The organism is Bradyrhizobium sp. SRS-191 (genome assembly GCF_024586915.1).
Lineage (GTDB): Bacteria > Pseudomonadota > Alphaproteobacteria > Rhizobiales > Xanthobacteraceae > Bradyrhizobium.
The window spans coordinates 169,560-223,679 of sequence record NZ_JANBVS010000012.1; the positions used below are offsets into that span (position 1 = coordinate 169,560).

Here is a 54,120-nt window from a genome sequence, read left to right on the forward strand (position 1 = left end):
CACGTGCGAGATCAGCTTGCTCTTCGGAAATCGGAACCGTGAACGTCGCATACTGGCCGTCATCCGCGACGCTGGAGAAGTCGTTCGGTGGGGCTTTCCCGTTTTGCATCCAGTGAGCGTCAAATTTCCCTTGGTCTGAAATCGAGCCATGATGCTGCGGGCCGAAACCAGCATAAACATGCCCCGTCGGATCATTGACCACAACGGCGGCGTGACCCGGCAAGGCGGGGTTGATCTGAAATGTGAGCGAGTGTCGAGCAGCCATGGTTGCATTCACCTTGGTGAAAGGGATTTTCAAATGGTGTCGCTGGCGTGCCGTCTGGAATCGCAACGGTCCGCGCGAACGACGCCGGCAGCTCTTCGTCGGGCCAATCAATCTTCCAACGGCGACATGAAATGCATCGGCCAATGCGACGTGACGCGAGTTGGCGCTTGCCGCCGCATCGACATGACGGCAACACGGTGTCTCGCCGTCCGACTAATTCCGATCGAGCCGCTTGATCAGACGCACGTCGATCCGTTCAAGTCCTGGGCCTATGTATCTGAGAGACAGACGCCAAAGGGTATGAAGCATCCATCCGAACATGTAAGAAATCAGCAGGCTGACGGGGAAATAGAAAAGATAGCTGTTCATCCAGCTTTCGGTGTCAAAGGGCGGGTCGTGAAGACCAAAGGCTAGCCAGACCCAGCCAAGGATCAACCCGGCCGGAAGAACCGCCATTTCAGCCAGCAAGACACTCGCCTTCAAGCCGGCGAAGTAAGACAGGCTGCTGAACAGCAGAAAGTGCACAATATAGAGAGCGGAAGCGATCAGCCCTCCTTTGTTGAGCAGCACAATCTCCCTCCTCGCAAGGCGTGCACGCCACCGCGGCAGTCGCGCTGTCGCAACAATAATCATCCGGGCAGCAGCCGACCTCTGAGGTGACGTCAACGTGACAAATTGCGCGAGCCGTTACACCTGCCAGGAACAAAAAAAGAACATCAGACCCCGCAGGAATTGTCAATGGCCAGTTGCAGCGACGAGCTGTCTCGACCTTCCATTCCAAAATCGCGTCTGCCATGCTTCCGATCGAGATCGACGCTCGCATGGCTTTCGCCATGAGCGATCACTCATTCTCCTGCCCATCATCCTCTCCATCCGGATGCACGATCACTCGCTCGATGCGATGGATCAGCTCCAGCGCGCCGTCTTCGCCATTCTGCAGCGGCTGGGGCGATTTGCCCCAGCCGCGATCGAGGATGGCGTTGGCGGCCGACACGCGTGCCGCATGGGTGGCCTTGGGCGAGCGCATCACGCCAACCGCGGCCGCCGAATGCGCCCTTGTAGCGCGACGGCGCCAGCAGCGGCTCGAACACCTTCGCGGTGGGGATCTTGAGGATCGGCAATGATATCCCTCGCTGAGCTCGGTCAACCGCTGGATCTAAAATACTTCGGCGCGAATGAACTTCGCTTCAGTGGGGCGCAACGGTCAGTGCCGTAATAAAGTAGCAACCGCACGCCCCTCGAACGCTCATCTGAGATAGACGGCTAACCCAGCCGCGAGCCCATCAATCGCCGCGGCCGTCGAGCAGGAATCGTTCATCGATACGATCAACCATCGATGCGACCGCCGGGCGCCCGAGCGTCACCCTCGCGGCGACGCGCCAGCCATCGTCCTCGCACTTGCGGCCCAGCCGACCAGGTAGATGAGCAAGAGCGACTCGAGATAATAGATGGGCAGACTGTTCAACCATGACTCGACGGAAAACGGGAAATTACCCGAGCCCGAAACCAGGGCCCAGACGGACCAGAAAGGACCAGCAGGGAACACCGCGAGAGACGATAGCAATACGCTCGTCTTAACATCCGGGACCAATGCCGAGCCGATCAATCCGGAGGCAGCGAACAACGTGTAGACTGCGCACGCGACAAGTGCACCCCCGCTCAGTCGCACGTCCAAACCTCCTATGACTCATGGCCGTTGATTCACCGGCTCTTTTGAAACCCAAGATAAATGGTTCCGATCCGCCTATTCCAGGAGAACGGGGTCCTGACGAATTCATCAGAGCCCGACGACATGCGCCGATAAATCGCAAAGCCCTGCAAACCTGATTTTAGGACCGCTCGAAATCGTTGCTGGGTGTCGACCGTGTAGCAGCAGCCTGACGCGCCTTGGACAACCATGTCCATCATGGTAACGCCATCGGCATCCCGATAGACGATGAGTTCAACGTCGAGATCAGCAGCCCGGAAGCGGCAAATGCGGTCGGGACCACAACTCTCGAGCTGACCACTGCCTGTCTTTCCGTCAGCCTCGACGGCATAGTTCAGCACGACATCGGCGGCGGCCGGGCCGCACACGAAGGCTACCAGGAAGAGACCGACCGCGAGCCACTGCGCGACGAAACCAGCAGCTCGATGCCGCCTCGTCTCTACTGCGATGACGTGACCCACCAGCATCTCGATGCACCGTCGATCGGCGCGCACGCTGACGCCCTTTCCGAAGCGAGAACAAAAATAGAACAACCAGTCTCGACCGTCAAGATCGATCAACCGCCGATGCTGCTATTCCCGTCTTCAGCTTCCTGCTCGTCATCCGAGTTGTCCGGATGCACGATCACACGCTCGATGCGATGGATCAGCTCCAGCGCGCCGTCCTCGCCATTCTGCAGCGCCTGGGGCGATTTGCCCCAGCCGCGATCGAGGATGGCGTTGGCGGCCGATACGCGCGCCGCATGGGTGGCCTTGGGCGAGCGCATCACGCCGACCAGGGTGTTGATCGCCGTCTTGGTGTGGCTGCGCGCCATCGAGCGGATTTCGGTGATCGTCTTCGACATGGTCGCTTCCGGAGTCTCGAGTTGATTTGGAGCGTGATCACGACAGCGCATCGGCGGCGGCCATCGCGACGAGCCCCGCCACCGCAAGCGAAATCAAATAGGCAGTCATCTTGCTCTCCTGATCGTTGTTGAAAGAAAGTCGCGGCGGATCGCGGCCAACGCGATCGCTTCGGGCGCGAACCCTATCCCTCGCGCGAGGGACCGCTGCGGGCGCGGCGACCAGCGCCACGCCCGCGACCGTCCCGTTCGCGCGGGGCGGCCAATATCCAGATGATGAGGAGTCCGCACGTTGCGGCCTCGCGTAACGAGACGATCCCGGAGCAGTCACGCGCGGCAAAGAACAGCCCAGCGGCTGTTGCTTCGCGGGCTGTGTGTCGACAGTGATTTCGGAAATTTCGATGCTGGCAATATGCCGGTGATTTGCCCGACGTGTCAAATTCGATCGAAAAGCGGCGATCGGATTTTCCGATTTCGATAGTCGCCCGCGCGAATCCTCGCTCGACCAAAGAAAAAGCCCGCTGCCTGATCCTCGGCGCGGGCTCCATGATTTCTTCGACGATGGCAAAATGCGCCTGATTTGCCCGACGTGTCAAGCGCGAGCACGCGCCGTGATCCACGGCGCGATGGCACGCTTGTCGGTCCACGCAAGGAGAAGGAGGTTTCACTCGCCGCAGTGCCGATCAGTTCTTGATCGCGTAGAGCGGCGTTCGCACGGTCAGCTGATAGACGGGCTTGGGGGCCCATGCGATCTGCGCCGTGATGCCGAACAGCCGGTTGTCGCCATCGTCCATGCGGTCGAGATCGAGCCTGACCAGCGGCTGCGTGTAGGACGCGATCGGCGTGACGGCGAGCAGCTGCGCGCCACCGAAGGACTGGAGCCCAACGCGCGCAGAGATCTTCCAATTGTTGTCCCACTGGTAGTAGCCGCCGACATAGCCGGCCGTGGTGTTGCCGACGCGCGCCAGCACGGAGTCGACCTTGACATGAGTCAATTGGACGCCCGCAAGCCAGCCGCGCATCTCCTCTGGGTCGAGCGCGTATTTCGCCTCCACGACCGTATTGAACGAGGTGGTCGCCAATGGTGCGTCCGGCACCGAGCGCGTCACCGTCGACTGCAGCGTCAAGGTGGGGAACGCGCCGCCGTTCTGCTGGTACACGTCGGCCTGGAAGCCGAGGAACCAGCTCGTCACCGCGACGTCCGACCAGCCGGACAGGCCGTTGTAGGACGCGCTGCCGGTGAAACCGCCATAGAGCGACAGCGCCTCGCCGAGATCCACCGTCAGCGGAACGTCGACGCCGACGCCATGGCTGGTCGGCGCCGAGAGCTGCGGGCGTCCGGGCAGGGTCGGACGGTCCAGCAGCGTCCGCAAGGTCGCGAGCTGCGACAGCGTTCCGAACAAGGACGTGTCGCCGAGACCGGTCGACAGCGTCCCGCCGGGGACATAGGCATAGTTCGTGCGGAAATCGATATAGACGTTGGCGAGACCTGATGAGGACGCGTCCTTGTCATCGTCCTTTGCGACGGCGCTGCCACTGATCAGTAACGCCCCGCCGATGGCGACGGCGTAGGCCCACCGCACCGCGCGGCTCTCACCCGGCAATAATTCCTCATCCGTCATTCTGACGCCCCCCGGCGACGGAAAATACTCCGGCGCCACGCGCATCTTCAAGTGTCGATCGCGACGCGCGCACGAAGAACGGGGGATCGTCCTGACCGTGTCTACTCTGGCGATGATGGCGTAGGGCTCGTGCCGCGCGCGGCCATCACCTGGCGAAGCACCCGCGACAGTTCGTCGACCGAATAGGGCTTGTGGATCAGGCTGAAGCCGTGCCGGTCGCCATCGGCCAGCACATCGCTGTAGCCGCTGTTGAGCACGATCGGAATCATCGGCAGCCGGCGGCGGATCTCCTGGCCGAGCGTCACACCGTCCATTCCCGGCATCACGACGTCGCTGAGCACGAGGTCGAAGCCGTCGGGATTGTCTTCGATCATCCGGAGCGCGTCGAGACCGCTGCGCGCCAGCACGGTGCGATAACCGAGGTCCTCGAGCAGTTGCGTCGAGAACTCGCCGATCTCAGGGTTGTCCTCGACCACCAGCACGTTCCAGCGCGCGGCAAGCACCTCGGCATGATGCTCGGTCCGTTCGCGCGGTCCCAATGGCTTGTGGGTGAGCGGAAGCAGCAGGGTCAGCGTCGTCCCCTGGCCGAGCTCACTCTCCGCCAGCACCCGTCCACCGGACTGATGAACGAACCCGTAGACCTGAGACAAGCCCAGCCCGGTACCGCGCCCGACTCCCTTGGTCGTAAAAAACGGCTCGAAGATGCGGTCGATCTGATCTGGGGCGATGCCGCAGCCGGTGTCGCTGACGGCGATCGCGACGCATTGCGTCTGCCCGGCGGCGCCCTCGTGCGACACGAGATCACCGCGGATGGTCAGCACGCCGCGGCCGTTCATCGCATCGCGCGCATTGGCGACCAGATTGACGAGAGCGGTCTCGAACTGATTGACGTCGACGTCGACCGGCAACGGCCGTACCCGCAGATCGAGTTCGATCACGGCGGGCGCCCCGAGTACGGTCTGCAGCATGTCCTCGATCTGCTCGATGTGCCCGGCTGCGTCGAACACGCGGCGCTCCATCGCCGTGCGGCGCGCGAAAGCGAGCAACTGCCCCGTCAGCTTGGCGGCGCGATCGGCCGTATCGGAGATCGCATCGACATAGCGGCGCATCCGCTCAGGTGACAGCTGACGCCGGCGCAGCAGGTCGGCCGATGATCTGATGACGGTCAGGAGATTGTTGAAGTCGTGGGCGACGCCGCCGGTGAGCTGGCCGATCGCCTCCATCTTCTGCGCCTGTCGGAACGCCTCCTCCGCCTTGCGGCGCTCGGTCAACTCGACCGCCTCGGGCACGATGGCGACGACCTGCCCGGTTTCGTCGCGCACCGGCCGCATCTGGAAGTCGAACCAGCGCCAGCCGCCGACCGGCAGTTCGAGCTGGAGCTCCTGTCGCGCCTCGTCGCCCCGGGCCACGGCGTCGACCAGTGACCGGATCACGTCGGACATCCCGGGGGTGCCCGCAAACCACGGCGTCTGCCAAAAGGGCTGACCGACAACCTCGTCCAAAGGCGCAGCGATCGCCTCGAGCAAGGTGGCATTGGCATCCAGCAGCGTGCCGTCCGAGGACAGCAGCGCCTGAAACGTGTAGCTCGCCTCGAAGATGGTGCGGAGCCGCGCCTCCTTGGCCTGCAGCTCCGCAGTCCGCTCGAGCACCTGCGCCTCCAGCCGCTCGTTCAGCTCGCGCAGCGTGGTCTCCGCCTCGCGCCGGACGCGCCCAAGATCGATATTGGCGCGCACGCGCGCCAGTAGCTCGCGCGCGCTGAACGGCTTGCTGAGATAGTCGCTGGCGCCGGCATCGAGCCCTTCGACCTTCGCCTCCTCGCCGGCACGCGCGGACAGGATGACGACAGGGATGTCGCGCAGCTGCGCGTCGCTGCGCAGCGCCTGAAGCAGACCGAAGCCATCGAGCTGCGGCATCATGACGTCAGTCAGCACGAGATCGGGCCGTCGCCGGCGAACGGCCTGCAGCGCAGCCTTGCCGTCGGACACCGCTTCGACCTCATAATCCTCATCGAGCAGGCGACGCACGTAATCCCGCATGTCGGGATTGTCGTCCGCGAGCACCACGCGATCCCGGCCGGATGCCGCAACGGCGCGAACACCAAGATCGTCGGATGCTGAAGGATGAGGAAGCTCGACCGGCCGGCCGCCGTTCAGCCAGCCCAGCGCTTCGTCGACATAGGCCCGGGCGCGCTGCGTCGCGACGGCCTGCGTCGGCGAGGTGCGGAGCTGGCCGGACGGCAGATGGCCCGTTCCCAGCGGAATGCGCAGCCGGAACACGGAGCCGCGGCCGAGCTCGCTCTCGGCGGTGATCTCACCGCCATGAAGCTTCACCAGCTCCTGAACCAGGGCGAGACCGATGCCGCTGCCTTCGAAGGAGCGGCCGCGCGCGCCCTCAACGCGACGAAACCGCTCGAACAGATGCGGCAGCTCCTCGCGAGGGATGCCGGTGCCGGTGTCGCGAACCCTCAGCTCGGCATGGCGGCGATCGGCTGAGGGGCCGACCGACACCGCGATCTCGCCGTCGAAGGTGAACTTGAACGCATTCGAGACGAGGTTGAGAACGATCTTCTCCCACATGTCGCGGTCGACATGGACCGGCTCGGGCAGAGCTTCAGCGTCGATCACCAGGCGGAGCCCCGCACGATCGGTCGCCGCGCGGAAGTTCGAGACGAGCTCGGCGGTGAAGGCAACGAGATCCACGGGCTCGAAGTTCGCGGTCATGCGACCGGCCTCGATCCGCGAAAAATCCAGCAGCGTGTTGACCAGCTTGAGAAGGCGTATGCCGTTGCGGTGAACGAGGTCGAGGACCGAGCGCTCCTCCGCACCGATCGCCGCCCCGTGGAGTCCCAGCATGTCTTCCAGCGGACTGAGCATCAATGTCAGCGGCGTGCGAAACTCGTGGCTGATATTGGAGAAGAACGTTGTCTTGGCGCGATCGACCTCGGCCAGCGCTTCTGCGCGGCGGCGTTCCGCCTCATAGGCTCCGCCATTGCTGACGGCGGCTGCAATCTGCCCGGCAACGAGGTTCAGGAAGCGTGCATAGCTCTCGTCATAGAGACGGAATGGGTTGAGACCGGCAATGACGAAGCCGCCCTGCCCGGCCTCGCCGGAGGGAGCAAGCGGTATCACCACCGCCTGGGTCGGCGGCTGGCGCCAGCCCCCGCTTGGAAAGGCCACGCCGAACAGTTGCGTGAGATCGCCGACCCGGACGGCAGCCTGCTGGCGCGATGCTTCAGCAAACGGCCAGCCCTTCCCAGATCGTATGGGCAGCCTCAGCTGAACGGCCGGATGATCGCGGCCGATCCCGGTCACGGCCTCGAGCCGCGCCGCTTCGCCATCCGGCTCGGTCATGTAGATCATCACGAACGGAAGATCGCGCGGCTCGCCTGCAAGAGCGCGCGCGCAACTCGCGCAGGCCAGGTCGACGCTGCGCGCCTCCGCCCCCGCGTTGGCGAGCGCGCGCAGCAACGCCAGCTGGCGCTCGCTGATCACGCGCTGAGTGTCGTCGGTGTTGGCGCAGAAGATGCCGCCCGGCGACCCGTCATCATCGGGAATGGGACTGTAGGAGAACGTGTAGTACGTCTCCTCGGGAAAACCGTTGCGCTCCATGATCAGGAGCTGGGCCTCGACATAGGTCCCTTGGTCACCGCCGCTCGCCTTGGCGAGCAATGGGCCGATGTCCTCCCAGATCTCGTGCCAGACCACGGCCGTCGGACGTCCGAGGGCCCAGGGATGCTTGCCGCCGATGATGGCCTTGTAGGCGTCGTTGTAGAGATAGATCAGCTCCCGGCCCCAGCCGATCCAGATCGGCTGCTGCGAGGTCAGCATGATTCTGACGGCGGTCTTCAGACTCTGGGGCCAGTGCTCGGGGGCTCCGATCGACGTGCTCGCCCAATCGAACTGCAGCATCAGTCCAGCCAGCTCGCTGCCGCCGGAAAAAAGCCGCTCGCGCTCGGCAATGCCGAGCCCCTCGTCGTGCACTGGTTGCCGCTGATCCGGCAAACGTCCCCCCATCGCAAATCCCGCCGTGATGACAAACGCCGGTATTCTCCTCCGGTTCCCAAGCCCGGAACAAAAAGGGCCCGCTGCGACTTCGAGTAGCATAAGCATTCTCGGGGGACGCCGCCGTGACGATGATCGTTGCATCCGAGCCCAACAAGCCGAAGAAATCGTCCTCGAGTGTCTTTCGGCTGCTGGGTCCTGGTCTCGTCACCGGCGCGGCCGACGATGATCCCTCAGGCATTGCCACCTACTCGCAAGCCGGCGCACAATTCGGTTACGGCCTGCTCTGGACGGTGTTTCTTACGACACCGTTCATGATCGCCATCCAGCTGGTGAGCGCGCGGATCGGTCGGATCACCGGCAAGGGCCTCGCAGCCAACATTACGGCACTCGCGCCACGCTGGATCGTCTTCGCACTGGTGGGGCTGCTGGTCGGCGCCAACACCTTCAACATCGCAGCCGACATCGCCGCTATGGCCGAAGCGCTGTCGCTGGTGATCGGCGGCCTCAACCATGAACATGCGCTGATCTTCGCCGCCGCATCCACCCTGCTCCAGGTGTTCCTGCCCTATCGACGCTACGCGCCCTTCATCAAGGTGCTCACGCTCAGCCTGTTCGCCTATGTCGCCACGGCGCTGATGGTCAAGGTGCCCTGGAGCACGGCGCTGCTGGCCGCGGTGTGGCCAACGCCGTCAACGGATGCCGACTATCTGCTGACCGTCGTCGCCGTGCTCGGCACGACCATCAGTCCGTATCTGTTCTTTTGGCAGGCCTCGCAGGAAGTCGAGGAGATGAACCAGGGCAAGGTCGATCGGCCCTTGCGCGAGCTCTCCAGGAAGGACCATCCCGAGCTCCGGCGCATGCGGATCGACACCACGATCGGCATGATCTTCTCCAACGCGATCGCCTTCTTCATCATTCTGACGACCGCGACCGTGCTGCACGGCAACGGCATCACCAAGATCGATTCCGCGACGCAGGCTGCCGAGGCGCTGCGGCCGCTCGCCGGTGACTTCACCTTCCTGCTGTTCGCCCTCGGCATCATCGGCACGGGCATGCTGGCGATCCCGGTGCTGGCGGGATCGGCTGCCTACGGCGTCGCCGAGATCTTCGGCTGGCATGCGACCCTGGAGGCCAAGCCGGACGAGGCCGCGGGCTTCTACAGCATCATCGCAGCGGCCACCATCATCGGCTTCGGCCTCGGCTTCACCGGCATCGATTCGATCCATATGCTGGTATGGAGCGCCGTGCTCAACGGCATCGCCGCGGTGCCGATCATGGCGATGATGATGGTCATCGTCTCCAACGCCGGGCTGATGGGCCGCTTCCGCGGCCGGTCCTGGCTGATCGCCCTCGGCTGGATCGGCACCGCGATCATGGCGGTCGCCGTGCTCGCGCTGCTGTGGTCCTTCGTCACAGGCCGGTCCTAGGGCACGCCCCGCAATCTTCCTCTGCACTCACCGCAACGCAGTTGCACAACGTCATTGGTGCAACGCGGAACGTAAACTGTGTTAACAGTCCGTTCCCGCCATCCCGCCGCCGTTGATGCCGATCAACGCCGGCGCGCTCCGGAATGGCGAGGCTCGCACAAAGCACCTCGGAGATTGCCTTGACCCAACCGCAACGTATGAGCGCACCGACGCCATCAACCTATTCCCCGCGCGGGCTGACGCTGCTGCGCGACCCGCTGCTCAACAAGGGCACCGGCTTCACCGACCAGGAGCGCGACGCGTTCGGCCTGCGCGGCTTCCTGCCCGCGGGCGTCATGTCGATGCAGGCCCAGGCCGAGCGCATCCTCGTCAACCTGCGTAGCCTGTCCAACGACCTCGAGAAGTACGTCGCGCTCAACGCGCTGCACGACCGCAACGAGGCGCTGTTCTTCCGCGTGGTCTGCGACAACATCGACGAGATCCAGCCGCTGATCTACACGCCGACCGTCGGCCTCGCCTGCCAGAAATACGGCCTGATCTTCCAGCGTCCGCGCGGCCTGTTCATCTCGGCCAATGATCGCGGCCGCATCGCGGAGATCCTCGCCAACTGGCCCTATCGCGCCAAGCTGATCGTCGTCACCGACGGCGAGCGCATCCTCGGTCTCGGCGATCTCGGCGCAAACGGCATGGGCATCCCGGTCGGCAAGCTGTCGCTGTACTCGGCCTGCGCCGGCATTCACCCCGAGGAATGCCTGCCGGTCATGCTCGACGTCGGCACCAACAATGAAGAGCTGCTCGCCGATCCCTACTATATCGGCCTGCGGCAGAAGCGCCTCACCGGCGACGCTTACGACTCGTTCGTCGACGAGTTCATGACGGCAGCCCGCGCCGCCTTCCCCGGCGTGCTGATCCAGTTTGAGGATTTTGCCAACCACGCCGCGTTCAAGCTGCTGCACAAATATCGCGACGACGCCTGCGTCTTCAACGACGACATCCAGGGCACCGCAGCCGTGGCGCTCGCCGGCCTGTTCTCGGCGCTGCGCATCACCGGCGGCAAGCTGCGCGACCAGACCGTGCTGTTCCTCGGCGCCGGCGAAGCCGCGACCGGCATCGCCGATCTCGTGGTGTCAGCGATGATGGCCGAGGGCCTGTCCGAGGCCGAGGCGCTGCGGCGCAACTGGCTGACGGATTCGCGCGGCCTCGTCATCAAAGGCCGCGAGAACCTGCACGGCCACAAGCTGCGATATGCGCACGACCAGGCGCCGATCGCAGACTTCCTGACCGCGATCAAGACGCTCAAGCCGACGGCGATCATTGGCGTCGCCGCAGTCGGCGGCGCGTTCACGCCGGAGGTGCTGCAGACGATGGCGGAGCTGAACGAGCGGCCGATCATCTTCGCGCTCTCCAACCCGACCTCGAAGGCGGAATGCTCGGCGGAGGCGGCCTATCGCTACACGCAGGGACGCGCGCTGTTCGCCTGCGGCAGCCCGTATGACCCGGTCAAGCTCGACGGCAAAACCTTCGTGCCGCGCCAGGGCAACAACTCCTACATCTTCCCCGGCGTCGGCCTCGGCGCCATCGCCAGCGGCGCGCGGCTGGTCACGGACGAGATGTTCATGGCCGCAGCCCACACCCTCGCCAACTGCGTGACCGGCGCCGATCTGGAACAAGGCAGCCTCTACCCGGCCCTGCCGCGCATTCGCGAGGTCTCGGCCCATATCGGCGCCGCGGTCGCCAGTGTCGCGTATCAGAACGGGCTGGCCTCCGGGCCTGCGCCAAATGATCTGCTCGGCTTCGTCCAGTCGAAGATGTACGACGCGCGCTACTGATTGCGGCAAGCGGATGCCTTCCGCTTGGAGGCATGCGCGCTCTCCAGGAATGATCTGCACGGCAGGTCCCGGACTATGCCTCCGGCACGATCGCGTTGGTCGGCGTCGGCCGATCCGTGATCTGCTGGCCGAACAGGCTGCCGATCAGCTCGACCGCGACTCGCGCCGTCTTGCCGCGGTCGTCAAGGAAGGGATTGAGCTCGACGACATCGACCGAGCGGACCAGCCCTGAATCGTGCAGCATCTCCATGATCAGATGCGCCTCGCGATAGGTGGCGCCGCCCGGGACTGTGGTGCCGACACCCGGCGCCACGTCGGGATCGAGGAAGTCGACATCGAAGCTGACATGCAGCACGCCATTTCGTGCGCGCACCTTGTCGATCACCCGGCGCATCAAGACCCCGACACCGAACTCATCGATGGCGCGCATATCGGCGATGCTGACCCGGCGCAGCCGCAGCAGCTCCTTCTCCGCCTTGTCGATCGAGCGGATGCCGAACAGTTCGAGCTGCGCCGATGAAATGCCTGCGCGCGGCTCGTCGCCGAGCAGGCGGTCGAGACCCGGCTCGCCACACAGGAAGGCCGCCGACATGCCGTGCATGTTGGTGGTGATGGTCGTCTGCGGCGTGTTGTAGTCCGCATGCGCGTCGAGCCAGAGCACGAACAGCTCGCGCCCGGTCTCGCGGCAGTGACGCGCGATGCCGTTGACCGATCCCATCGACAGCGAATGGTCGCCGCCGATGAAGACGGGAATCGCGCCGGTCTGCGCCAATTCATGGCTGCGCCGCGCCAGCACCCGCGACCAGCGCTGGATCTGGCGATAATGCTTGGCATTGGCCGGCAGCTCATCTTCGAGATCGAGCACATCCGAAATGCCGACATCGCCGTAGTCGGTCACCTCGAGGCCGAGACTCTCGAGCACCGTGATGAGCCCGGCCGTTCGGAGCGCAGCTGGGCCCATCAGCGTGCCGCGCACGGAGGCACCGAGATCGATGGGCGCGCCGAGGACCGCGATGCGATACGGCGATGCTGTCTCCGATGAAGCCACGGCCAGATCCTTTCACATGCGCACCCGACCATAACGGATCCGGCGCTGCAATGACCCGCCCCGTTCGACGGTCCACCGGATTCGAGGCCCGCCATCCAACACGGAACCAATCGCGCCAGCCGGCATTTCCTGGAACGTCAGCGCCCGCGGTCGAATCACACCGAGGGTGACATCTCAATCCGGCCGATGGGCGTCGAGAAGGCAACGAAAGTGAGCAGCGAATCGTTCGAAACATCTCCGCAGCCGGGCGTCGCCGAACGCGCGCTCGACACGGCAACCGACATGTCTCGCTCTCTCGGCGAGATGATGGGCACTCTGGGGGCGGCCGTTGACAGGCTGAGCCGGGCAGCCGACGAAGCGCGGCGGCCGGGCACGGCCCTGTCGACTTTGAGCGCGATCACACGCGAGGCTCCGCTTGCCAGCCTGTCCGTCGCCTTCCTGTTTGGCGTAGCCGTCGCCCGGCGGCGCTGACGGCGATCAAAACAACCGCGGCCCGCGTCGGTCGAGCTGCGACTCCCATGTCAGCAGCGTCGCCGCCACGACCATGATCGCGATGCCGGCGAGGCTGATCGCGAGTTGCATGGCAAAGCTGCTCGACACGTCCGTCAGCATGACCTGGCCCAGGAAGGCCAGGAGCACGCCGAGGCAATACATCGACAGCGAGTTCTCACCGCACCTGATCATGGCCGTCATCAGCGGGCGCACCGGCCCCTTCCACTCCAACGGCGCCAGCCGCGAGACCACGAAGGCCAGCGACAGGAAATGCAGCAGCCGGACGGGAGCCAGATGGCTCTTATAGATCGGATAGATCAGGTCGGTGATTGCATGCGGGATCAGGCTTTCGAGACTCTTGAATTCCCAGCTCAGCGCCATCAACAGGCTGAACGCGAGATAGGCGAGCGCGATCAGCAGCAGCGCCCGCGAATTCAGGATCGGTCGCAGGTGCGAGGCGCCGACATAGGCGTACCAGGCGCCGATCACGAGCAGGAACTGCCACGCGAACGGATTGAAGTAGAGTTCACCGCTCGGCCAGGCCGGCACCTGCCAGCTGAACAGCTGGACCATCAGGTACAGCAGGAACGACAGGGCCAGCATCGATGTTGCGCTGCGCATCATGAGCCAGATCACGACGGGAAAGCAGATGCGCAGGATGACGAAGGTCAACAGGATGTCGGTATTGACCGGAGCGAACTGCAACAGCGCGACGTGGACCAGCGTGGGACCGGGCTCGCGGAAGAAGAAGCCCGTGTTGGTCTCGTCGACGAAACGGGTGCCGCCACCGACCACCCACACCAGCGCCGCATAGGCGAGCAGCAGCACCAGGAACGCCGCGTAGATCTCCCAGGCCCGCCGCAACACGCGCAGGACCGTGGTCGCCCAGCCCTGCGTCGCCAACGTGCCGCCATACGCCAGCATGCAGGTATAGCCGGAGACGAAGACGAACACCTCGGAGGTGTCGCTGAAGCCGTAGTTGCGCAAGGTCAGCCAGGCGAGCGAATTGTCCGGCACATGATCGACGAAGATGAACCACAACGCCAAGCCGCGGCACGCATCGAGCCGAAGGTCGCGACCGCCGTTGCGATGTTGGACGTCGGCACCTCCCGTCTGCGCCGGCGCAAGATCACTCCCCATCACCTTGAGCCTCGCCTTTCATGACCATGCAACATGAGGGGAGCCGCCCGCCGGCCGTAGGATGTTCCGCCCATTTTCACAAGTCCAACACGGTTGAGCTGTCAACGAAGTTCGCGGCACCCGTGTCTTTGCGACCGTCTGGAACCAACGAATGCACGGGAATTGCGAGCGGCAGCGGAACATTGTCGGGATAGTGGTGTTAACCAAATTACCGTCGCTCCGGTGGCAATTGTTCCAGTCCCGTAGTTGCCCGGATTGATTGTAGGTTGGTTAGACGTTGACTTGCAGTGGAAGTGTTAAAGGGGGGTTCCGTGATCCACCGAGGTGTCCAATATACGGTCGTCGCGACTGCTGAGCCGGACATTTGGGAATGGCGGTACGAGTTCGGCGACCAGGTCAAAACCGGACGCACCCAGACCAGGCTTGCAGCGCTGGCCGCCCGGCGCGTGAAGTCGAAGATCGATGCCGCGCTGCGCGCGAGCCAGACGAATTCGGTTCCCGCGGCGAGCGTGGCTGAGCGCATGGAGCTCGTGAAGGCGACCTCCCACGGTCTGACCTGAGGCTCGCGTCCTCTCAAGCACGCCATCGGCAGAGAGAACCGTTCCGGGCTGTTGAGACAGATCAAGGCTTTTGCGCCGTGATCCGTCATGGTCAGGCCATGGAAACTCTCGTTTTTCGCTGCTCCCAGACGGGATCGAACGTGCAGATCGGCTTGGCCGCGACGTCGCTTGCCGCCCAGGCCGATTGCTACGAGGCGGTCGCATGTCCAGCATGCGGGCGCCTGCACCTCGTCAATACGTGCACCGGGAAATTGCTGAGCGACAGGGAGGGCGCGCGATGTCCTACGTTGCAGACGAACTGACGGCTGTCCCCTCGCCCCACCCGACTTTGCTGCACCGGCTCTTCAGCCTGTTGAAGTCGATCGTCAGCCGAATCGACCTGTCCCATTTTCCCAGGTCGTGCTGTAACTGACGCCGCGGATCTCGGCAGCGCGGCCCCGCACCTTCACCGATACGCGACGAGAAAAGCATCTTCGTTGCGACAAATCACCCTGGAGCCTACCGTCGTCCCCCTCAGCGGCGGACGCCGGGCGCGCTCCCCGATACAGATACGCTCGGGAGTTCTTGGATGCGCACTTCGATGATCAGAGCTTTGACGTTGGTGGCAGCAACTGCGGCCTCGACATCGGTGTGGGCCGCGGATGCGGATCATGGCGCCGACCTCGCCCGACGCTGGTGCGCCTCATGCCACCTCATCGAAGGAACGCAGAAGCAGGCCAGCGCCGACGTTCCGTCCTTCGCGGAGATCGCGCGGAAGGCGGACTTCACCCCCGAGAAGGTCGCCTTCTTCCTGCTCGACCCGCATCCCAAGATGCCAAGCTTCCCGCTCAACCGGCTGGAAGCAGCCGATATCGCCGCCTATATCGGCTCGCTGCGCAAGTAGGCCGGAAAGCTGGCCGATGCGCGTATTGGCGGCCGGGCGGCCGCCGATCCCGCGTCATGTGGCCGTCGCACCGCAACGGCTCGAGTCCGGACTCAGGTTTTGGGTTCGGTGGCCTTGCTCGCGGCAGACATGATGCTGCTCGTGATCGTCTTCATGTGCTCGCCCGCGTTGGTGAACTGGCTGCGCAGGAATTCGGACTGAATCCGCATCGCCTCCTCCAGCTCGGTCGCATGGACCAGCTTTCGCGCGTGTTCGAAGGCGGTCTTGATGTTCTGTTCGGTGAGGGTGAGCGCCTGCTTGGACATATCAGCGGCGGGTCCAGGAACCGTCGAGATCGATTTGCCGGCCGCGTCGAAGAACATCTCGAAGGCTCTTTCCGCCTGTGAGATGGTCTTTTCCGCGAGGTCGCGCAGTTCAGCGGGCACTTCCAGTTTGGTTTGGGTCATTGTTGCGTCCTCCACGACAGACCCAACTACCACATCAGGCCTGTGCCGTCGCGGTGCAAATGCACGGGGCAGACGCCGGACGGCGGCGGCTAGGAGGAAGGCGCCATGCGCTCGCGCGCGATCTGCAGCGAATACTCGATCGAGGCGAGGTGCCGATCAAAAACACCTCGCATCCGCTCATCGGTCACGAGCTCCGAAAGTTCGCGCGCGTGCTGCAGAGCAAGATCGAGCAGCAGCACCGTCCTTCGGAGATCGTCTCGCGCTCCGACAACACCGCGTCGCGGCGCCTCGAGCCGGCCAGCCCCTGTGGCCGCTACGACAACGGCCTCCTCGTGAGCCGTCGTGAGGCTTGCACGAAGCGAGAGGGCGCGCGGGCGAAAGGGAACGATGTTGGTCATTGGCCTGTCCCCGCTGCTGCGGCGAACGGATCGGATTCAATTTTCGCTTTTATACACGCGGCATTTTACTGAAGCCTTAGATCGATCGCAGACGGCGTGGCCGCCGCGGCCCCAACGCGCGCAGCCGGATTAACCTGAAAGCAAAGCGAAACGCCCCGGCAACCACCGATTGCCGCGGCGCGACTCCGGCGTCACCCGGAAAAGCGGCGGCGATACTCCGAGGGCGACACACCGAGATGCCGCAGGAACGCACGCCGCATGCGCTCGTCGTCGCCGAAGCCCGCGCGCTTGGCCACTTCGACGACACTATCGATCTGGCGGCTTTCGAGCAGCAGCCTCGCCGTCTCGACCCTCAGCGCTTCCACGCCCTGAGCCGGCGTCATGCCGGTCCGGCTGGCATAGGTGCGCGCAAAGGTCCGTGGCGTCATGCCCGCTTTCGCAGCCAGCGCCTCCACCCGCAGATCGCTGGCGATGTTCTCGATGATCCAGGCGTGCAGCGCGCTGAAACGGCCTTCGACGTCGGAGGCTTGCGCCGCCAGCACGGTCGAGAACTGACTCTGTCCGCCCGGCCGCTTCAGGAACACGACGAGCCGCCGCGCCACGTCGAGCGCGATGGTGTGGCCGAAATCCTCTTCGATCATCGCCAGCGCCAGATCGATGCCGGCGCTGACGCCCGCGGATGACCACACGCGCCCGTCCTGCACGAAGATCGCGTCCGGCTCGACTGTCACGTTCGGGAAGCTGTCCTGCAGTCGGGGGCAGTAGCGCCAATGCGTCGCGGCCCGCTTGCCTTCGAGGGCCCCGATCCACGCGAGGGCGAACGCGCCGAGGCAGACCGAGGCAATGCGCCGGGCGCCGGGGAGCACCTCGCCGATCCACTGCATCGCAATCTCGTCCTGCCGCAGCTTCCAGATGCCCGGTCCTCCGGGGATCAGCAGCGTGTCGACCTCCTGCGGGCTGATGGCGGACAGCGGCGCAGTGTCGATCATCAGGCCGACGTCGGTCGGCACCAGCCCGCCCTCCCGGGAGACGTAGGTCAACGCATAGCCGGGGCCCGGCAGATCGATCTCGCTGAGTTCGGCGAACACCTGAGCCGGACCGGAGACATCGAGCAGCGTCACGCCGGGGAAAGCAAAGATCGCCAGTCGCCGTTCGGCGCTGTCTCGCCGCATTGCAGCACGTCGGGCGGAGTTGGCAGAATTCGAGGGCATATTGTCCTTTAAGCCATCGGATCGCGGCCTGTATAGCTCAACGTGCAGTGTTGGAGTTCACGCGATGTCGCACAACCTGGACGGCCGCTATCCGACCGTCGCTTCGCCCTGGGACGACTACACCGTCTACAGCTTTCCCGACGCGTCTGAGATTGCCGAGTCCGATCGGCGACCGATCATGGATGCGATGAATTCGATCATTGCCATTAACTGGAAAGCAATCGAACCTCACTGGACTGCGGCCGCATCGCCATTCGACAGCAAATACAGCCTTGTCCTGGTCTACGATCACATCGGACTGGTGGCCTTCTCCGTCTATCGCGTGATGACCATCGCACAGCGGCTGGCCATCTACCGCAGTGGGACCGAAGTGCTGCCCGCGCACCAGGGCCGTGGTCTGTATGGATTCTTCACATCGCAGATTCTCAAGCACCCCGGTTGTGCTGCGCGCAGCAGGGAAATTCTCTACGGATGGCGCACGCGCAACCCGATCGTCTGGGCGGCCAACGCCAAGATCTGTGAGAAGGTCGCGCCCTCGCTGCTCGATGATGCGGCCGATCCCGAGTTGCAGGCCGCGTGCGTCGAGATGTGCGCGACGCTCTATCCGGGCAAGCCGCTCGAGGTTCCCGGCATGATCATGCGCGGCGCCTACGGACACATCGAGCACATCCGGCAGGACTATCACGGCACGGCCTCGCTGGTCGAAACGGCGATGTCGCGGGTCATCCCGAACTCGGCCGACGCCCTGTTCTCCGTCGGCTATGCGAGGGTGTGATGGCCGCGATTGGACAGCACGCCGTCATCTCGTCGTCTCCGCTGAGGATTGCCGATCGCGCCTATGTCGCGTGGGGAACGGTCGCGCTTGCCTACGCGATCGCCTTTCTGCAGCGGATGTCGCCGCAGACCATCGGCCTCAGCTTCATGCGCGACTTCGGCACCGACGCCTCCGGCGTCGCGATGATCGCCTCGAGCTACTTCTGGGGCTACACGCTGATGCAGATCCCGGCCGGCGTGCTGGTCGACCGCTTCGGCGTCAAGCGCGTGGTTCTCTGCAGCATGACGGCCTCCGTGCTCGGCAGTGCCGCCTTTGCGCTGTCGCCCAGCCTGCTCGACGTCTTCATCGCGCGCGTGATCATGGCGTGCGGCGATGCGCTGGTTTTCACCGCGTTGTTGAAGCTCGTCGCGCAGAGTTTCTCCGACCAGCGTTTCGGCCTGATGTCCGGCATCTCCCAGGTGTCCGGCTATGCCGGCGGCGTCGTGGCCACGACACCGCTCGCGGCCGCCGTCACCGGCTTCGGCTGGCGCACCTGCTTCCTCTTCATCGCCGTCATCGGCCTTGCAAACCTCGCCTGCGCCTCGGTCGCGTTGAAGGCTGCACCGGCCAATGCGAAGCCCTCGACGCTCCGAGGCGTGTTGCAGGCGTGCTGGCATGCGCTGGGATCGGCCGCGAACTGGGGCTGCGCGATGAGCTTTGCATCGCACTTCGCCGTGGTCACGACGCTCGCAGGCGTATGGGGGATTCCGATGGTCTCGCACTATTTCGGAATCTCGCCGTCGGCGGCCGGCGGCCCTCTGCTCGCATTCATGGTGGGCAATGCGATCGGATCGATCTTTCTCGGCCATGCCGCCGATCGGACGCGCTCGCTGGATGCGGCCCTGATCCGCATCAGCCTGCTGCGCATGCTGCTGGTTGCGATGCTGCTTCCGGTTCTCGCGCATCATTTCGGCCTGATCTATGTCGGTGTGGTGTTCGCCGTGCTGGGCCTGGTCGCAGGCGGCACGGTGCCCCTGATCTTGAAATGCACCAAGCATCTCTACACGGCAGAACGCATCGGCGTCGGTGCCTCGATCAACACCACGTCGGCGGGCGTGTTTGCCGGACTTGCGCAGCCGGTCATCGCTTTCGCCATCGTGGCCGCAAGCGGACTTGACGCCGGAGCCGGAGCGAGCGCGGGCAAGGTCGCGAATGACGCGGGCTACGCAACGCTGATCGCCATTCTTCTGCTGATGTCGCTTCCGGGAATTATCGGCCCGCTGATGATGAGGCGCCAATTGATACTAGGTACGAAAATATAAAAAACAGAGAGACAGAGAGGGTGAGTATGTCGCGTTTGTATTTGAGAAAGGACGAAGTTCGTTCCGGTCATCAGGCCGGAAGCTGGCAGAGCGTCCTGTTTTCAGAATTCGAAGCTCAGATGAGCAGCGAGGCAAGGCCCTTTCCGTGCGTCTTCGGCGTCACGGGCTATCGGCACGATCAGCTGCGCTACCTGTTTCTCGATCCGATCGACATCGATGTTCTCGGCAAGCAGCTCGCCATGTTCGTCGCAGAGAGCCGCTCGCACGGGCCCAACACCTCGCTCGTCCTGTTCACGCGCCCGCGTCCGGTGCAGACGCTCGACGCCTACTACAAGAAGTTCTGGCGCATCCTCGATCAGCTGGCGCGCAACGACAAGCAGCCATGGCCCGCCGAGATTCCGCAGGCCGTCGATCATCCGATGTGGGAGTTCTCGTTTGCCGGCGAGCCGATCTTCGTCGTCTGCAGCACACCCGCCCATGTGATGCGTCAGAGCCGGCGCTCGAGCGCGTTCATGCTGACCTTCCAGCCGCGCTGGGTGTTCGAACGGATGCTCGGCACCGAGCAGGCGGCCGCCAAGGCATTCGGCGAGGTCCGCAAGCGGCTGGTGCCGTTCGACACCACGTCGCCCTCCCCGGTGCTCGGCCGCTACGGCAATCCCGACGGCCGGGAGTTCAAGCAGTACTTCCTCTACGACGACAACCAGCCGCCGCCCGCCTGCCCGTTTCACCAGCTCGCGCAGGCCAAGCCATCGTCCATCGGAGATAAGGAGCAAGCCGCATGACCCAGATCATCGCTGGAACGAAGACCGAGTTCGCGCTCGACCCCGACATCCTCGCGCTGCTGCCGACGCAGGGCTGCATCGAGCTGCAGCACGATGCAGCCGGCAAGATTCACGCCTTCCACACCCACCCGGTGGACGAGGTGCTCGTGGTGATCAAAGGGCGGCTGACCTTCCGATGGGAAGGCGGCGAGCGCGTCTGCACCGCAGGCGACAAGATCCTGCTGCCGGCGGGGACGCTGCACGAGTCCGAAGCGCTGGACGACGCAATTTATGCAATTGCGATGGGGGAGACCGCCACGATTGCATGCAATCTGGGGCGATGAGGTCAGGACAGCGGGCGGTCGGTTTCCGGATGGGACTCCGAGGTCAGCCGTTCGACCATGTCGATGACTTCGATGCGCTGGCCGGGGGCCAGCTTCAAAAACGCCTTCAATAGCCGAAGGCTTTCGACGGCTTCGCTCGATGGGGCTCCGAGCTTGGTGTGCAGCTCCGCGATGAATGTGGGATTCTTCATCTCGCACCTTTGGCAGGAAACGGTAATGCCAGTCCTTAGCAAACGTGAAGGCCTTGCACGCAAGGTAGATACTGCAGCAATTGAGGCGGAAAGTCTTGGTCTGACGACCGCGACCCTCATCCTCCGTATGGCCCGCCTGGAAATCGACCGGGCGGAACCCGAAGAGGTTGAAAGTATGCCAGCGAACAACTCCTGCAGCAAGCCGAACTGACCAATCGGTCGATTTTGTCGGCACAATTTGAGCTTTCTGGCAGGTTCTGGCGTACCATACCAGAGAAAACGGTCATTTACCGAACGATGGAGGGGGATTACGGTGGAGGTAAGCTTGTCCTCCACATTAGAGGTCTTCTATAGTTTGAGCGGGAGGACTACGGATTGCGGATGCCGTTTCGGCTTCCGGGCTCCACTCCCGCAACATAGCGGTTGTAGGAAGACCATGCGCACTTACTATTTCGATATGAAGGATGGCATTCCGACCCGGGACCGAACCGGTCTCGAATTTGCGACCAGCGCCGGGGCCATCGAGCACAGCCGGGATCTGGCCCGGCGGCTTCGTCACGACCCCCGCATCACCGACCGGAGACTCTCGATCGTGGTCGTCGATGAGACCGGCGCGGAGATTCATCGCGAGCCGGTCTACCCCGCGGCGGTGAAAGCCAGCATCGCCTGAATTTTTTCTTCGGCCTGCAGACCCGAAGGGTCCGTTGACGCAAATTACAACCACTCGTAGATTTCAAGGCACGCAATTCAACCAGAAAGATCTGGCTCGCAGAAAGCTCGATGGCGGAGAACCGCCGACTTTGTAGGTCTGCGCTCACCAGACACATGGCAACAGCCGCCAGCGGACGCGCGCCTGATACTCCGTGTAGCCGGACAGATGCGCCGCGAGCACGATCTCTTCGTGAAGCAGGCGCCAGATCAGGATGGGCAGGATGGCGACGATGAGCAAGAGCGCCCACCAGGACCCGAGCGCGATCGGAATGCCCGCCAGCAGCACCAGCGCCGCCGCATACATCGGATGCCGCACGACGGCGTATGGCCCGGTCGATATGACGACCTGATCGCGAACCACCTCCACGGTGGCGGCAGCATAGCTGTTCTCGCGAAACACACGCCCGATTCCCAGGAAGCCGAGCACGACCAGAACATCACCGCCAAGGACTGCAGGCACCGCCATTTGAGACCAGCCGAAACAGCGGTCCAGGGCCGGCAGCAGCAGCAATCCGACGAACGACACCGAGACGATCGTCATGATCAGGCGTTGAACCGGCTCCTTTTCGGCGAACGGCCCTCCCCTCATGCGCCGCTCCAGCAAGGCGCGATCCCGGCGCAGGAGATCGATCAGCACGCCGACCGATGCGGCGAAGTAGGTGATCAGGAACAGCCAGGCTTGCCAGTAATGAAGACTGCCGGCCGCACCAAAGATCAGGCCACCCATCACGAGCACGACGATGATGAGGCTTGCGACCGTCTTGGCGATAAGGCCATCCATGCCGCGACAATAATCGCAAACCCGGCCAGTTCCAGAGCGCTATTGCTGCTTCTCCCAGAATGACAGCAGTCCTTGCGAGGCCGAGCCGCCGATCACGCAGGGAATGCCGACGGCGACCTGCCCGAGCGCCGCGGCCGAGACGCAGCCGAGCGCCAGCGCGCCGACGCCGAGCTGTCCCCAGAAATCCATGTTGCGCCGCGCATCCGAGCCCTTGATCTTGAGCTCGTCGACTGCGGCGACGGCATCCTTGCGCACGGCGCCGAGCTGCACGGTGTCGGCGGCCTCGACCACCTCCCTCAACGGCTCCTTGACGGGCCCCGACTGCCGCGCGAGCTCCTCGCGAAGATAGTCGCGCAGGCTGGCGTCGCGCACCGCATAGCTGGCGAGCGTATAGCGCGCCATGCTGCCGATGGTCAGCTTGTCGACGGTGTCGCGACTCTTGGACCAGGGCAGCATCTGCACGATGCGCTGGATCGGCACGCGCGAGCCGGTCGCGAAGTAATAGCCCCAGAGGATGTCGAGCAGATCCTGATGAGTCGCGTAGCTGAGCCGCGTATCCAGCTTGCGCTCCTCCTTCTTGAACGGGTTCTGCGTCATTGCACCGCGCAGCTTGTCCATCACGCCCGGCTTGGCCTCCTCCAGCGGAATGTCCATCAGGGTCGGTTGCGTACCGCTGAGATAGCCATCGATCATCACGCGGCGGCCCGGCATCTTCGGCGCCACCTTGCGCAGCAGATTGCGCCAGTCCGGCAGGCCCGAATAGGCGATGGCGCGCACGATCACCCACTCCTCCTCGGGCGGCACCGGAAAAAAGCTGTTGACGAGCTGCTCAGCCTTGGCCGGATTGGAGCCGATCGCACCGGCAATGAAGCCGAGATAGATGCCGGAATTCTCCGGCTCCTTGAACGTCTGCGAGTGGAACAGCACCCGCACCGCTGCCGGCACATGGGCGTAGTCCGGCTTGGTCCGGTAGTTGTAGATCCAGTTCTGGACGACGCCGAGCGACGCGCGCGGATCGATCTCCGGCACGGTGGCGGCAGCGAGCGCCGACTGAATGAAAGTACAAGCGATGAGAGCCAGAGCGATCGCGCGCATGGTCTGCTCCTGACAAACGTTCGCCGCCGGCGGCTGCCGGCGCGGACGAATGAGCACAATCCTGATCAGCGTTTGAATCGACTCTGCGTCTATTCTGCGACCGACATCGGTTCCGGGGCCGCCACCTTCGCAGGCGTGATCGCAGGTCCACAAGTCTTCACAGCCCTGACATGATTTGGCCGCCCGCCGGCTCTTGCATCACGGTGATGACGACCATGCAGGAGCGAACATCATGACCGCCCGTAACCGGCGTCACCGTCGCTTGGGCGGATCGCTGCAGGTCGCAACGCTCATGGCCGTGCTGGCGTGGCCCGTTCTCGCAGCCTCGACAGAAACCCTTGCCGTGCAGGGCAATCGCCGCGTCGACGTCGAGACCATCCGCTCCTATTTTCATCCCGACGCCAACGGCCGCTACGACAACGTGGCACTCGATGCCGGCCTGAAGGCCCTGGTCGCAACCGGACTCTTCGAGGACGTCAAAATCAGCCGTGCCGACGGCCGGATCGTCATCCGGCTGTCGGAGGCAAAAGTGCTCGATCGGGTCGCCTTCGAAGGTAACAAGAAGGTGAAGGACGCCGACCTCACCAGCGCCGTGCTGTCGAAGCCGCGAGCGGGTCTGCAGCGCGCGACCGTCCAGGGCGATGTCGCCCGCATTCTCCAAGCCTATCATCGCGTCGGACGCGATGATGTCCGTGTCATCCCCGAAATCATCGATCGCGGCAATGACCGCGTCGATCTGATCTTCACGATCACCGAAGGCAAGAAGACGCCGGTGCGAGCGATCAGCTTCGTCGGCAACACCGCCTATGGCGCCAGGCAATTGCGCGCTGTGATGAAGACATCGGTCTCCACCGTGCTGAGCTTCGTGACCGGCGGGGACGCCTACGACGCCGACCGGGTGAATGAGGATCGCGAGCTGCTGCGGCAATACTACCGCAATCACGGCTATGCCGATGCCGAGGTAACGAATGTCAGCGTGGAGTTCGACCGCGCATCCAACGGATTCAACCTGAGCTTCACCATCGACGAGGGCACGCTCTACAGGTTTGGGAGGATCGACCTCTCCTGCAATGTGCAGGGGCTCGCCTGCGAGCGTCTGCGCCCGCTGCTGCTGACGCAGCAGGGCGAGATTTTCGACCAGAGCAAGCTCGACAAGACCGCGGAGGCACTGACCACCGAACTCGGCAAGCTCGGCTTGCCGTTTACGCAGGTCGAGCCGCGGGTCAATCGCAACGCGCGAGGCGGCATCGCCGAGGTCAGCTTCCAGATCGAGCCGGGGCAGCGCATCTATGTCGAGCGCATCGAGATCCACGGCAACAAGACGACGCGCGATGACGTCATCCGCCGCGAGTTCGATTTCGGTGAAGGCGACGCCTACAACAGGACCCTGGTCGATCGCGCCGAGCGACGCCTGCGCAACCTCAACTACTTCAAGACCGTCAAGATCACGACGAGCCCCGGCTCGGCACGGGATCGCGTGGTGCTCGACGTCGAGGCCATCGACCAGCAGACCGGCGACTTCAATGTCTCCGGCGGCTACTCATCGACGGACGGCCTGCTCGCCGAGGTCAAGATCGGCGATCGCAACGTGCTCGGCACCGGCAATACGGCGCAGGCGGCGTTCACCTATGGCCAGTTTGCGCGCGGCGCCAATCTGTCCTTCACCTCGCCCTTTGCGCTCGGCCGGACGACGCCCGGCGTCGAGTTGTTCGCGCGGCAGAGCATGGTCAGCAACTTCCAGTCGTTCGGCAGCAACAGCTATGGCGGCGCCCTCACGCTCGGGCTGCCCGTGAACGAGCAGACTGCGATGTTGTGGCGCTACTCGCTCTATGACCAGAAGGTCGTGCTCGCGCCCGGGCTGTCGCCGGCGCAAGTGTCTGTGCCGGTCCGGCAGGCGGTCGCGGCGGGACGGCAGACCGTGTCCCAGATCGGCAACACCGTCACCTACAGCACGCTCGACAACAACAAGCTGCCGACCAGCGGCATCCGCTCGCAACTGAGCCAGGATCTAGCCGGTCTGGGCGGCGACGTTCGCTTTCTCCGGACCACGGCCGACGTTCGCTACTACCGTTCCATCAACAGCGATCTCACCGCGATGGTCCGTGGCCAGGGCGGCTACATCACCGGATGGGGTGGTCAGCAGGCGCCGCTGCTCAACAGCTTCTTCGGAGGTCCCACGATGGTACGCGGCTTCGCTCCCGGAGGATTCGGCCCCCGCGACCTCACGCCGGGATCGACAATGGACAATGTCGGCGGCAGTTTCTATTGGGCGACCACCGCGGAGCTGCAGAGCAACATTCCAGGCCTGCCGCAGGAATATGGCTTGCGCGCATCGGCCTTCGTCGATGCCGGCACCGTGTTCGGCTATCGCGGACCGACGCAGAACGTCCAGGTCGCGAACAAGAACGTCCTGCGCTCCTCCGTCGGAGTCGGCATGACCTGGGCCTCGCCATTCGGCCCGCTGACCGTCGATTATGCCGTCCCGATCAGCAAGGCCGCCTATGACGTCGTGCAACCGTTCCGCTTCAGCGCCGGCGGCTTCTAAGCTCCGCACGACCTCTGCTCACGGCTGCGCGGCCGTGATCCGATCCGGTCCGCCTCAATAGGGTTGATAATAGTAGTGAACGCGCGGCCCGTAATACGGGTGGCCGTAGTACGGGTGGCCATAATACGGCCGCGGCGCATAATAGACCGGTGGCGGTCCGTAATAGCCGGGTCCGGCGTAGTAGCCCGGCCCATAGTAATAGTCATCATCATGCTGATGCGCGGCGATCGCGCCGATCGTCCCGATCATGGCGCCCATGATGGCGAGACCGGCAGCCGGATTGCCGCGATAGACGCGGCGATACCGCCGACGAGCGCTGAGATCTGTCACATCAGAGACAGAGACCTTCACGATCGCCTGCTTGCCGGCCGGGGCGGCTGCGCGCGCGAGAGACGGAGCAGGCGCGCATGTTGCACCGACGAATAACGCAGCTGCGGCAAGCGTGATCTTGGCGCTGGATGAACCGTAGAGACTTTGACTGCTGATCATGGCATCCCCCTCGCTTCGTCCGTCCCTGTTACAACAGGCCCGGCCAAGCCGCTTGACCTGCGTCAACGCCAAATTTCGACCGGCTACGTGTATCGGCTCCGAACAGGCCTCGCTCCGCCCTGCTTTAGACGTCCGCCTCGGCAACGGGTTCAACGGTGATCGTCAGCATTTTTTCCCGAACCGGCTGACCGGCAGCAGAAACCAATGCGTGCGCACTGACCGACACGACGAAGGCGAACAGGAGCTTCCATGACTTCAGCACTGACACGCACGATGTTTGGCGCGCTTGCGCTGCTCGCGTTATCGAGCGCGGTGGCGCGCGCCGGGGACGGCCGGACGTCGCTGTTCAAGGTCGTCACGGTCAAGGACGAGATCGTCATCGGTCTCGACAGCGACGAGATGGCAGCGATCGGCGGCAGCGATGCCAGTGCAGTTGCGCACGCTTTGGCACATAAGGGCGATCTCACGGCGTGGCAGTACAACGTCCACCGCGGACCGAATGGCGAGCTGCAGATGACGCCGTCGGCCAAGATCGGCCTGCTGTCACATGCGTCGCTGCGCGTCGAACCCTACGCCACGACCTATACCGTGACGCCGCATCCTTGAGCCAGACGGTGTACCGACGCCGTCGTGCTGTTGGCACGACGGCGATCAGGCCGGGCGTCAGGTCCGCACGGGATCTTCGGGTCGCAGCCGCTGATGATGCTTGCCGGCCACGCGGTCGGTGGCAAAGCCGTACACGACGGCCAGCCGGTCCAGGCATTCCTTGAAGCGGCGGGCGAAATAGTCGTTCCAGCGCTGGCTGGCGAAACCCCGCTTGTGACCGACCTGCTCCATCGTCAGCCCCTGCACCAGGACATCATGGGTGATCGCCGCCCCGTCAGCCCCGAGCTCGCGCTCGGCCCGGTTCAGCCGCAGCACGGCCTGCCGCTGGCCTTCGGTGACCGGCTCACGGCCGCGCGCGCCGTCGACATGTTCGCGCGACGGATCGATGGCCTGCGGTCCCCGCTCGGCCCGCTCCCAATCGTGCTGGAAAGCCCGTCCGGCCCGGAATTGGGCGTCGTCGAGCTGCTTATGCGCATGCAGCCGGCCGAGCGGATCGCTGCGAACCGATCGCAGCGCGACGATCTTTTCGCCCGGCTCGAGCGCCAGCGGATCGTCGATCTCCACCGGGATCACATCCGCATTGAGCGGCAGATCGTGAGCTCTGCGGTCATGGGTTTTGGGCATGCGATGGGGCTTGCTGCGTCTGGGGCGCGCCATGTCTCGTCTCCGGAAAATGGATGGGGTCAGGTCGGGTCGGGCTTGCCGCGATTTACGCGGCCGCGACCAGCCGCAGGATCAAAGGGCCGGCGGGGCGCACCACGGTCTCCTCGGGCGGAAGCCGTGTGAGATGGTAATGCGGCGTGCAATAGCAGGAGCCGGGCTGGCGCGGATGGCCGCAGAAGGTGATCGGATCGCCGTCGCGCTCGCCGCCATAGGGATAGTGGCAGTCGTTGGCTTCGAGCCGATCGAGCGACAGCAGCCGCGGGCTGATGCCGACGCAGCGCAGCTGCACCGGCGCCGCAGGCTTGGACGGCGCCGGGATCGGCCGCGCCATCGCCGCCTCGGCGCTTCGCCGCCCGGTTCGGATCGCCGCGGACATCGGCCGGGGGGCGGACCGAGCAGCTTTCGGGCCGCCCGGCGTGACCAGCCCGATCCGCTTGCCGCGGCCGAGCGTCGCGTTCCGCGTATAGGCGGTTCCGAATTGCGCATTGAGGGCCCGCGCGATCTCCGCATAGGAGCGCCCCTGGGCATGGAGCTCGCACAGCATCTTGGAATGTTGGTCTGGCCAATCGGTGGATTGCATTCTCGCCTCTTTCTTCTGGGTCGGGGCGGCCGGACCGGCCGGCTGCACCCGACGGCCAAATCTTCCGATATTCCGAAGAAAAAGTCAAGCTTGAATTCTGATAATGCGAAACATATACTGCTTTCCGAGATTCGCAAAAGGGGTCAAAGCCATGTTGGACGTCGCCATGATCGAGCGTGCACTCGAGAAGCCGGGAAAGACCAAGGGAGGGTTGGCACGCGCCATGGGCGTGCGCCCCGGCGCGGTCTCCGAGATCCTCGGCGGCCAGCGCCTGATCAAGGCGGCCGAAATCCCGCTGATCACGGAGTATCTCGAGCTGAACTCCGTCCCGATCATGGGACGGGTCGGCGCCGGCTCGGTGATCGAGCCGGATTACGAGCAGGTCCCGCTCGAGGGCCTGGGCGAGGTCGCCCTGCCCTTCCCGATCTCCGAGGAGACGGTCGCCTTCGAGGTGATGGGTGATTCGATGCTGCCGAAATATGAGAGCGGCGACGTCATCGTCGTCTATCGCGAGCAGCGCCACCCGCTGTCGAGCTTCTACGGCGAGGAGGCGGTGGTGCGGCTGAAGTCCGGCGAGCGCTACCTCAAGACGATCGAGCGCGGCAAGTCGCCGTCCGTGGTCAATTTGAAGAGCTTCAACGCCAAGCCGATCGTCGGCGTCAAGCTGGACTGGATCGGCGAGATCTTCGTCACCCTGCCGCGCGGCCAGATCTCGCGCATCCGGGCCAAGGCGGCGGCGAAGTCGCGCGCCCGCGCGGCGAACAAGTAAGGCTCGAGGCGGACGCGGGGAGCGCCAAGGCGCTCCCCGCCGGCGCTACCTGCGCATGGTTCGAATCGGCCTTGACAAATTTCCGATTTACAGAAATAATGCTGCGATCACAGTCAGCCGAAGGCGAACTGGCGCTCCATGCAGTATTTCGTCGTGATGATCGACTACGGCCGCCGCGGACGCGAGGCCGTGGTCGATCCCGAATTGACCCGGCGGGATGTCCTCGCCCGCATCGTGTCGGGCGAGTATTCCAATATCAGCTTCATCCACGAGATCGTCGGCCAATCCGTCGCCGACATCACTGCGGACCTCATGTCCGAGGCGGCGGTCCCGGAGATCGACGGCCAGGGAACGGACCTGCAGGCCTTGCGGTTCGATCACCTGCGTGATCTCCGCAAGCACGAGCCGGCCGGCTGACGGGCCTGGGCTGACGGACGGCCCTGCATGCGCGGCCGACCGCCAGACAGACTTCCGCACTCGTTCAGACCAGCAGGACCGTGGAACCGGTGGTCTTGCGCGCTGCCAGATCGGCGTGAGCCCTTGCCGCCTCCTTGAGCGGATAGGTCTGGTTGACCTCGATCTTCACGGCGCCCGACTTCACCACGTCGAACAGCTCATTGGCCATCGCGACCAGGCTCTCGCGCCTGGCTGCGTAAGTGAACAGCGTCGGCCGGGTGACGAACAGCGAGCCCTTCTGCGCAAGCAGGCCGAGATTGAGCGGATCGACCGTGCCTGAGGACTGCCCGAACAACACCGCATAGCCGAGCGGCGCCAGGCAATCGAGCGACTTCAGGAAGGTGTCCTTGCCGACGGAGTCATAGACCACCGGCACCTTCTTGCCGCCGGTGATCTCGTTCACGCGCGCAACGAAGTCCTCGCGGCTGTAGACGATGGTATGCTCACAACCGTGCGCCTTGGCCAGTTGCGCCTTGTCGTCGCTGGACACCGTGCCGATGACCGTGACTCCGAGATGCTTGGCCCATTGGCTGAGGATCAGGCCGACGCCGCCGGCGGCGGCATGCAGCAGGATGGTCTCGCCCGCCTTGACGCGGTAGGTCTGCCGGATCAGGTACTGCGCCGTCAGGCCCTTGAGCATCATCGCGGCCGCGGTCTTGTCATCGATCTCATCGGGCAGCTTCAGCAGCAGCGCGGCCGGCATCAGCCGCGCCTCGGAATAGGCGCCGAGCGGCGACGAGCCATAGGCGACGCGGTCGCCGACCTTCAGGTCCGTGACCCCTTCGCCCAGTTCCTCGACCACGCCGGCCCCCTCGCTGCCCAGGCCGCTCGGAAGCTGCACCGGGTAGAGGCCCGACCGGTTGTAGATGTCGATGAAATTGAGGCCGACCGCGGTGTGGCGAATGCGCGCCTCGCCGGGCCCTGGCTTGCCGACCTCGACCTGTTCCCAAGCGAGGACCTCGGGGCCGCCGGTTTTGTGAAAGCGAATGGCGTTCGTCATCTCTTGCTCATCCTCCCTGCTGGAGCCTGAGGTCGCACCGTTCTGCCGCGGCTATTCTGCCTGTTTCGGCACCGTCGTCCATCGGGCGACCGACCCGGCTCATTTGGTAGCCGCTGATCTCTCCTGTTGGCAACCGCCTTCGATGCGGCCTCGAGAGCTCAGGCCTCTCGCCAGGAACCACGTCCGCCGTTGCTGCGTTCAACGGCGAACGTCAAGGACCAGTCCGATGCCGCCCAAGAAACGCAGCGCCGTGGTCACCTCGGCTATCCTGGTCGAACTCGCCTGTCACACGATCATGGGCACCGCCCTGGGGCTCGGCTTGGCATTTGCCCTGACGCAGGTCGACGCGTTCGGCATCTCGGCCCTGATCGCCCATAGCCTCGATCCGCACATGACGTTCACCGTCTTCGTTAGCACCTTCACCCTCGCCTTCGCGGTCGGCGCGACCCTGACGGGCTTCGTGTTCACGATGATGCAAGAGAGGTAGGTCAGACGGATTTGACGGCGGGCGGCGGGTCTGCATCACGCCAGCCTCACTCACCAGTCTCCCGTCCCAATACGCAGATCCGCGCCGAGCATTGTCACATGCCCGTCGTGCAAAGCTTGCAGATGAGCGGCATTCGGATCGCGTGGAGACGAGGATGCCCGCACCATCCCGTACGATTGCTCCGCTGTCCCGGGCTGCGGACGGCAAACCATGCCGTCGCCTCACGTCGCAGCCCGAGGCGCTGACAAGAATGCGGCCATGACGAGCGGCTGGCTCGCACTTCTCGCCGCAGGCCTGCTCGAGATCGTCTGGGCGCTCGGGCTCAAGCATTCCGACGGCCTGACACGCTTCTGGCCGAGTCTCGGAACCGTTGTCGCGATCCTGCTCAGCTTTGCGATGATGTCGCTCGCCTTGCGGTCACTGCCGTTCGGCACCGCCTACGCAGTCTGGACGGGGATTGGCGCTGCCGGAAGCATTGTCGTCGGCATGTGGCTGTACAGCGAGCCGGCTGATCCGGTTCGACTGCTCTGCCTGACCCTGATCATTGCCGGCATGGTGGGGCTGAAGCTGAACTCGCCGGTCTGACCGCCCGGCCCTCCCGCCAGCTGCGGCGAAGCTCGATGCCTCCGAACAACGCCAGCGACAACACGAACGGGATCAGGTGATAAAGGATGCGGAACATCAGCAGTGCCGCGAGCAGCTTATCCTGATCATCGCCGCCGAGCCCGAGCATGATCGTGGCATCGAACAGCCCGATGCCGGCCGGCGCGTGACTGGCAAAACCGAGCAGCGTTGCGGCAATGAACACCGCCATCAGCCGCGCAACATCGATACCGAGCTCGGCTGGTATCAGCACATACATCGCGAGCGCCGCGGTGCTGAGATCGAACAACCCGATCAGGATCTGCAGCAACACCGTCGGCCCTGATGGCAGGCGCAACCGCCAACGGTGGCTGCGCCGTCCGGGCCAGCTCCAGATGACAAACACGAGAATGCCGCACAGCAGCGCCGCCGCGATCAGCCTGTTGAGCGTCGGAGGCCAATACTCCACCCAGCCGAACGCATCGGGATCGATCATCAAACTGAGACCGAGCGCGGTCAGATTGCCGAGCCAGAACGTCAAGCCGGTGAGGACGCTGATCTTGGCGATGTCGAGCGCGCGGAGCTTGTAAGGCGCGTAGACTCGATAGCGAACCAGCGGCGAGATCAACGCGACCGCGCCGATACCATGAGCGATCGGATAGCTCGTGAAGCTGCCAAGGGCCGCGGCACGACATGGGATGTCCTTGCGCCCGATCGTGCGGAGAGCAAAGAGATCATAGAATGTCAGGCCGCCATAGGAGAGCGCGATCAACACCAACGCAAGAGCGATGAGCTTCGGATCGGTCGCTTCTGCGGTTACGATCACATGACCGACATCGAGCCTCTTGACGGCACGGGCGAGCACCGCGATCGCGATCCCCGCAATCACGAGGCTCATCGTCAATCCCGCCAGACCGCGCAGCCAGGCCCTTCGATTCAGCTGCGGTGGCAGATCTTCGTTCAGCACGGCCATTCAAGGGATCTTCGCGCCGAAGCGACAAGCGCCGGCTGATTCGAGCGGGATCATGGCGCCGTTTGACACGCTGATGTGACAGCTACGTTACCGATCGATCTCGCTACGCCAATCTTAAGACGTTGTTAACCACCAGCAACTCGCATGCTGCGCCGCCCATCACATGTCGACGCTGCATCGCACATTGCGGATCATTCAAATTTGAATTAATCGCTGCGCCCTTCGCGCGTAATGAGTGAGCCGTATCACTACGGATGCACAGCGGTCGCATCTTCGTCACGCTGTCTTCCTAAGACGTGTGAGCCACAACAAAGCTTCGAGGCAACATGAACGCGGAATTCGATCACGAGCTCACGCCGGATCAGTGGGAGACGCTCAAGGCGCTCCGCGGTCCCGTGCGCGAAGGCCGTCGGCCGAACGGCTTCATCGTCGAACAACTCGTTGCGCTTGGGCTCGCCGTCATCAACGACGGCGCAGCGCAGATCACGCCCGATGGACGGAAGGTCCTCATTCGCGGCTCATCACGCCTGCTCGACGTCGCGGCCTGATCGGCTGCGGCTGTCACTCGTATCCGGGCGGACGACCGCAGTTCGGCCTTCACCACATCGACTTCCGCGCACGCTCGGGCCATTCGCGATCGTACTCGTCGCCATCGACGGCATTGGCCGTCATAGCGGCGAGGATCTGCCCAGGGGATGGAATCTCCTGGCAATCGACGCGCTTGTCGGGGTTCCAGAGATCGGCACGCACGATCGCGCGGGCGCACTGGAAATAGATCTCGTCGATCGTCATGACGAGCGCTGTGCGCGGCAATTTGCCTTCCATGCGGAATGATTCGAGCAGCTCCGCATCTGTCGACAACTGACCTCGGCCATTGACGCGCAGTGTGTTGCCCGATCCCGGAATCAGGAACAACAAACCGATCCGCGGGTCGCGCACGATGTTGCGCAGTGAATCGACGCGATTATTGCCTCGGCGATCGGGCATCATCAGCGTCTTGTCGTCATGGATGCGGACGAAGCCTGGAAGATCCCCGCGCGGCGAACAATCAAGTCCTTCCGGACCTGATGTCGCCAGCGCGACGAACGGCGACTTTTCGATCATCACGCGATAATGCGGGGTCACCCGATCGGCGACTTTCGCCGTCGACGTCAGCCCGGTCTCGCCGTAGATCGCCTCGAGTTGCTCAATCGTGCTGATGATCGACATCGGTGCCAACTCCTCTCGCCGCGGCCATGGCTCTGCCGTCCGATCCCTTGATCACCTCGATCAGCCTGCGCCCATTGGTCGCGGGGTCGCCGACATTGTTGATCGTGACGTCTGCGGTCACCGTCTCGTTGCTGACGGTCCGGTGCAGCCGTTCGCCGATGTCGGTATCGCTCGGACGATGCCGCTTGCCGAGACGCTCCGCGAGAACCTCCGCCGGCGCAGTGATGTTCACGACGGCGACATCGGCGTAGTCGCGCCGCGCCGACGGAATGACCGTTCGCGACACGTTGACGACGACGGTGCGACCGGCGGCGATGTCGTCCCTGATCTTGCGCAATACGCCATAGCGATGCCCATGCGCATCCCAATGCAGCGCGAATGCGCCGGCCGCGAGAGCGTCGCGAAACGCGGCCTCGCTCATTTCCAGATTGTCCTCGAACGCCGAGGCCTCGCGGGTCACGACCCGCTGCGGAAACACGATGCGGTCGTCGCCGGCGCATTCGCTCCGGGCCAGGTTGAGCAGCGTGTCCTTGCCCGCGCCGCTCGGCCCGACCACGAGCACCAGCCGCCCGGGCCCCAATCGCATGTGCTGATCATCCGAGCCAGTCGACGCTGCGTTCATGCCACCCGCAGCCCTTCCCGCCAGACGCTGCGCACGACGGCGTGATCCCCGGCGACGTGAACGCGGATCAGGTCCGCGCGCTTGCCTGCTGCGATTTCACCGCGGTCATGCAGCCCGACCGCGTCAGCCGGTGCCTTGGTGACGGTCCGAACCGCGGCAGCGAGATCGATGGCCGGCACGCGCTTCGGCAGCTGCAACGCCCCCATCAGCAGACTCGAGGGCACGTAGTCCGATGAGAGAATATCGAGCAGCCCTTCACGCGCGAGATCCACGGCGGCAATGTTTCCCGAATGCGAGCCACCGCGGACCACGTTGGGCGCGCCCATCAGGATGCTGATGCCAGCCCCGTGCAGCCCTCGCGCGGCTTCCATGGTGGTCGGAAACTCGGCGACGGCGATGCCGTCCTTGATAGCATCTGCGACGTTCTCGTCGGTGGTGTCGTCATGGCTGGCGAGCGGCACGTCATGAGTCTTGGCCAGCGCGACGATGTCCCGCATGTTCGCCGCTGCATAGGCCTGCTGATAGGCGAAGCGCCGCGCGAACATGACGTCGAGCTCCGCATCGGTCTTGCCGCCGCTCTTGCCGCGGTAATAGTCGCGAAGCTTGCCCTCGTCGCGAAACTGGCGCTGGCCCGGCGTGTGGTCCATCAGCGACATCAGACGGACGTCGGAGCGGCCCGCCAGCTGCTTTGCCTCCTCGACCACCGTCGGCATCGGCACCTCGCAGCGCAGATGCAGGAAGTGATCGGCGCGCAGCAAACGCGCGTCGCGCGCCCGCGCGATCGCATCGGCGAGCACATTGGCCTGGCCGTCGACACCTTCAGCCCCCTCCTCGCTCCAGACACGCAGCGAATCCAGAACCGTCGTGATGCCCGCCGTCGCGAGCTGCCCGTCATAGGAAATGACCGCGGCGACCGGATCCCAATAGACTTTCGGCCGCGGCACGAAATGCGCCTCGAGGTGGTCGGTGTGCAGTTCGATGAGCCCCGGCATCAGCAGATCACCGCCGGCGTCATGACTACCGGCAGGCGCCGCGCCCTCGCCGATCTCTTCGATCCGGCCTCCGGCCATCGCCACCCAGCCCTGCTCGATCACCCGGTCCGCGAGGACCAGCCGGGCGTTGCCTATCACGGTGTCGGACATGTTCGCGCTCATCTGCTCCTCTGCCTTCTACGCCGCCGCTGCGAACGTCGTCACATCGACCGTACGGTCTGCGATCTGCTCACGGATATCATCGTCATGCACGATCGCAATCATCGCGACACCGGCCTTCTTTTTCGCCGCGATCAGATCGACCACCACCGCCCGGTTCGCCGCGTCCAACGAGGCCGTCGGCTCGTCGAGCAGCAGGATCGGGAGGTCGGAGATGAAGCCGCGCGCGATGTTGACGCGTTGCTGCTCGCCGCCGGAGAATGTCGAAGGTGGCAAGGACCACAGCCGCTCCGGAATGTTCAGCCGTGCGAGCAAAGCCCCGGCGCGCAGGCGCGCCTCCTCACGCGCCACACCCGCCGCGAGCAGCGGCTCGGCCACCACGTCGAGCGCGGCCACGCGCGGCACTGCGCGCAGGAACTGGCTGACATAGCCGATGGTCTGCCGCCGCGCATTGAGCACCAGACGCGGCTCGGCGCCGGCGAGATCAGTCATCTCGCCCTGGTGACGGACGCTGATCCGACCTCCATCACAGCGATAGTTGCCGAAGATCATCTTCAGGATCGACGATTTGCCCGCACCCGACGGCCCGGACAGCACGACGCACTCGCCGGCAGCGACCTGGAACGAGACGCCCTGCACCACCGGCAGCGTGATGCCGCCCTGCAGATGCATGGTGAACGTCTTCCTGGCATTCTCAACGTTGAGCATCACGGTCATTGCTTTGGGCTCATGGCGGCAGGATCGAGGACACGAGGAGCTGTGTGTAGGGCTCGCGCGGATCGTCGAGCACCTGGTCGGTCAGGCCGGTCTCGATCACCCGCCCCTCCTTCATGACCATCACACGATGGGACAACAGCCGCGCCACGGCAAGATCATGCGTGACCACGATCGCGGCGAGGCCGAGCTCGTTGACGAGGCTGCGCATCAGATCGAGCAGCCGCGCCTGCACGGAGACGTCGAGTCCGCCGGTCGGCTCGTCCATGAACACCAGCCGCGGCTCGGTCACCAGATTGCGCGCGATCTGCAGCCGCTGCCGCATGCCGCCGGAATAGGTCCGCGGCGCGTCGTCGATCCGGGCGATGTCGATCTCGACGCGCTCGAGCCAGGACGACGCGGTCTGCCGGATACGACCGTAGTTGTTCCAGCCGACCGCCATCAGCCGCTCGCCGACATTGGCGCCGGCGGAGACCGCCATGCGCAGCCCTTGCGCCGGATCCTGGTGCACATAGCCCCAGTCGGTGCGGAACAGGAAGCGCCGCTCGGCCTCGCCGAGCTGAGCGAGATCACGCAGCACGCCATCGCGCATCCGGTACGAGACGCGGCCGCCGCTCGGGGCGAGCTGGGCCGAGAGCATCTGCAGCAGCGTCGATTTGCCCGAGCCGGATTCACCGACGATGGCCAGCACCTCGCCGGGATAGAGCGCGAAGGACACGTCGCGGCAGGCCGCCAGCCGGCCGTAGCTCTTGGTCAGCCCGTCGGCGACGAGCAGCGGCTGATCCGATGGACCGGTCACCTCAACCATGGGCGGCCTCCTTGTGCGGGGCGACGCTCTCGGTGCCGCGATGTCCGGCCGCCTGGCGGCCCTCGCAATAGTCGGTGTCGGAGCAGACGAACATGCGGCTGCCCTTGTTGTCGGTCACGATCTCGTCGAGATAGGAATCCTCTGCGCCGCACAGCGCGCAAGGCGCATCGAACTTGTAGCGCGTGAAGGGATGGTCCTCGAAATCAAGCGACACCACCGACGTATAGGGCGGAATGGCGTAGATGCGCTTCTCGCGTCCGGCACCGAACAATTGCAGCGCCGGGCAATTGTCCATCTTGGGATTGTCGAACTTCGGCGTCGGCGACGGGTCCATCACGTAGCGGGCATTGACCTTGACGGGATAGGCATAGGACGTGGCGATATGGCCGAAGCGCGCAATGTCCTCGTACAGCTTGACGTGCATCAGCCCGTATTCGGCCAGCGCATGCATGCGGCGCGTCTCGGTCTCGCGCGGCTCGAGAAACCGCAGCGGCTCCGGGATGGGGACTTGATAGACCAGCACCTGGCCCGCGCGCAGCGGCGCCTCGGGAATACGGTGGCGGGTCTGGATCACGGTCGCCGCGTCCGTCGAGGTCGTGGTCTCGACGCCCGCCGTCTTGGCGAAGAACTTGCGGATCGAGATCGCATTGGTGGTGTCGTCCGAGCCCTGGTCGATCACCTTGAGCACGTCCTTGGGACCAAGGATGGCCGCGGTGACCTGCACGCCGCCGGTGCCCCAGCCATAGGGCATCGGCATCTCGCGGCTCGCGAACGGCACCTGATAGCCGGGGATCGCAATCGCCTTGAGGATCGCGCGGCGGATCATCCGCTTGGTCTGCTCGTCGAGATAGGCGAAATTGTAGGTCGGCGCGTTCATTCCGCAGCCTCCTTCAGCGCGGGGGCGGCATTGGCTTCGGCGAACTCCTGGCGCAGCTTGCGCAGCAGGCCGAGCTCGGACTGGAAGTCGACATAATGCGGCAGCTTCAGATGCTCGACGAAGCCCGTCGCCTGGACGTTGTCGGAATGCGACATCACGAATTCCTCGTCCTGCGCCGGCGCGATCAAATCCTCGCCAAGCTCGCGTGCGCGCAGCGCGCGATCGACCAGGGCCATCGACATCGTCTTGCGCTCGCTCTGGCCGAACGCGAGGCCGTAGCCGCGCGTGAAGCATGGCGGCTCGGTTGCGGAGCCCTTGAACTGATTGACCATCTGGCATTCGGTCAATTCGATCGATCCGAGCGGCACCGCGAAGCCGATCTCCTCGGCAACGAACTCGACCTCGACCTCGCCGAAGCGGATCTCGCCGGCGAACGGATGATTGCGGCCATAGCCGCGCTGGGTCGAATAGCCGAGCGCCAGCAAGAACCCCTCGTCGCCACGCGCCAGATTCTGCAGTCGCAGATCACGGCCCGCAGGGAAGCTCAGCGGATCGCGCGTGAGGTCGCCGACTGGCGCATCGGTCTCCGCTGCAGGAGACGGCTCGATCAACCCATCCCGCCCGAGAATGTCGGTCACGCGCGGCATCGGGACGTCGGACGTCTCGGCAAGAGCCGGGGCTTCCGGATCTCCGCCCTGCGCCAGACCAGGATCGAGCAGCCGATGCGTGTAGTCGAAGGTCGGGCCCAGCACCTGCCCGCCGGGAATGTCCTTGAAGGTCGACGAGACCCGCCGCTGCACGCGCATCGCGCCGGTGTCGACCGGCTCAGTCGTGCCGAAGCGCGGCAGGGTCGCGCGGAAGGCGCGCACCAGGAAGATCGCCTCGATCAGATCCCCCCGCGCCTGCTTGATGGCGAGCGCGGCCAGCTCGCGGTCATACAGCGAGCCCTCGCTCATGACGCGATCGACCGCCAACCCCAGCTGCTCGGAGATTTGCGACAGCGACAGTTCCGGCACGTCCCGGTCACCCCGGCGCTCATGCGCGAGCAGCCGGTGCGCATTCTCGATGGCGCGCTCGCCACCCTTCACCGCCACATACATGCGTCAAACTCCCGATGATGCGAGGCGCGTGGTGCGCGGGATGGCGACAAGGGAGCGACCGTCGACCAGGATGACGTCGAGGCCGCGCGGAAACAGCGCCTCATTGATCGACAGCCGCGCGAACAGATCGGCCGGCGCGAGCGAGGCCGTCAGCGCCGTCATGCCGTCAATGCCCGGGCCACGCAGATGAAAAGTCTGTCCTGCAGTCAGGCTCGGCACCTGTAAGATCAGGGTCGTCGAGCGATCAGGATATTCCGGGGTTCCAAGCGCGAATGAGGCGAGGTCGGGCAGCGTGGCCGGCTCCGCGATCAGCGCAAAGCTTGCCGCGTCCGACCGTCCGACGATCGGCGCGCCGGTATGAAACTTCAGCCATGCGCCGACATCCGGCGCGCGTAAGAAAGCCTCATCGAGCCAGAGCGGCGTCTCCTGATCGAGCAATGTGAGCGCGATGGCGGCAACTCCCGGCATCATCGATGACGGGCCACCGACCTCATCGCCGACCACCATCACCTGCCCAGGACGCGCCATCGCCTCCATCACGGTGCGGAACGTCGATTGTGCCGACAACACCTTGTCGGCGAAACCAGGCTGCAGCTCGATCGTCATCGGCGCCATCACCCTTCTCCCCGCACCATGGTGTAGAAGTCCACCCGCGTGGCGGCGGCCTCGGCCGCGCTCTGCTCGCGCCCGGCCTGCACCTGCGCGCGCAGCGGCGCAACGACCTTGGCCTCGATTGCCTGGGCGTGCTCGGGCGATTGCAGCAGCGCATCGCACAGCGCGATCAGCCGGGCCTTGTCGCTGTCGCGGCCGAGCACATAGCCGAACCCGACCTCTCCACTGTCAAGCCGGACGGCCGCGCGAGACACGGTCGCCTCGCCGAGATTGAACGGCGCGCCGTCCCCACCGATCCTGCCGCGCACCATGACGAGCCCGCTCTCGGCGGCTCGGAGCTCCCGATGCGACGGCACCTCCAGTTCGGCCATTCGCGCCCCGATCTCAGCCGAGGGGACATGCGCCAATACGCGCATCGCACCCTTCCGCCTCTCCTGCAACGCCATCTCGCCGCTCATCACTGTCCCGATCTTGCCCGGCTCAAGTTGTCTATGATAATAGACAACTTGATAAGAGGACGCCATGACTGTTTGATGACATGGCCGTGATTTTCGGTGGGAGCTGGTTGGAGCCGCAATGAGCATGGAAGACGCCGGATCCGGCGTGGCGCTGTGGCGGCGCGTCGCCGACGGCATTGAGCGCGAGATCGCCGAGGGCCGCTTCCCGGCGGGGACGCGGCTGCCCGGCGAAACCGAGATCGCCGAGAGCTACCGCGTCAACCGCCATACCGTGCGGCGCGCGCTTGCGACATTGGCCGAACGCGGACTGGTGCGGGCCGAGCGCGGCAGCGGCACCTATGTCGAGGCCCCTCGCCTGTCCTATCCGCTGCGCTCGCGGACGCGCTTCTCCGAGATCGTCGGCGCCGGCGGCCGCGAGCCGCGCGGACAATTGATTGCCGCGTCCGAGGAGCCGGCGACGCGCGAGCTCGCACGCGCCCTGGGATTGAAGACGGGCGCGCCGCTGGCGCGCATCGAAGCGCTGCGCTTCGCCGACAAGACGCCGATCTGCGTCAGCACGTCGTTTCTATCGGCCGAACGGTTTCCGGACGCAGGCCGCATCTTTGCGGCCGTGCGCTCCATGACCGCCCTGCTGGCGCATTACGGCATCCGCGACTATCGCCGCGGCTCGACCCGAATCACGGCTGCGATCGCCGACGCCAGCGACGCCGCGCGGCTCGATCTCGCATTGGGGCGTCCGGTCCTGGTCGTCGACAGCACCGACATCGATGCCGACGGCACGCCGCTGGTCAGCAAGCGCTCGCGCTTTGCCGCGGAGCGAGTCACCTTCGAGGTCGAAGGCTGATGTGTCGCGGAGTCGTGCTGGAATAGCGCGGAATCAATCGATCAGCGTCCCATCCGGGTTGAAGAACGGATGCGGGCCATCGAAGTCGCCAATCGGAACCTGATGCGTCACGATCGTTCCGAATTCAGGCCCTGCAAACCAGGTATGGAGATGGAAGGCCGGCGGCTCCACCTTGAAGGCGGGCGGACGGAGCATTGCCAGGTCGAGATCGACGGCGTGGTTCGGTGCCGGACAGATCGTGCAGGGAACGCCGGCAAAGCGCGTCAGCGCAGCGCGGTGCACATGGCCGCAGCCGATCAGTTGCACCCGCGGGTGACACCGCACGACTGCAGCCAGCTCATCGGCATTGCGTAGGTTCTGCCAGTCCATGTGCCAGATCCCGGCGGTGAAGGGCGGGTGATGCAGGAACAGCAGCGCCGATCGCTCGGAACTGGCAGACAGCTTGGCCTCGAGCCAACCGAGGGTATGCGCATCGAGCTCGCCATGCGGGTGACCAGCGACGCTGGAATCGAGCAGCAGCAGATCGAGGTCGGCCAGCGGGACGTGCCGGTTCAGCGGACCTGAAGCTGTTTCGTAAGCATGGTCGGGGAATGCCGCACGCATCAGCTCGCGCGAATCGTGGTTGCCGGGGATGGCAACGAACGGCAGTCGCAGTTCGGCAAGCAGGGTCTTGAGATGGATGTACTCGTCAGCGGATGGCGTATCGGCGAGATCGCCCGAGATCACCACGAGGTCGATCCTGGGCGCAAACCGGTTGAGCTCGTGGATGCAGCGGGCCAGCGCCTGCGCGGTGTCGACCCTTCGGTAGGCGAGACGCCCGGGTGCCTTGATGTGCAGGTCGGAAATCTGGGCAATCGTGACGAGCTTTGTCATGGGCGTCAGCCTTCATCCGGCAGGAGGCGAATGGCATCGGGTGGAATGGAGAGCCCGACGCGCTCTCCCGTGCGGACCTTGATTGTATTCGGCGCATCGACGGCAAGCGGGAGCGACGCGGCATCGCGCACGATGATGCGCTGACGATCCCCGGCAAAGCGAACACCATCGACGATGCCGGCAAGGCCCGTCGTCGCGGCGTCGGCGATGGCGATCGTCTCGGGGCGGACCATCGCGACCGCCCTGCTCATCGTGGCAGGCCCAGCCACGGGCACACGCCCTCCGGGCAGGATCAACTCGCCGCCCTCGATCGGCGCCTCGACGATATTGGCCGCACCGACGAATTCGGCGACGAAGCGATTGGCGGGCGTGAAGTAGATCTCGCGCGGCGTGCCGATCTGCGCAATGGCGCCCTTGCGCATTACGACGATGCGATCGCCGAGCTCCATCGCTTCCGCCTGGTCATGCGTCACATAGATCGCGGTGATGCCGAGCTTGCGCAGGAGATCATTCAACTCGCCGCGCAGACGCTCACGCAAAGCCGCATCGAGCGCCGTCAGCGGCTCGTCGAGCAGCAGCACGCTCGGCCGGATCGCAACCGCACGCGCGAGCGCGACGCGCTGGCGCTGGCCGCCCGAGAGCTGGTCGATGCGACGGTCTTCCAGCCCGCCGAGATTGGTCAGCGCGACGAGCTCCGCCACCTGCGCCGCGCGCTCCGCCTTCGGCAGGCCGCGAAGCTTCAGCCCGTAACCGATATTCTCGGCGACGCTCATGTTCGGGAATAGCGCGTAGGACTGGAACACCATGCCGACATTGCGCTTCTCGATCGGCTGGCGCGTCAGATCCTTGCCGTCGAACAGCACGCGGCCGCCGCCGTCGGGCGTCTCGAGGCCCGCGACGATCCGCAGCAGCGTGGTCTTGCCGCAGCCGGACGGACCGAGCAGCACCAGGGTCTCGCTCTGGCCGATGTCGAGGGTGGCGCGCGCGAGTGCGCAGGTGCCATCGGCAAACGTCTTGCCGCAATTCTCTATCTTCAGCGCGGCGCCGTGCCGGGTCATCATGTTCACCGTGAATGTCCTCTCTCGCCGATCCATTGCATGGCCACCAGCAGCGGGATGATCATGACGAAGAAGATCAGCGTGTAGGCCGAGGCGACCTCGAGCCGCATCGATGCGTAGCTGTCGGCGAGGCCGACGGGCAATGTCTTGGTCAGCGGCGTATGCAGCATCCAGGTCAGGTTGAACTCGCCGAGCGAGAGCGTCACCACCATCAGGCTGCCGGCCAGGATTCCCGGCGCGGCATTCGGAACGATGACATCGACGAAGCGGCGCCAGGGTGACGCCCCGACGGACGCAGCGCCTTCGTCGAGCGATTTGACATCGATGGTCGCTAACACCGCCATGACCGAGCGGACCATGAAGGGCATCGTGAAGATGACATGCCCTGCGAGGATGAAAAGCCACGAGCGGCGGAAGCTGCCGAAGCCGCCATAGGTCAGCAGCAACGCGAGCGCGATGGCGAGCCCGGGAATGGCGAGCGGCAGAGTAATGATCTCCTCGACCACCCGCGCCAGCCGCCCACCACGCACATACAACGCGTAGGCCGCGGGCACGCCGACCACCAGCGTGACAGCGAGCGTGCCCACCGCAATCAGGATCGAAGCCAGGATCGTGCCGGCATAGAGCTCCCAGACCTGGGCGACCCATTGCAAGGTGACGCCGGACTGGATGCCGCGGAAGTAGTTCACCGTGACGCCTGCCGCGATCGACAGCCCGGCAGGCACCGCAAGAAAGGCCGCGACGAGCAGCGTGAACAGGAATTGAAGCGTGAAGAGAATCCGGTTGCGCACGTGCCTAGCCCGCCGCTGCCACGGAATTGCCGGTGAAGGTGCGCGCCAGCGCCAGGATCAGCCAGGTCATCACGCCGAGCCCGACCGACAGCGCCGCCGAGGTGGCAAGGTTGCCGGCCAGCGTGAACTCCGTGTAGATCAGCATCGGCAGCACGTCGATATTCGTCGCGAGCGTGAACGCCGTGCCGAAGGCACCCATCGCGGTCGCGAACGCGATGGCGCCCGAGGCCACCAGCGCAGGCGCCAGCGCCGGCAGCACGACGTCGCGCAGCACGGCCCAAGGGCTCGCGCCGAGCGAGCGGGCCGCCTCTTCCAGGCTCGGATCGAGCTTCTGTGCCGCAGCCATGATGGTGAGAATGACCCGCGGAATCGAGAAGTAGAGATAGCCCAGGAACAGACCATAGATCGAATAGGCGAACACGATCTTGTCGCCGAGCAGACGCGAGGAGACGTCGCCGATCGTGCCCTGCCGGCCGGCGAGCAGGATGATCATGAAGCCGATCACGACGCCGGGGAAAGCGAGCGGGAATGTCAGGATCGCGATCATGACAGCGCGGCCCGGGAAGCGATGCCGCTGCAGGAACAGGCCGGTGATCGTTGCAGCGATCAGCGTCGCGACCGTGGTTGCAGCAGCCAACAGCACCGTGTTCAGAAGCGTGGCGCGATAGCGCGGGTCGGCGATGATCGCGAGATATTCCGGCAGTCCACGCGGCCCTTCCGCGCCGGTGACGAGCAGATGCGCCATCGGCAGAACGAAGAAGGCGGCCGTCACGGCCGCCAAGGGCAACAGACACATCCAGACGAAGGATTTGTGCGACATGATCTCAAGCGTGCCCCGCCGACTTTCCGCCGGCGGGGCACGGGACTCCCTTAGCGGACTTCGGACAGATAGCGATCGACGAAGCCCTTCTGCGCGGCTTCCATGTCGCCCCAGTTCACGCTCTTGGCGCGAGCATAGTCGCTGTCAGGCAGGAACTTGGTCTTGACGGCCTCGGGCAGCTCGATCGGACGGGCGGGACGCAAGTACGCATTGGTCCAGATCGCCTGGCCCTTGTCGGACAGCAGATAGTCGATCACCTTCTTCGCCTTGTCCTTGTCGGGCGCGTTCTTCACGAGACCGACGACGTAAGGAAACACCACCGAGCCTTCGCAGGGGATGACGAACTCGAAATTGCCCTTCTCGGTGTACTTGGCGCGATAGGCGTTGAAGTCGTAGTCGAACAGGATCGGGATCTCACCAGATACCACGCGGGCATAGGACGTCTGCTTCGGAACGATCGGATCGTTCTTGCGCAGGTCCTTGAAGAAACCGAGAGCCGGATCGAAATTCGACTGCGAGCCGCCGAGCGCGAGATTGACGGCGACGGCGCCGACATACCCCACGGCCGCCGAGCTCGGATCGAGATAGCCGACCATGCCCTTGTAGTCGGGCTTCAGCAGATCCTTCCAGCAGGCAGGAACGGGCTTGCCGCCGAGCGCATCCTTGTTCACGAACAGCCCGAGCGTGCCGGAATGGATCGTGGTCCAATAGCCGTCCGCATCCTTCAGGCCGGCCGGGACCTGATCCCAATTGACCGGCTTGTAGGCTTCCAGCGCGTCCTGCGCCTTCGCCTTCATGCCGAAGGTCACGCCGAAATAGCCGATATCACCGACCGGATTGGCCTTCTCGGCGAGGATCTGGGCCAGCGCCTGGCCGGAGTTCTTGTTGTCGTGCGGGATGTCGTAGCCGAGGTCGGTCTTGATCGCCTTGAGCATCGACGCCCAGTCGGCCCATTCCGGCGGACAATTGTAGCAGATGACGTCGGCGGCTTTGGCTTGCTGCGACGGCGCCAGAACGATCAGCGCGAGCAGCGCAAGAACGAGGCGGATGACCTTCATGAATGAAACTCCTGTGTCTGGCATCGCGGCCAGTTCCGGAGCCCCCTTAAGGCCGGCAGATGAAGGATTTGCGACAGCACGTGCAGCGCACACAGGCGCCTGCGCAGCCTGATCGTTTGCGCGCGAACGATCGCAACCTTCAGATGCCGACGCGATCAGGCGACGGCGCGGCGGCCGATGATGGCGAAGCGCAGCCTGTTCGAGATCCAGTCGATCGCGGCCACCGCCACCAGGATCATCAGGATCAGGAACGACACCTTCTGCCATTCCAGTACGCGGATCTGCTCGGCGAGCTGAAGCCCGATGCCGCCGGCGCCGACGATGCCGATGATCGTTGCCGAGCGGGTGTTGGACTCGATGAAGTAGAGCACCTGACCGGCAATGACAGGAAGGACCTGTGGCAGAAGGCCGAAGCGGATCTCATGCAGCGCATTGCCGCCCGCGGCGCGCACACCCTCGACCTGCTTGCGATCAGCACTCTCCATCGCCTCGGAGAACAGCTTGCCGAGCGCGCCGAAGTCCGACACTGCGATCGCGAGCACGCCCGCGAACGGGCCGAGGCCGACGACGTTGATCCAGACCAGCGCCCAGATCAGCGTGTCGACGCCGCGAATCGTATCGAACAGCCGGCGCACCGGAAAGCGGAAGATCGCCGAGGGAATGACGTTGCGCGCTGCGAGCAGGCTGACCGGAAAGGCGGTGCAAGCAGCCAGCGTGGTGCCGAGCACCGCGATCGACAGCGTCTCGCCGAGCGCCTTGAGATAGATCGGCAGCGACGAGCCGGGATCGGGCGGCAGCATCAGGCGCGCGATCCAGCCGAGCTGGCTGAGCCCCGCCAGGATGCGCGAGGGCGAGAAATCCAGGTCGACGAGGCCGAAGATGAACACCGCGACCGCCAGCAGCAGCACCACGGGCGTCGCCAGCCGCGCCGACATCGGCCGGTTGAAGATGTGCGGATAACGCTCGCGCAGCTGCGCCTGGTCCGGCGTCTCCTGGAAGCTCATGTCCGCGCCTCCGCGCCGAACAGCCGCCCGCGCAGCCAGCCGGTGCCGATGTCGATCAGGAACACCGTCACCACGATCATCACGAGAATGGCGCTGACGTCTGAATAATAGAATTTGCGGATCGCGACCACGAGCTCCTGGCCGATACCGCCCGCGCCGACGAATCCCATGACCGAGGCCTCGCGGACGTTGATCTCGAAGCGCAGCAGCGTGTAGCTGGAGAAGCCGGCGATCACCTGCGGCAGCACGGCGAAGCGCATGCAGGACAGCCAGCTCGCGCCGGTGGCTCTGACACCTTCGACCGGCTTCATATCGGCATTCTCGACCACCTCGGAGAACAGCTTGCCGAGCGCACCGCTGGAATGCAGCGCAATTGCGAGCACACCAGCCACCGGGCCGAGACCGAAGGCGATGACGAAGATCAGCGCGAAGACGATGCCTGGGACGGTGCGCGCAAATTCGAGTAGCCGGCGCACGGTGAACCGCACCCACGGCGCCGGCGAGGTGTTCTCGGCCGCCAGGAAATTGAGGCAGAACGCGACCAGCATGCCTGCGAGCGTACCGACATAGCTGATGAGCAGCGTCTCACCGAGCAGCTTGATCCATTTCTTGAAACCCCAGAACCATTCGGGAATGTTGGTCCAGACGCGGTGACCGTCGTCGAGCGTGAAGATGCGATCGAAATAGCTGACGAAATTGCCGAAATACGTGAATAGCGTCGTCAGATTGACCTCGGCGCCTACGGCAGCAACGAGGAGAACGCCCAGGAACACCATCGCCGAGAGCGCCAATCGCAAACGACGGCGGGAGACGGCCCGGCGATACGCGTCGTTCAACGCATCGAGCTGCTGGCTCGGCAAGATCGAAACGGCGACCGCCATCGGATTCGTGCTGCTCTCGTTCTGATCAATTTCGGATGTTGGTCAAGGCGAGAGCCGAGTCATGCCCGACCCGGCTCTCGCTTGGATGTGGCGTCGATCAGGACGCCTTCTTGCGCAGGCTGTCGACGAACTTGATCAGGTCGATCGTGCCGTCCCAATCCTTGGTCGTGGCCGGATGGAAGCCCTTCTTCTGGCCGTCGGACAGACGGTCGAACGCCGCCTTGTCCTTGGTCGGAGCTTCGAAGAACGCCTTGGCGATCGCTTCCTTCAGATCGGCTGGCAGATCCGAATTATAGGCATAGGGACCGTTGATGATCGGGGCCGACTTATGGATGATGCGGAAGTCGTCCTTCTTCATCGGCGAGCCGTCGGCGTTCTTCAGCATGCCCTTGGTGAGCATCTGCGCCAAGGTCGAGTCGTTGTCGCTGGTCCACTGGTTGGCCGCGACGTCGACGGTGCCCTGGGCCAGCGCGAGAATCGCGTTCTCGTGGCTGCCGGCGAAGACCACCTTGCCGAAATAGGTCTCGGCGTCGGTCACGCCCATTTTGTTGAGCTCGAACCGCGGAACGTTGTTGCCGGAGGTCGAGTTCGGATCGACCAGGCCGAGATTCTTGCCCTTGAGATCCTCGACCTTCTTGTAGGCGCTGTTGGCCTTGACGAAGAACACCGAGTAGTAGCCGGTGCTGCCGTCCGAATTGATGTCGTTGGCGAAGGCATCGATCTTGACGCCGGTCAGACGCGCACGGGCGAACGAGGCCGAGCCGTAGCTTGCGATGTGGATGTTGCCGGCGCGCTGGCCTTCGATCACAGCCGCGTAGTCGTTGGCGATGCGGAGAGTCACCTTGGTGCCGAGCTCCTTCGACAGATAGTTGACGAACGGCGTCCAGCGCTCGGTCACGCCGGAGGCGTTCTCGGCCGGGATCACGGCAAAGGTCAGTTCAGGATACTTCGCCTTCCAATCCTCGGCGGACGCCGAGCCGGCGAAGCCAAGCGCGGCAATGCCGGCCAGAATGATGCGACGATTGATCATGGCAAATCCTCTTTGTTGGGTCATGCAGTCAGGCCGCCGCGGCGAGCGCCGGCCGAAAAGTGCGTTACTCACGCCTCAGGCCACGGCAGCTTCGCCGAAGGCCGGAACGGTTGCAGGGAGCACCGGACGGACGGCGTCCATGACGTCGTCGGCTTCCAGGTCGTAAAGCTCGCGCGCGATCTGCGCGGTGAGCGCCGCCGGCACGTCATCGAACACGACGCGCCCCTGAGCCATGCCGATCAGGCGGTCGCAATAGCTGCGAGCGAGATCGAGCGAATGCAGGTTGCAGACCACGGTGATCCCGAAATGCTTGTTGATGCGCAGCAGCGCATCCATCACGATCTTGGTGTTGCGCGGATCGAGCGAGGCGATCGGCTCGTCGGCGAGGATGATCTCGGGGTTCTGCACCAGCGCACGGGCGATCGCCACGCGCTGCTGCTGGCCGCCGGAGAGCTGGTCCGCGCGCTGCGCGGCGAGCGAGGCCATGTCGAACTGCTCGAGCGCGGACAGCGCCATCGCGACATCTTCCGCCGGCCACAGCTGCGCCAGCGATCGCCAGGACGGGACTTCGGCGAGGCGGCCCATCAGCACGTTGGTGAGAACGTCGAGCCGGCCGACCAGATTGAACTGCTGGAAGATCATCGCCGAGCGGGCACGCCATGTCCGCAGATCGCGGCCGCGCAGCGCCGTCACGTCGAGATCCTTGAAAAGAACTTGCCCGGAGCTGATCGGACTGAGCCGGTTGATCGAGCGCAGCAGGGTCGATTTGCCGGCACCGGAGCGTCCGATCACGCCGACGAAGCTGCCGGGCGCCACCGAGAAGGACGCATTGTCGACCGCGGCTTTCGCGCCGAAACGGCACGTCAGACCATTGACCACCAGCATGGAATTCTCCAGACGCCTCGCTTTGCCCTACCGCTAGCGTTTGGATTCAACAGTTATGTGACAGCCCGTTGATGCCGCCTCGCTCATCCACATCGGCAGCCGTCGCGTCATTCACACGTCACGCAACTGTCATGATGAGCGCCCTACAGGTTCTGTTTGACCTTCAGGGAATAGAGAAACACATGGCCGGCAAATCGCTTTCCGTCGATCCTACCATCGATCCCAGCGCCAAGCTCCACGAGACCAGCCTCGGCGCCTATTGCGAAGTCGGCGCCCGCACCATCCTCCACGAGGTGACGATGGGCGACTACTCCTACGTCGTCAACGACGCCCAGATCACCTACACGACGATCGGCAAGTTCTGCTCGATCGCCGCGATGACCCGCATCAATCCGGGCAATCACCCGATGCATCGGGCGACGCAGGCCCACTTCACCTATCGGGCCAGCGCCTATTTCCCGGGCGAGGCTGACGATGCGGCGTTCTTCGCCTGGCGCAGGCAGCATCACGTCGCGATCGGTCATGACGTGTGGATCGGCCATGGCGCGATCGTGCTGCCGGGACGAAACATCGGCACCGGCGCAGTGGTTGCGGCCGGCGCGATCGTCACCAAGGACGTGCCGGCCTACACGATCGTCGCCGGCAATCCCGCCCGGATCATCAAGCGGCGCTTTCCGATCGAGGTCGAGCAGCGTCTCGTCAATCTGGCGTGGTGGGACTGGGATCACGACACGCTGCGCGCGGCGCTGCCGGATTTCCGGCAACTCGAGATCGGCGCATTCCTGGACAAATACGAGGCGGCTCTCGACGGCGGACGCCAGTTGCGGCAGAGTGCCGCGCGATGACCGACATTTCCATCTCCTCCGGCCGCTGCCTGATCGGCTCCGAGCTCGTTGACACCCCCCTGACCTTGTCCGCAGACGTGATCGACCGGCTGGATGCCCCGACCCGTGGTGCAGCCCTGGAGCTCGACGCGGCCGGCCTCACCGTGCTGCCCGGCATCGTCGACATCCATGGCGATGCGTTCGAGCGGCAGATGATGCCGCGGGCCGGCGTAGATTTCCCGATCGACGTGGCCCTTGTCGACAGCGACCGCCAAGCCGTCAGCAACGGCATCACCACGGTGTTCCACGCGACCACCTGGTCGTGGGAGCCCGGCCTGCGCAGTGCCGGCAATGCGCGCCAGCTGCTGGAGGCGATCGAAGGCCTGCGCCCGCGGCTCGCGGCGGACACCCGTTTTCATCTCCGCCATGAGACCTACAATCTCGACGACGAGGATGAGATCCGCCAGTTGCTCACAGCGCGGCGCATCGACCTGTTCGCCTTCAACGACCATATGGATTCGACGGTTGCGAGCCTCGATAAGCCGCACAAGCGCCAACGCATGGTCGATCGCACCGGGCTTTCCGGCGACACGTTCGATCGCCTCGTCGCTCGCATTGTGACCCGCGCCGATGCGGTCCCGGCGTCGATCGCCCGCCTGGCGGAGACCGCGCGCAAGGCCGGCGTCCGCATGCTGTCGCACGACGATGAGAGCCCGGAGATGCGCCGGGCGTTTCGCGCACAGGGCGTCGGGATCGCCGAGTTTCCGGTCAATGAGGAAACGGCGCGAGAGGCCGCGGCAGGCGGCGACGCCATCGTATTCGGCGCGCCGAACGTGGTGCGCGGCGGCAGCCATACCGGCTGGACCAAGGCCAGCGACATGATCGCCAAGGGACTGTGCTCGGTGCTGGCGTCCGACTATTACTATCCAGCGCCCCTGCTCGCGGCCTATCGTCTCGTCGCCGACGGCATTCTGCCGCTGGCCCAGGCCTGGAGCCTGATCTCGGCCGGCCCCGCGCAGGCGGCAGGCCTGTCGGATCGCGGCGCGCTCGCGCCCGGTCAGCGCGCGGATATCATCCTCGTCGATGACAGCGCGCCGCTACGGCCGCGCATCGTCGCTGTGATCGCGGCCGGCCGCCTGGTCCACCTCACGGAAGCCGATCGTCTCAGCACTCACGCGGCGCAGCGCGCCGCGGCGGCGGAGTGACGACGGTGGCCTCCTTCCCGCGCTACGCCATCTACTACGCGCCGGCAGCGGACACGGCGCTCTCCGTTTTTGGTGCCGATCTCCTCGGCTATGACGCTTGGACCGGAAACGAGCGGCGTTTTCCACGAGACATCCTCGACATCGGACCTGATTGGGCCGAGCTCACTGCCGACGCCCGCAAATACGGCTTCCATGCCACGCTGAAGGCACCGTTTCCGCTGAACGATTCACGGAACGAAGCTGAGCTCACCGCCGCTTGCGCAGCTTTCGCTGCGACACCCCGGCCCGTGCCGATCATCCGTCCCGTCGTCGATGCCATCAGCGGCTTCATCGCGGTGATACCCGGCGAAGCATCCGCGGAGCTACAACAACTCGCCGCGGCCTGTGTCGCGACGTTTGATCCGTTTCGGGCGCCGATGAGCGTAGCGGACCGCGCCCGGCGCAAGCCGGAGCTGCTGACGCCGCGCCAGCGCGATCATCTCGACCGCTGGGGTTATCCCTACGTCATGGAAGATTTCCGCTTCCACATGACGCTGACCTGCCGGCTGTCCGACGAGCGGCGCCCGTCTGTTCTTGCGATGCTGCAAGACCGCTTCGCAGGCCTCGATCTCTCCAAGCTCGCCATCGACCGTATCGCATTATTCCGACAATCCAGCGCGACGAGCCGCTTCAGCATCGTCCACAGCTGGCCGATCACCGGAAGCTGAGGTCAGTTCGGCGCGGCCGCGAAATGCGGCGGCGACTGCGGATTGAACATGGACAATGGCGGCGAGATGTCAGCGCGGTCGCGCGGCAGCGCCTCCCGCATGTCCCGCTGCAGAAAGGCGATCAGCTTTTCGCGGACCTCGCAGCGAAGATCCCAGGCCTGCGGCGCATTGCGCGCGCTCACCAGCGCCCGCAGCTCCATGGTGCGCGCATTAGTGTCGACGACCTGCAGATTGACCACAGCGCCATCCCAGATCTTGGATTCCTTAGCCACCTCCTCAAGCCGCTTGCGGATGCGCGGCACGTCGGCGGCATAGTCGACGTGAAGCACCACCGAGCCGATCAGCGAGGCCGCATCGCGGGTCCAGTTCTGAAACGGGCGCTCGATGAAATACGACAGCGGCACCACCATGCGGCGCCAGTCCCACAGCCGGATCACGACATAGGTCGAGGCGATGTCCTCGACCCAGCCCCATTCGTTCTCGATGATGACGGCATCCTCGATCCGGATCGGCTGGGTGACGGCGATCTGCACGCCGGCGATCAGGTTGCTGAGCAGCGGCCTTGCTGCGAGACCGACGATCAGGCCGGCGGCACCGGCCGATGCGAACAGGCTGACGCCGTATTGCCTGACGGAATCGAACGTCATCAGCGCTGTGGAGACAGCGACGATGATGATCAGAGTATCGATCACGCGCTTGAAGACGCGAACCTGCGTGACGTGCTTGCGGGCGAGGAAATTCTCCGTGATGTCGTCGCGGAAGCGCTGCAGGTAGCGCGCCGACACCATGTCGACGACGCGGATGGTGATCCAGCCGATCAGCGCGATGGTCGCCACCACGAAGAGATGGGCCAACGCGCGCCGCCACCCCTCGTTCAGCGGCGCCAGCGGCAGCACCATGGCGACAGCGATCAAACAGAGTGCCAGCCGCGCAGGCCCTGCGGTCCGCTGCAGAATCGGCAGCAGGATCGACTTCCGTGGTCCGATCGCGCGCTTCACCAGGGCCCGCAGCACCTTATAGACGAGCAGCGCGCCAAGGATGGCGCCGATGATCAAAGCCGGTCCGATCATCCAATCGGGGACCAGTGCCGACAGCTGCTGCACGAGTGCCTGCATGCCTTGTTCTCTCCCTTGCGGCCTCAAGGGCTCTCAACTCCTGAGACCGCGAGAGAGTCGGACGGCAGCCGCAGTGCAGCATTCTCTCGCTGCATGGCTTCGAGGCTTGCGTGCGGACGAATCTAGACCGCCTTCGTCAAGGCTCCGTCGATGATGAGGTTGGTTCCCGAGATACGGCTGGCCCGCGGGCTCGCCAGCATCACCACGCCATAGGCAACCTCTTCGGCGGTTCCCATTCGTCCCGTCGGGTTGAGGCCCATCGCCATCTTGAACAGATCAGGCGATCCGTTCTCGATGTTCTGCCAGATGCCGCCTTCGAAATAGGTGTTTCCTGGCGACACAGCGTTGACGCGGATTCCCTTGCTGACGAGCTGGTGCGCGAGGCCCTTTGCATAATGAATCAACGCGCCCTTGATGGCGCCGTAGGATCCGGCGGCGAAGTCGACCTCGAAGCCGGATACGCTGGAGATGATGCTGATCGATGCGGATTT

The 54,120-nt window shown here is 64.6% G+C and carries 62 protein-coding genes (2 of these 62 running past the window's edge); 21 read left to right on the forward strand and 41 right to left on the reverse strand.

Going from position 1 to position 54,120, the window contains the following annotated elements; translation table 11 throughout:
* The 8 genes from NLR35_RS21880 to NLR35_RS21915 all read right to left on the reverse strand — a co-directional run.
* Positions 1-409, reverse strand: the start of a protein-coding gene (locus tag NLR35_RS21880) for a hypothetical protein (protein WP_257168597.1). It extends 584 nt beyond the left edge of the window; only the first 409 of its 993 coding nucleotides appear in the window; it begins with the start codon at positions 407-409; its stop codon lies beyond the left edge, outside the window.
* A 69-nt stretch (positions 410-478) separates the two neighbouring features.
* Positions 479-835, reverse strand: coding sequence for a hypothetical protein (locus NLR35_RS21885; protein WP_257168598.1), 357 nt, complete (start codon positions 833-835; stop codon positions 479-481).
* Positions 836-1,106: 271 nt separating this feature from the next.
* The gene (locus tag NLR35_RS34350; RefSeq protein ID WP_374940841.1) at positions 1,107-1,412 is read right to left on the reverse strand and encodes a hypothetical protein; all 306 of its coding nucleotides are present in this window, start codon (positions 1,410-1,412) and stop codon (positions 1,107-1,109) included.
* 554 nt (positions 1,413-1,966) lie between these two features.
* Positions 1,967-2,533, reverse strand: coding sequence for a hypothetical protein (locus NLR35_RS21895; RefSeq protein ID WP_257168599.1), 567 nt, complete (start codon positions 2,531-2,533; stop codon positions 1,967-1,969).
* Positions 2,530-2,817 carry a hypothetical protein gene (locus tag NLR35_RS21900; RefSeq protein ID WP_257168600.1) on the reverse strand — a complete coding sequence of 96 codons (288 nt, stop codon included), beginning with the start codon at positions 2,815-2,817 and terminating at the stop codon, positions 2,530-2,532. Before NLR35_RS21900 ends, NLR35_RS21895 begins: the two co-directional genes overlap by 4 nt.
* A 37-nt stretch (positions 2,818-2,854) precedes the next feature.
* On the reverse strand, positions 2,855-3,046 hold the full coding sequence (locus NLR35_RS21905; RefSeq protein WP_257168601.1) for a hypothetical protein: 192 nt from the start codon (positions 3,044-3,046) through the stop codon (positions 2,855-2,857).
* A gap of 451 nt (positions 3,047-3,497) precedes the next feature.
* Entirely contained in the window at positions 3,498-4,436 is a 939-nt protein-coding gene (locus NLR35_RS21910) for a hypothetical protein (protein WP_257168602.1), read from the reverse strand.
* Positions 4,437-4,537: 101 nt separating this feature from the next.
* The gene (locus NLR35_RS21915; protein ID WP_257168603.1) at positions 4,538-8,449 is read right to left on the reverse strand and encodes an ATP-binding protein; all 3,912 of its coding nucleotides are present in this window, start codon (positions 8,447-8,449) and stop codon (positions 4,538-4,540) included.
* 113 nt (positions 8,450-8,562) lie between these two features.
* On the opposite strand from NLR35_RS21915, the gene NLR35_RS21920 reads away from it, so the two are divergent.
* On the forward strand, positions 8,563-9,867 hold the full coding sequence (locus tag NLR35_RS21920; RefSeq protein ID WP_257168604.1) for a divalent metal cation transporter: 1,305 nt from the start codon (positions 8,563-8,565) through the stop codon (positions 9,865-9,867).
* A gap of 197 nt (positions 9,868-10,064) precedes the next feature.
* Entirely contained in the window at positions 10,065-11,696 is a 1,632-nt protein-coding gene (locus tag NLR35_RS21925; RefSeq protein ID WP_257168683.1) for an NAD-dependent malic enzyme, read from the forward strand.
* Positions 11,697-11,769: 73 nt separating this feature from the next.
* On the opposite strand, the gene rocF is transcribed toward NLR35_RS21925, so the two are convergent.
* Positions 11,770-12,744, reverse strand: coding sequence for an arginase (gene rocF, locus NLR35_RS21930; protein WP_257168605.1), 975 nt, complete (start codon positions 12,742-12,744; stop codon positions 11,770-11,772).
* Positions 12,745-12,954: 210 nt separating this feature from the next.
* Here rocF and NLR35_RS21935 point away from each other — a divergent pair, with 210 nt between their 5' ends.
* Positions 12,955-13,215: a hypothetical protein gene (locus tag NLR35_RS21935; protein ID WP_257168684.1), complete on the forward strand. Its 261-nt coding sequence runs from the start codon at positions 12,955-12,957 to the stop codon at positions 13,213-13,215.
* Positions 13,216-13,221: 6 nt separating this feature from the next.
* Here NLR35_RS21935 and NLR35_RS21940 read toward each other — a convergent pair whose 3' ends face one another.
* Positions 13,222-14,376 carry an OpgC domain-containing protein gene (locus NLR35_RS21940; protein WP_257168606.1) on the reverse strand — a complete coding sequence of 385 codons (1,155 nt, stop codon included), beginning with the start codon at positions 14,374-14,376 and terminating at the stop codon, positions 13,222-13,224.
* Between the two features lie 311 nt (positions 14,377-14,687).
* Between NLR35_RS21940 and NLR35_RS21945 the strand changes: the two genes are divergently transcribed.
* On the forward strand, positions 14,688-14,936 hold the full coding sequence (locus NLR35_RS21945) for a hypothetical protein (protein WP_257168607.1): 249 nt from the start codon (positions 14,688-14,690) through the stop codon (positions 14,934-14,936).
* A 568-nt stretch (positions 14,937-15,504) separates the two neighbouring features.
* Positions 15,505-15,819 carry a cytochrome c gene (locus tag NLR35_RS21950; protein ID WP_257168608.1) on the forward strand — a complete coding sequence of 105 codons (315 nt, stop codon included), beginning with the start codon at positions 15,505-15,507 and terminating at the stop codon, positions 15,817-15,819.
* Positions 15,820-15,911: 92 nt separating this feature from the next.
* On the opposite strand, the gene NLR35_RS21955 is transcribed toward NLR35_RS21950, so the two are convergent.
* From NLR35_RS21955 to NLR35_RS21965, 3 genes are all read right to left on the reverse strand, one after another.
* Positions 15,912-16,265 (reverse strand): phasin, encoded by a 354-nt coding sequence (locus NLR35_RS21955; RefSeq protein ID WP_257168609.1) that lies wholly within the window; start codon positions 16,263-16,265, stop codon positions 15,912-15,914.
* Between the two features lie 89 nt (positions 16,266-16,354).
* Entirely contained in the window at positions 16,355-16,663 is a 309-nt protein-coding gene (locus tag NLR35_RS21960; RefSeq protein WP_257168610.1) for a hypothetical protein, read from the reverse strand.
* A gap of 191 nt (positions 16,664-16,854) precedes the next feature.
* Positions 16,855-17,835 carry a GlxA family transcriptional regulator gene (locus tag NLR35_RS21965; RefSeq protein ID WP_374940842.1) on the reverse strand — a complete coding sequence of 327 codons (981 nt, stop codon included), beginning with the start codon at positions 17,833-17,835 and terminating at the stop codon, positions 16,855-16,857.
* 19 nt (positions 17,836-17,854) lie between these two features.
* Here NLR35_RS21965 and NLR35_RS21970 point away from each other — a divergent pair, with 19 nt between their 5' ends.
* The 4 genes from NLR35_RS21970 to NLR35_RS21985 all read left to right on the forward strand — a co-directional run bounded on the left by NLR35_RS21970 (position 17,855) and on the right by NLR35_RS21985 (position 21,055).
* The gene (locus NLR35_RS21970) at positions 17,855-18,649 is read left to right on the forward strand and encodes a hypothetical protein (RefSeq protein WP_257168612.1); all 795 of its coding nucleotides are present in this window, start codon (positions 17,855-17,857) and stop codon (positions 18,647-18,649) included.
* Positions 18,649-19,950 (forward strand): MFS transporter, encoded by a 1,302-nt coding sequence (locus tag NLR35_RS21975; RefSeq protein WP_257168613.1) that lies wholly within the window; start codon positions 18,649-18,651, stop codon positions 19,948-19,950. The genes NLR35_RS21970 and NLR35_RS21975 overlap by 1 nt, the downstream gene beginning before the upstream one ends.
* Before the next feature lie 119 nt (positions 19,951-20,069).
* A complete protein-coding gene (locus NLR35_RS21980; protein WP_257168614.1) occupies positions 20,070-20,732 on the forward strand; it encodes a YqcI/YcgG family protein in 663 nt (220 codons plus the stop codon).
* Positions 20,729-21,055: a cupin domain-containing protein gene (locus NLR35_RS21985; RefSeq protein ID WP_257168615.1), complete on the forward strand. Its 327-nt coding sequence runs from the start codon at positions 20,729-20,731 to the stop codon at positions 21,053-21,055. Before NLR35_RS21980 ends, NLR35_RS21985 begins: the two co-directional genes overlap by 4 nt.
* Positions 21,056-21,057: 2 nt before the next feature.
* Here the strand turns inward: NLR35_RS21985 and NLR35_RS21990 are convergent, their stop codons facing one another.
* Positions 21,058-21,246: a hypothetical protein gene (locus NLR35_RS21990; protein ID WP_257168616.1), complete on the reverse strand. Its 189-nt coding sequence runs from the start codon at positions 21,244-21,246 to the stop codon at positions 21,058-21,060.
* A 436-nt stretch (positions 21,247-21,682) separates the two neighbouring features.
* Here NLR35_RS21990 and NLR35_RS21995 point away from each other — a divergent pair, with 436 nt between their 5' ends.
* The gene (locus tag NLR35_RS21995) at positions 21,683-21,916 is read left to right on the forward strand and encodes a DUF6894 family protein (RefSeq protein WP_257168617.1); all 234 of its coding nucleotides are present in this window, start codon (positions 21,683-21,685) and stop codon (positions 21,914-21,916) included.
* A 144-nt stretch (positions 21,917-22,060) separates the two neighbouring features.
* Here NLR35_RS21995 and NLR35_RS22000 read toward each other — a convergent pair whose 3' ends face one another.
* Both NLR35_RS22000 and NLR35_RS22005 read right to left on the reverse strand, forming a co-directional pair.
* Positions 22,061-22,738 (reverse strand): isoprenylcysteine carboxylmethyltransferase family protein, encoded by a 678-nt coding sequence (locus NLR35_RS22000; protein ID WP_257168618.1) that lies wholly within the window; start codon positions 22,736-22,738, stop codon positions 22,061-22,063.
* Between the two features lie 39 nt (positions 22,739-22,777).
* Positions 22,778-23,833: a hypothetical protein gene (locus tag NLR35_RS22005; RefSeq protein WP_257168619.1), complete on the reverse strand. Its 1,056-nt coding sequence runs from the start codon at positions 23,831-23,833 to the stop codon at positions 22,778-22,780.
* A 232-nt stretch (positions 23,834-24,065) separates the two neighbouring features.
* On the opposite strand from NLR35_RS22005, the gene bamA reads away from it, so the two are divergent.
* The gene (bamA, locus tag NLR35_RS22010) at positions 24,066-26,378 is read left to right on the forward strand and encodes an outer membrane protein assembly factor BamA (protein ID WP_257168620.1); all 2,313 of its coding nucleotides are present in this window, start codon (positions 24,066-24,068) and stop codon (positions 26,376-26,378) included.
* Between the two features lie 54 nt (positions 26,379-26,432).
* Here bamA and NLR35_RS22015 read toward each other — a convergent pair whose 3' ends face one another.
* A complete protein-coding gene (locus tag NLR35_RS22015) occupies positions 26,433-26,867 on the reverse strand; it encodes a hypothetical protein (RefSeq protein ID WP_257168621.1) in 435 nt (144 codons plus the stop codon).
* Between the two features lie 249 nt (positions 26,868-27,116).
* On the opposite strand from NLR35_RS22015, the gene NLR35_RS22020 reads away from it, so the two are divergent.
* Positions 27,117-27,473 carry a hypothetical protein gene (locus NLR35_RS22020; protein ID WP_257168622.1) on the forward strand — a complete coding sequence of 119 codons (357 nt, stop codon included), beginning with the start codon at positions 27,117-27,119 and terminating at the stop codon, positions 27,471-27,473.
* 57 nt (positions 27,474-27,530) lie between these two features.
* Here NLR35_RS22020 and NLR35_RS22025 read toward each other — a convergent pair whose 3' ends face one another.
* Both NLR35_RS22025 and NLR35_RS22030 read right to left on the reverse strand, forming a co-directional pair.
* Entirely contained in the window at positions 27,531-28,130 is a 600-nt protein-coding gene (locus NLR35_RS22025; RefSeq protein ID WP_257168623.1) for a DUF6456 domain-containing protein, read from the reverse strand.
* A 52-nt stretch (positions 28,131-28,182) separates the two neighbouring features.
* Positions 28,183-28,716: a GcrA family cell cycle regulator gene (locus NLR35_RS22030; RefSeq protein ID WP_257168624.1), complete on the reverse strand. Its 534-nt coding sequence runs from the start codon at positions 28,714-28,716 to the stop codon at positions 28,183-28,185.
* 151 nt (positions 28,717-28,867) lie between these two features.
* Here NLR35_RS22030 and NLR35_RS22035 point away from each other — a divergent pair, with 151 nt between their 5' ends.
* Positions 28,868-29,485 (forward strand): helix-turn-helix transcriptional regulator, encoded by a 618-nt coding sequence (locus NLR35_RS22035; RefSeq protein ID WP_257168625.1) that lies wholly within the window; start codon positions 28,868-28,870, stop codon positions 29,483-29,485.
* 138 nt (positions 29,486-29,623) lie between these two features.
* Positions 29,624-29,902, forward strand: coding sequence for a hypothetical protein (locus NLR35_RS22040; RefSeq protein WP_257168626.1), 279 nt, complete (start codon positions 29,624-29,626; stop codon positions 29,900-29,902).
* Positions 29,903-29,966: 64 nt separating this feature from the next.
* Here NLR35_RS22040 and NLR35_RS22045 read toward each other — a convergent pair whose 3' ends face one another.
* Entirely contained in the window at positions 29,967-30,941 is a 975-nt protein-coding gene (locus NLR35_RS22045) for a quinone oxidoreductase (RefSeq protein ID WP_257168627.1), read from the reverse strand.
* Positions 30,942-31,167: 226 nt separating this feature from the next.
* Between NLR35_RS22045 and NLR35_RS22050 the strand changes: the two genes are divergently transcribed.
* Together NLR35_RS22050 and NLR35_RS22055 are read left to right on the forward strand one after the other, a co-directional pair.
* Positions 31,168-31,428, forward strand: a complete 261-nt coding sequence (locus tag NLR35_RS22050; protein WP_257168628.1) for a hypothetical protein — start codon at positions 31,168-31,170, stop codon at positions 31,426-31,428.
* Positions 31,429-31,686: 258 nt separating this feature from the next.
* Positions 31,687-32,013: a multidrug efflux SMR transporter gene (locus NLR35_RS22055; RefSeq protein WP_257168629.1), complete on the forward strand. Its 327-nt coding sequence runs from the start codon at positions 31,687-31,689 to the stop codon at positions 32,011-32,013.
* Here NLR35_RS22055 and NLR35_RS22060 read toward each other — a convergent pair.
* Complete coding sequence (locus tag NLR35_RS22060; RefSeq protein WP_257168630.1) at positions 31,970-32,983, reverse strand: YbhN family protein; 1,014 nt, start codon at positions 32,981-32,983, stop codon at positions 31,970-31,972. The genes NLR35_RS22055 and NLR35_RS22060 overlap by 44 nt on opposite strands.
* Before the next feature lie 326 nt (positions 32,984-33,309).
* On the opposite strand from NLR35_RS22060, the gene NLR35_RS22065 reads away from it, so the two are divergent.
* A complete protein-coding gene (locus tag NLR35_RS22065) occupies positions 33,310-33,531 on the forward strand; it encodes a hypothetical protein (RefSeq protein WP_257168631.1) in 222 nt (73 codons plus the stop codon).
* A 49-nt stretch (positions 33,532-33,580) separates the two neighbouring features.
* On the opposite strand, the gene NLR35_RS22070 is transcribed toward NLR35_RS22065, so the two are convergent.
* From NLR35_RS22070 to phnG, 9 genes are read right to left on the reverse strand one after another with little or no spacing between them, the layout of a single operon-like run.
* Positions 33,581-34,192, reverse strand: coding sequence for a pyridoxamine 5'-phosphate oxidase family protein (locus NLR35_RS22070; RefSeq protein ID WP_257168632.1), 612 nt, complete (start codon positions 34,190-34,192; stop codon positions 33,581-33,583).
* A complete protein-coding gene (gene phnN, locus NLR35_RS22075; RefSeq protein ID WP_257168633.1) occupies positions 34,170-34,814 on the reverse strand; it encodes a phosphonate metabolism protein/1,5-bisphosphokinase (PRPP-forming) PhnN in 645 nt (214 codons plus the stop codon). Before phnN ends, NLR35_RS22070 begins: the two co-directional genes overlap by 23 nt.
* Positions 34,811-35,968 (reverse strand): alpha-D-ribose 1-methylphosphonate 5-triphosphate diphosphatase, encoded by a 1,158-nt coding sequence (locus tag NLR35_RS22080; RefSeq protein WP_257168634.1) that lies wholly within the window; start codon positions 35,966-35,968, stop codon positions 34,811-34,813. The genes phnN and NLR35_RS22080 overlap by 4 nt, the downstream gene beginning before the upstream one ends.
* Positions 35,969-35,983: 15 nt before the next feature.
* The gene (phnL, locus tag NLR35_RS22085; protein WP_257168635.1) at positions 35,984-36,682 is read right to left on the reverse strand and encodes a phosphonate C-P lyase system protein PhnL; all 699 of its coding nucleotides are present in this window, start codon (positions 36,680-36,682) and stop codon (positions 35,984-35,986) included.
* Positions 36,683-36,692: 10 nt separating this feature from the next.
* A complete protein-coding gene (phnK, locus tag NLR35_RS22090) occupies positions 36,693-37,487 on the reverse strand; it encodes a phosphonate C-P lyase system protein PhnK (protein ID WP_257168636.1) in 795 nt (264 codons plus the stop codon).
* Positions 37,480-38,364: an alpha-D-ribose 1-methylphosphonate 5-phosphate C-P-lyase PhnJ gene (locus NLR35_RS22095; RefSeq protein ID WP_257168637.1), complete on the reverse strand. Its 885-nt coding sequence runs from the start codon at positions 38,362-38,364 to the stop codon at positions 37,480-37,482. The genes phnK and NLR35_RS22095 overlap by 8 nt, the downstream gene beginning before the upstream one ends.
* On the reverse strand, positions 38,361-39,464 hold the full coding sequence (locus tag NLR35_RS22100) for a carbon-phosphorus lyase complex subunit PhnI (RefSeq protein ID WP_257168638.1): 1,104 nt from the start codon (positions 39,462-39,464) through the stop codon (positions 38,361-38,363). The genes NLR35_RS22095 and NLR35_RS22100 overlap by 4 nt, the downstream gene beginning before the upstream one ends.
* A 3-nt stretch (positions 39,465-39,467) precedes the next feature.
* Positions 39,468-40,079, reverse strand: coding sequence for a phosphonate C-P lyase system protein PhnH (phnH, locus tag NLR35_RS22105; protein ID WP_257168639.1), 612 nt, complete (start codon positions 40,077-40,079; stop codon positions 39,468-39,470).
* Complete coding sequence (gene phnG / locus NLR35_RS22110) at positions 40,079-40,534, reverse strand: phosphonate C-P lyase system protein PhnG (protein WP_257168640.1); 456 nt, start codon at positions 40,532-40,534, stop codon at positions 40,079-40,081. The genes phnH and phnG overlap by 1 nt, the downstream gene beginning before the upstream one ends.
* A gap of 118 nt (positions 40,535-40,652) precedes the next feature.
* Here phnG and phnF point away from each other — a divergent pair, with 118 nt between their 5' ends.
* Positions 40,653-41,378, forward strand: coding sequence for a phosphonate metabolism transcriptional regulator PhnF (phnF, locus tag NLR35_RS22115; protein ID WP_257168641.1), 726 nt, complete (start codon positions 40,653-40,655; stop codon positions 41,376-41,378).
* Positions 41,379-41,411: 33 nt separating this feature from the next.
* On the opposite strand, the gene NLR35_RS22120 is transcribed toward phnF, so the two are convergent.
* The 9 genes from NLR35_RS22120 to phnC form a co-directional block, all read right to left on the reverse strand.
* Complete coding sequence (locus NLR35_RS22120; RefSeq protein ID WP_257168642.1) at positions 41,412-42,251, reverse strand: phosphodiesterase; 840 nt, start codon at positions 42,249-42,251, stop codon at positions 41,412-41,414.
* A 5-nt stretch (positions 42,252-42,256) separates the two neighbouring features.
* Entirely contained in the window at positions 42,257-43,312 is a 1,056-nt protein-coding gene (locus tag NLR35_RS22125) for an ABC transporter ATP-binding protein (protein ID WP_257168685.1), read from the reverse strand.
* Positions 43,313-43,314: 2 nt separating this feature from the next.
* On the reverse strand, positions 43,315-44,100 hold the full coding sequence (locus tag NLR35_RS22130; RefSeq protein WP_257168643.1) for an ABC transporter permease subunit: 786 nt from the start codon (positions 44,098-44,100) through the stop codon (positions 43,315-43,317).
* Between the two features lie 4 nt (positions 44,101-44,104).
* Complete coding sequence (locus NLR35_RS22135; protein ID WP_257168644.1) at positions 44,105-44,920, reverse strand: ABC transporter permease; 816 nt, start codon at positions 44,918-44,920, stop codon at positions 44,105-44,107.
* A 50-nt stretch (positions 44,921-44,970) separates the two neighbouring features.
* Positions 44,971-45,978, reverse strand: a complete 1,008-nt coding sequence (locus NLR35_RS22140) for an ABC transporter substrate-binding protein (RefSeq protein WP_257168645.1) — start codon at positions 45,976-45,978, stop codon at positions 44,971-44,973.
* A 155-nt stretch (positions 45,979-46,133) separates the two neighbouring features.
* On the reverse strand, positions 46,134-46,982 hold the full coding sequence (phnE, locus tag NLR35_RS22145; protein ID WP_257168646.1) for a phosphonate ABC transporter, permease protein PhnE: 849 nt from the start codon (positions 46,980-46,982) through the stop codon (positions 46,134-46,136).
* Positions 46,979-47,863 (reverse strand): phosphonate ABC transporter, permease protein PhnE, encoded by an 885-nt coding sequence (gene phnE / locus NLR35_RS22150; protein WP_257168647.1) that lies wholly within the window; start codon positions 47,861-47,863, stop codon positions 46,979-46,981. The genes phnE (NLR35_RS22145) and phnE (NLR35_RS22150) overlap by 4 nt, the downstream gene beginning before the upstream one ends.
* Positions 47,864-47,960: 97 nt before the next feature.
* Positions 47,961-48,893, reverse strand: coding sequence for a phosphonate ABC transporter substrate-binding protein (gene phnD, locus NLR35_RS22155; protein WP_006609726.1), 933 nt, complete (start codon positions 48,891-48,893; stop codon positions 47,961-47,963).
* Between the two features lie 75 nt (positions 48,894-48,968).
* Entirely contained in the window at positions 48,969-49,778 is an 810-nt protein-coding gene (phnC, locus tag NLR35_RS22160; protein WP_257168648.1) for a phosphonate ABC transporter ATP-binding protein, read from the reverse strand.
* A 182-nt stretch (positions 49,779-49,960) separates the two neighbouring features.
* Between phnC and NLR35_RS22165 the strand changes: the two genes are divergently transcribed.
* The 3 genes from NLR35_RS22165 to NLR35_RS22175 are packed head-to-tail and all read left to right on the forward strand — an operon-like array spanning position 49,961 to position 52,514.
* Entirely contained in the window at positions 49,961-50,623 is a 663-nt protein-coding gene (locus NLR35_RS22165) for a chloramphenicol acetyltransferase (protein ID WP_257168649.1), read from the forward strand.
* Positions 50,620-51,807 carry an alpha-D-ribose 1-methylphosphonate 5-triphosphate diphosphatase gene (locus NLR35_RS22170; RefSeq protein WP_257168650.1) on the forward strand — a complete coding sequence of 396 codons (1,188 nt, stop codon included), beginning with the start codon at positions 50,620-50,622 and terminating at the stop codon, positions 51,805-51,807. The genes NLR35_RS22165 and NLR35_RS22170 overlap by 4 nt, the downstream gene beginning before the upstream one ends.
* Positions 51,808-51,812: 5 nt before the next feature.
* On the forward strand, positions 51,813-52,514 hold the full coding sequence (locus tag NLR35_RS22175; protein WP_257168651.1) for a DUF1045 domain-containing protein: 702 nt from the start codon (positions 51,813-51,815) through the stop codon (positions 52,512-52,514).
* 2 nt (positions 52,515-52,516) lie between these two features.
* On the opposite strand, the gene NLR35_RS22180 is transcribed toward NLR35_RS22175, so the two are convergent.
* Together NLR35_RS22180 and NLR35_RS22185 are read right to left on the reverse strand one after the other, a co-directional pair.
* The gene (locus NLR35_RS22180) at positions 52,517-53,629 is read right to left on the reverse strand and encodes a mechanosensitive ion channel family protein (protein WP_257168652.1); all 1,113 of its coding nucleotides are present in this window, start codon (positions 53,627-53,629) and stop codon (positions 52,517-52,519) included.
* 122 nt (positions 53,630-53,751) lie between these two features.
* Positions 53,752-54,120, reverse strand: the 3' end of a protein-coding gene (locus NLR35_RS22185; RefSeq protein WP_257168653.1) for an SDR family NAD(P)-dependent oxidoreductase. 387 nt of this gene lie beyond the right edge of the window; only the last 369 of its 756 coding nucleotides appear in the window; the start codon falls outside the window, past its right edge; the stop codon is at positions 53,752-53,754.

What these genes read in the sequence shown, in the direction of transcription:
- NLR35_RS22080 (WP_257168634.1), bottom strand. Translation starts at nt 35,968, where the DNA reads ATGAGCGCGAACATGTCCGACACCGTGATAGGCAACGCCCGGCTGGTC.
- NLR35_RS22170 (WP_257168650.1), top strand. Translation starts at nt 50,620, where the DNA reads ATGACCGACATTTCCATCTCCTCCGGCCGCTGCCTGATCGGCTCCGAG.
- phnD (WP_006609726.1), bottom strand. Translation starts at nt 48,893, where the DNA reads ATGATCAATCGTCGCATCATTCTGGCCGGCATTGCCGCGCTTGGCTTC.
- NLR35_RS22040 (WP_257168626.1), top strand. Translation starts at nt 29,624, where the DNA reads ATGCAGTATTTCGTCGTGATGATCGACTACGGCCGCCGCGGACGCGAG.
- phnL (WP_257168635.1), bottom strand. Translation starts at nt 36,682, where the DNA reads ATGACCGTGATGCTCAACGTTGAGAATGCCAGGAAGACGTTCACCATG.
- NLR35_RS21915 (WP_257168603.1), bottom strand. Translation starts at nt 8,449, where the DNA reads ATGGGGGGACGTTTGCCGGATCAGCGGCAACCAGTGCACGACGAGGGG.
- NLR35_RS22000 (WP_257168618.1), bottom strand. Translation starts at nt 22,738, where the DNA reads ATGGATGGCCTTATCGCCAAGACGGTCGCAAGCCTCATCATCGTCGTG.
- phnK (WP_257168636.1), bottom strand. Translation starts at nt 37,487, where the DNA reads ATGGTTGAGGTGACCGGTCCATCGGATCAGCCGCTGCTCGTCGCCGAC.
- NLR35_RS22125 (WP_257168685.1), bottom strand. Translation starts at nt 43,312, where the DNA reads ATGATGACCCGGCACGGCGCCGCGCTGAAGATAGAGAATTGCGGCAAG.
- NLR35_RS21990 (WP_257168616.1), bottom strand. Translation starts at nt 21,246, where the DNA reads ATGAAGAATCCCACATTCATCGCGGAGCTGCACACCAAGCTCGGAGCC.
- NLR35_RS21960 (WP_257168610.1), bottom strand. Translation starts at nt 16,663, where the DNA reads ATGACCAACATCGTTCCCTTTCGCCCGCGCGCCCTCTCGCTTCGTGCA.
- NLR35_RS21900 (WP_257168600.1), bottom strand. Translation starts at nt 2,817, where the DNA reads ATGTCGAAGACGATCACCGAAATCCGCTCGATGGCGCGCAGCCACACC.
- NLR35_RS21925 (WP_257168683.1), top strand. Translation starts at nt 10,065, where the DNA reads ATGAGCGCACCGACGCCATCAACCTATTCCCCGCGCGGGCTGACGCTG.
- phnF (WP_257168641.1), top strand. Translation starts at nt 40,653, where the DNA reads ATGAGCATGGAAGACGCCGGATCCGGCGTGGCGCTGTGGCGGCGCGTC.
- bamA (WP_257168620.1), top strand. Translation starts at nt 24,066, where the DNA reads ATGACCGCCCGTAACCGGCGTCACCGTCGCTTGGGCGGATCGCTGCAG.
- NLR35_RS22020 (WP_257168622.1), top strand. Translation starts at nt 27,117, where the DNA reads ATGACTTCAGCACTGACACGCACGATGTTTGGCGCGCTTGCGCTGCTC.
- NLR35_RS22045 (WP_257168627.1), bottom strand. Translation starts at nt 30,941, where the DNA reads ATGACGAACGCCATTCGCTTTCACAAAACCGGCGGCCCCGAGGTCCTC.
- phnH (WP_257168639.1), bottom strand. Translation starts at nt 40,079, where the DNA reads ATGGCGCCGATGACGATCGAGCTGCAGCCTGGTTTCGCCGACAAGGTG.
- NLR35_RS22120 (WP_257168642.1), bottom strand. Translation starts at nt 42,251, where the DNA reads ATGACAAAGCTCGTCACGATTGCCCAGATTTCCGACCTGCACATCAAG.
- NLR35_RS21910 (WP_257168602.1), bottom strand. Translation starts at nt 4,436, where the DNA reads ATGACGGATGAGGAATTATTGCCGGGTGAGAGCCGCGCGGTGCGGTGG.
- NLR35_RS21980 (WP_257168614.1), top strand. Translation starts at nt 20,070, where the DNA reads ATGAGCAGCGAGGCAAGGCCCTTTCCGTGCGTCTTCGGCGTCACGGGC.
- NLR35_RS21975 (WP_257168613.1), top strand. Translation starts at nt 18,649, where the DNA reads ATGGCCGCGATTGGACAGCACGCCGTCATCTCGTCGTCTCCGCTGAGG.
- NLR35_RS21950 (WP_257168608.1), top strand. Translation starts at nt 15,505, where the DNA reads ATGCGCACTTCGATGATCAGAGCTTTGACGTTGGTGGCAGCAACTGCG.
- NLR35_RS22095 (WP_257168637.1), bottom strand. Translation starts at nt 38,364, where the DNA reads ATGAACGCGCCGACCTACAATTTCGCCTATCTCGACGAGCAGACCAAG.
- NLR35_RS22060 (WP_257168630.1), bottom strand. Translation starts at nt 32,983, where the DNA reads ATGGCCGTGCTGAACGAAGATCTGCCACCGCAGCTGAATCGAAGGGCC.
- NLR35_RS21955 (WP_257168609.1), bottom strand. Translation starts at nt 16,265, where the DNA reads ATGACCCAAACCAAACTGGAAGTGCCCGCTGAACTGCGCGACCTCGCG.
- phnE (WP_257168646.1), bottom strand. Translation starts at nt 46,982, where the DNA reads ATGAGCTTCCAGGAGACGCCGGACCAGGCGCAGCTGCGCGAGCGTTAT.
- NLR35_RS22055 (WP_257168629.1), top strand. Translation starts at nt 31,687, where the DNA reads ATGACGAGCGGCTGGCTCGCACTTCTCGCCGCAGGCCTGCTCGAGATC.
- NLR35_RS22005 (WP_257168619.1), bottom strand. Translation starts at nt 23,833, where the DNA reads ATGCGCGCGATCGCTCTGGCTCTCATCGCTTGTACTTTCATTCAGTCG.
- phnE (WP_257168647.1), bottom strand. Translation starts at nt 47,863, where the DNA reads ATGGCGGTCGCCGTTTCGATCTTGCCGAGCCAGCAGCTCGATGCGTTG.
- NLR35_RS22015 (WP_257168621.1), bottom strand. Translation starts at nt 26,867, where the DNA reads ATGATCAGCAGTCAAAGTCTCTACGGTTCATCCAGCGCCAAGATCACG.
- phnG (WP_257168640.1), bottom strand. Translation starts at nt 40,534, where the DNA reads ATGAGCGGCGAGATGGCGTTGCAGGAGAGGCGGAAGGGTGCGATGCGC.
- NLR35_RS22165 (WP_257168649.1), top strand. Translation starts at nt 49,961, where the DNA reads ATGGCCGGCAAATCGCTTTCCGTCGATCCTACCATCGATCCCAGCGCC.
- NLR35_RS22100 (WP_257168638.1), bottom strand. Translation starts at nt 39,464, where the DNA reads ATGTATGTGGCGGTGAAGGGTGGCGAGCGCGCCATCGAGAATGCGCAC.
- NLR35_RS22180 (WP_257168652.1), bottom strand. Translation starts at nt 53,629, where the DNA reads ATGCAGGCACTCGTGCAGCAGCTGTCGGCACTGGTCCCCGATTGGATG.
- phnN (WP_257168633.1), bottom strand. Translation starts at nt 34,814, where the DNA reads ATGAACGCAGCGTCGACTGGCTCGGATGATCAGCACATGCGATTGGGG.
- NLR35_RS22035 (WP_257168625.1), top strand. Translation starts at nt 28,868, where the DNA reads ATGTTGGACGTCGCCATGATCGAGCGTGCACTCGAGAAGCCGGGAAAG.
- NLR35_RS22030 (WP_257168624.1), bottom strand. Translation starts at nt 28,716, where the DNA reads ATGCAATCCACCGATTGGCCAGACCAACATTCCAAGATGCTGTGCGAG.
- NLR35_RS22050 (WP_257168628.1), top strand. Translation starts at nt 31,168, where the DNA reads ATGCCGCCCAAGAAACGCAGCGCCGTGGTCACCTCGGCTATCCTGGTC.
- phnC (WP_257168648.1), bottom strand. Translation starts at nt 49,778, where the DNA reads ATGCTGGTGGTCAATGGTCTGACGTGCCGTTTCGGCGCGAAAGCCGCG.
- NLR35_RS22070 (WP_257168632.1), bottom strand. Translation starts at nt 34,192, where the DNA reads ATGTCGATCATCAGCACGATTGAGCAACTCGAGGCGATCTACGGCGAG.
- NLR35_RS21940 (WP_257168606.1), bottom strand. Translation starts at nt 14,376, where the DNA reads ATGGGGAGTGATCTTGCGCCGGCGCAGACGGGAGGTGCCGACGTCCAA.
- NLR35_RS22140 (WP_257168645.1), bottom strand. Translation starts at nt 45,978, where the DNA reads ATGAAGGTCATCCGCCTCGTTCTTGCGCTGCTCGCGCTGATCGTTCTG.
- NLR35_RS22065 (WP_257168631.1), top strand. Translation starts at nt 33,310, where the DNA reads ATGAACGCGGAATTCGATCACGAGCTCACGCCGGATCAGTGGGAGACG.
- NLR35_RS22025 (WP_257168623.1), bottom strand. Translation starts at nt 28,130, where the DNA reads ATGGCGCGCCCCAGACGCAGCAAGCCCCATCGCATGCCCAAAACCCAT.
- NLR35_RS21965 (WP_374940842.1), bottom strand. Translation starts at nt 17,835, where the DNA reads ATGCGGCGAGACAGCGCCGAACGGCGACTGGCGATCTTTGCTTTCCCC.
- NLR35_RS22135 (WP_257168644.1), bottom strand. Translation starts at nt 44,920, where the DNA reads ATGTCGCACAAATCCTTCGTCTGGATGTGTCTGTTGCCCTTGGCGGCC.
- NLR35_RS21985 (WP_257168615.1), top strand. Translation starts at nt 20,729, where the DNA reads ATGACCCAGATCATCGCTGGAACGAAGACCGAGTTCGCGCTCGACCCC.
- NLR35_RS21995 (WP_257168617.1), top strand. Translation starts at nt 21,683, where the DNA reads ATGCGCACTTACTATTTCGATATGAAGGATGGCATTCCGACCCGGGAC.